Source organism: Cupriavidus sp., from assembly GCF_057315035.1.
Genome location: NZ_DBHKYV010000032.1, coordinates 1 through 57671, shown reverse-complemented (window position 1 = coordinate 57671; position 57671 = coordinate 1). Strand labels below are relative to the sequence as shown.

The 57671-nt window shown below is 63.7% G+C and carries 49 protein-coding genes (1 of these 49 running past the window's edge); 30 read left to right on the top strand and 19 right to left on the bottom strand.

Going from position 1 to position 57671, the window contains the following annotated elements; genetic code table 11:
* Positions 1 to 121: the beginning of a glutamate synthase-related protein gene (locus tag ACO550_RS28850; RefSeq protein WP_315595789.1), read on the bottom strand. Its footprint begins 1475 nt before the window's first position; 121 of the gene's 1596 nt are visible here — the first part of the coding sequence; the start codon lies at positions 119 to 121; the stop codon falls past the left edge of the window.
* A gap of 220 nt (positions 122 to 341) precedes the next feature.
* Between ACO550_RS28850 and ACO550_RS28845 the strand changes: the two genes are divergently transcribed.
* The 8 genes from ACO550_RS28845 to ACO550_RS28810 all read left to right on the top strand — a co-directional run bounded on the left by ACO550_RS28845 (position 342) and on the right by ACO550_RS28810 (position 9823).
* Positions 342 to 2336 carry a sigma 54-interacting transcriptional regulator gene (locus ACO550_RS28845; RefSeq protein ID WP_315595788.1) on the top strand — a complete coding sequence of 665 codons (1995 nt, stop codon included), beginning with the start codon at positions 342 to 344 and terminating at the stop codon, positions 2334 to 2336.
* Positions 2337 to 2547: 211 nt separating this feature from the next.
* A complete protein-coding gene (locus tag ACO550_RS28840; protein WP_315595787.1) occupies positions 2548 to 3597 on the top strand; it encodes an ATP-NAD kinase family protein in 1050 nt (349 codons plus the stop codon).
* Positions 3598 to 3641: 44 nt separating this feature from the next.
* The gene (locus ACO550_RS28835) at positions 3642 to 4640 is read left to right on the top strand and encodes a thiamine pyrophosphate-dependent enzyme (RefSeq protein ID WP_315595786.1); all 999 of its coding nucleotides are present in this window, start codon (positions 3642 to 3644) and stop codon (positions 4638 to 4640) included.
* Positions 4641 to 4667: 27 nt separating this feature from the next.
* Entirely contained in the window at positions 4668 to 5684 is a 1017-nt protein-coding gene (locus ACO550_RS28830; RefSeq protein WP_315595785.1) for a pyruvate dehydrogenase complex E1 component subunit beta, read from the top strand.
* Positions 5684 to 6796: an acetoin dehydrogenase dihydrolipoyllysine-residue acetyltransferase subunit gene (locus ACO550_RS28825; RefSeq protein ID WP_315595784.1), complete on the top strand. Its 1113-nt coding sequence runs from the start codon at positions 5684 to 5686 to the stop codon at positions 6794 to 6796. The genes ACO550_RS28830 and ACO550_RS28825 overlap by 1 nt, the downstream gene beginning before the upstream one ends.
* Positions 6797 to 7060: 264 nt before the next feature.
* On the top strand, positions 7061 to 7459 hold the full coding sequence (locus ACO550_RS28820; RefSeq protein WP_315595783.1) for a DUF1801 domain-containing protein: 399 nt from the start codon (positions 7061 to 7063) through the stop codon (positions 7457 to 7459).
* A 16-nt stretch (positions 7460 to 7475) separates the two neighbouring features.
* Complete coding sequence (locus tag ACO550_RS28815) at positions 7476 to 9062, top strand: diguanylate cyclase (protein WP_315595782.1); 1587 nt, start codon at positions 7476 to 7478, stop codon at positions 9060 to 9062.
* 236 nt (positions 9063 to 9298) lie between these two features.
* Complete coding sequence (locus tag ACO550_RS28810; protein WP_315595781.1) at positions 9299 to 9823, top strand: metal-dependent hydrolase; 525 nt, start codon at positions 9299 to 9301, stop codon at positions 9821 to 9823.
* Here ACO550_RS28810 and ACO550_RS28805 read toward each other — a convergent pair whose 3' ends face one another.
* Together ACO550_RS28805 and ACO550_RS28800 are read right to left on the bottom strand one after the other, a co-directional pair.
* The gene (locus ACO550_RS28805) at positions 9824 to 10465 is read right to left on the bottom strand and encodes an NrsF family protein (RefSeq protein ID WP_315595780.1); all 642 of its coding nucleotides are present in this window, start codon (positions 10463 to 10465) and stop codon (positions 9824 to 9826) included.
* Entirely contained in the window at positions 10462 to 11034 is a 573-nt protein-coding gene (locus ACO550_RS28800) for a sigma-70 family RNA polymerase sigma factor (protein WP_315595779.1), read from the bottom strand. The genes ACO550_RS28805 and ACO550_RS28800 overlap by 4 nt, the downstream gene beginning before the upstream one ends.
* A gap of 322 nt (positions 11035 to 11356) precedes the next feature.
* On the opposite strand from ACO550_RS28800, the gene ACO550_RS28795 reads away from it, so the two are divergent.
* The 3 genes from ACO550_RS28795 to ACO550_RS28785 all read left to right on the top strand — a co-directional run bounded on the left by ACO550_RS28795 (position 11357) and on the right by ACO550_RS28785 (position 13190).
* Positions 11357 to 11674 (top strand): pentapeptide MXKDX repeat protein, encoded by a 318-nt coding sequence (locus tag ACO550_RS28795; RefSeq protein WP_315595778.1) that lies wholly within the window; start codon positions 11357 to 11359, stop codon positions 11672 to 11674.
* A gap of 92 nt (positions 11675 to 11766) precedes the next feature.
* Positions 11767 to 12393: a cytochrome b/b6 domain-containing protein gene (locus ACO550_RS28790; protein ID WP_315595777.1), complete on the top strand. Its 627-nt coding sequence runs from the start codon at positions 11767 to 11769 to the stop codon at positions 12391 to 12393.
* Between the two features lie 20 nt (positions 12394 to 12413).
* A complete protein-coding gene (locus ACO550_RS28785) occupies positions 12414 to 13190 on the top strand; it encodes a molybdopterin-dependent oxidoreductase (RefSeq protein ID WP_315595776.1) in 777 nt (258 codons plus the stop codon).
* Between the two features lie 87 nt (positions 13191 to 13277).
* Here ACO550_RS28785 and ACO550_RS28780 read toward each other — a convergent pair whose 3' ends face one another.
* Positions 13278 to 13466 (bottom strand): hypothetical protein, encoded by a 189-nt coding sequence (locus ACO550_RS28780; protein ID WP_315595775.1) that lies wholly within the window; start codon positions 13464 to 13466, stop codon positions 13278 to 13280.
* Positions 13467 to 13769: 303 nt separating this feature from the next.
* On the opposite strand from ACO550_RS28780, the gene ACO550_RS28775 reads away from it, so the two are divergent.
* A complete protein-coding gene (locus tag ACO550_RS28775) occupies positions 13770 to 14453 on the top strand; it encodes an FCD domain-containing protein (protein WP_315595774.1) in 684 nt (227 codons plus the stop codon).
* Between the two features lie 36 nt (positions 14454 to 14489).
* Here the strand turns inward: ACO550_RS28775 and ACO550_RS28770 are convergent, their stop codons facing one another.
* Positions 14490 to 15473 (bottom strand): tripartite tricarboxylate transporter substrate-binding protein, encoded by a 984-nt coding sequence (locus ACO550_RS28770; protein WP_315595773.1) that lies wholly within the window; start codon positions 15471 to 15473, stop codon positions 14490 to 14492.
* Between the two features lie 35 nt (positions 15474 to 15508).
* Positions 15509 to 16699, bottom strand: coding sequence for a CoA transferase (locus ACO550_RS28765; RefSeq protein ID WP_315595772.1), 1191 nt, complete (start codon positions 16697 to 16699; stop codon positions 15509 to 15511).
* 208 nt (positions 16700 to 16907) lie between these two features.
* On the opposite strand from ACO550_RS28765, the gene ACO550_RS28760 reads away from it, so the two are divergent.
* The 3 genes from ACO550_RS28760 to ACO550_RS28750 are packed head-to-tail and all read left to right on the top strand — an operon-like array spanning position 16908 to position 19502.
* Positions 16908 to 17888, top strand: coding sequence for a zinc-binding dehydrogenase (locus ACO550_RS28760; RefSeq protein WP_315595771.1), 981 nt, complete (start codon positions 16908 to 16910; stop codon positions 17886 to 17888).
* Between the two features lie 14 nt (positions 17889 to 17902).
* Entirely contained in the window at positions 17903 to 18718 is an 816-nt protein-coding gene (locus ACO550_RS28755; protein ID WP_485995045.1) for a glutathione S-transferase family protein, read from the top strand.
* Between the two features lie 25 nt (positions 18719 to 18743).
* Positions 18744 to 19502: an enoyl-CoA hydratase-related protein gene (locus ACO550_RS28750; protein ID WP_315595769.1), complete on the top strand. Its 759-nt coding sequence runs from the start codon at positions 18744 to 18746 to the stop codon at positions 19500 to 19502.
* 33 nt (positions 19503 to 19535) lie between these two features.
* Here ACO550_RS28750 and ACO550_RS28745 read toward each other — a convergent pair whose 3' ends face one another.
* The 3 genes from ACO550_RS28745 to ACO550_RS28735 all read right to left on the bottom strand — a co-directional run bounded on the left by ACO550_RS28745 (position 19536) and on the right by ACO550_RS28735 (position 22119).
* Complete coding sequence (locus ACO550_RS28745; RefSeq protein WP_315595768.1) at positions 19536 to 20447, bottom strand: EamA family transporter; 912 nt, start codon at positions 20445 to 20447, stop codon at positions 19536 to 19538.
* Positions 20448 to 20454: 7 nt separating this feature from the next.
* Entirely contained in the window at positions 20455 to 21597 is a 1143-nt protein-coding gene (locus ACO550_RS28740) for a 3-deoxy-7-phosphoheptulonate synthase (RefSeq protein WP_315595767.1), read from the bottom strand.
* 75 nt (positions 21598 to 21672) lie between these two features.
* Positions 21673 to 22119, bottom strand: coding sequence for a winged helix-turn-helix transcriptional regulator (locus tag ACO550_RS28735; RefSeq protein ID WP_315595766.1), 447 nt, complete (start codon positions 22117 to 22119; stop codon positions 21673 to 21675).
* A gap of 136 nt (positions 22120 to 22255) precedes the next feature.
* Here ACO550_RS28735 and ACO550_RS28730 point away from each other — a divergent pair, with 136 nt between their 5' ends.
* Together ACO550_RS28730 and ACO550_RS28725 are read left to right on the top strand one after the other, a co-directional pair.
* Positions 22256 to 23431, top strand: coding sequence for an MFS transporter (locus ACO550_RS28730; RefSeq protein WP_315595832.1), 1176 nt, complete (start codon positions 22256 to 22258; stop codon positions 23429 to 23431).
* Between the two features lie 222 nt (positions 23432 to 23653).
* Entirely contained in the window at positions 23654 to 23944 is a 291-nt protein-coding gene (locus ACO550_RS28725; RefSeq protein WP_315595831.1) for a hypothetical protein, read from the top strand.
* 20 nt (positions 23945 to 23964) lie between these two features.
* Here the strand turns inward: ACO550_RS28725 and ACO550_RS28720 are convergent, their stop codons facing one another.
* Positions 23965 to 24825: a hypothetical protein gene (locus ACO550_RS28720; RefSeq protein ID WP_315595765.1), complete on the bottom strand. Its 861-nt coding sequence runs from the start codon at positions 24823 to 24825 to the stop codon at positions 23965 to 23967.
* A gap of 125 nt (positions 24826 to 24950) precedes the next feature.
* On the bottom strand, positions 24951 to 25829 hold the full coding sequence (locus ACO550_RS28715; RefSeq protein ID WP_315595764.1) for an amidohydrolase family protein: 879 nt from the start codon (positions 25827 to 25829) through the stop codon (positions 24951 to 24953).
* 99 nt (positions 25830 to 25928) lie between these two features.
* Here ACO550_RS28715 and ACO550_RS28710 point away from each other — a divergent pair, with 99 nt between their 5' ends.
* From ACO550_RS28710 to ACO550_RS28700, 3 genes are read left to right on the top strand one after another with little or no spacing between them, the layout of a single operon-like run.
* The gene (locus tag ACO550_RS28710) at positions 25929 to 26690 is read left to right on the top strand and encodes a UTRA domain-containing protein (RefSeq protein ID WP_315595763.1); all 762 of its coding nucleotides are present in this window, start codon (positions 25929 to 25931) and stop codon (positions 26688 to 26690) included.
* A gap of 36 nt (positions 26691 to 26726) precedes the next feature.
* Positions 26727 to 27713, top strand: coding sequence for a tripartite tricarboxylate transporter substrate binding protein (locus ACO550_RS28705; RefSeq protein ID WP_315595762.1), 987 nt, complete (start codon positions 26727 to 26729; stop codon positions 27711 to 27713).
* A 44-nt stretch (positions 27714 to 27757) separates the two neighbouring features.
* Positions 27758 to 28747, top strand: a complete 990-nt coding sequence (locus ACO550_RS28700) for a tripartite tricarboxylate transporter substrate-binding protein (protein WP_315595761.1) — start codon at positions 27758 to 27760, stop codon at positions 28745 to 28747.
* Positions 28748 to 28833: 86 nt separating this feature from the next.
* Here ACO550_RS28700 and ACO550_RS28695 read toward each other — a convergent pair whose 3' ends face one another.
* Positions 28834 to 29757, bottom strand: coding sequence for a LysR substrate-binding domain-containing protein (locus ACO550_RS28695; protein WP_315595760.1), 924 nt, complete (start codon positions 29755 to 29757; stop codon positions 28834 to 28836).
* A 111-nt stretch (positions 29758 to 29868) separates the two neighbouring features.
* On the opposite strand from ACO550_RS28695, the gene ACO550_RS28690 reads away from it, so the two are divergent.
* The 3 genes from ACO550_RS28690 to ACO550_RS28680 all read left to right on the top strand — a co-directional run bounded on the left by ACO550_RS28690 (position 29869) and on the right by ACO550_RS28680 (position 33363).
* Complete coding sequence (locus tag ACO550_RS28690; protein WP_315595759.1) at positions 29869 to 31035, top strand: enolase C-terminal domain-like protein; 1167 nt, start codon at positions 29869 to 29871, stop codon at positions 31033 to 31035.
* A 136-nt stretch (positions 31036 to 31171) separates the two neighbouring features.
* A complete protein-coding gene (locus ACO550_RS28685; protein WP_315595758.1) occupies positions 31172 to 32134 on the top strand; it encodes a tripartite tricarboxylate transporter substrate-binding protein in 963 nt (320 codons plus the stop codon).
* A gap of 203 nt (positions 32135 to 32337) precedes the next feature.
* Entirely contained in the window at positions 32338 to 33363 is a 1026-nt protein-coding gene (locus tag ACO550_RS28680) for a patatin-like phospholipase family protein (RefSeq protein ID WP_315595757.1), read from the top strand.
* On the opposite strand, the gene ACO550_RS28675 is transcribed toward ACO550_RS28680, so the two are convergent.
* Both ACO550_RS28675 and ACO550_RS28670 read right to left on the bottom strand, forming a co-directional pair.
* The gene (locus tag ACO550_RS28675; RefSeq protein ID WP_315595756.1) at positions 33344 to 34030 is read right to left on the bottom strand and encodes a hypothetical protein; all 687 of its coding nucleotides are present in this window, start codon (positions 34028 to 34030) and stop codon (positions 33344 to 33346) included. The genes ACO550_RS28680 and ACO550_RS28675 overlap by 20 nt on opposite strands.
* 4 nt (positions 34031 to 34034) lie before the next feature.
* Complete coding sequence (locus ACO550_RS28670; protein WP_315595755.1) at positions 34035 to 37484, bottom strand: adenylate/guanylate cyclase domain-containing protein; 3450 nt, start codon at positions 37482 to 37484, stop codon at positions 34035 to 34037.
* 210 nt (positions 37485 to 37694) lie between these two features.
* On the opposite strand from ACO550_RS28670, the gene ACO550_RS28665 reads away from it, so the two are divergent.
* From ACO550_RS28665 to ACO550_RS28655, 3 genes are all read left to right on the top strand, one after another.
* On the top strand, positions 37695 to 38618 hold the full coding sequence (locus ACO550_RS28665) for an adenylate/guanylate cyclase domain-containing protein (protein WP_315595754.1): 924 nt from the start codon (positions 37695 to 37697) through the stop codon (positions 38616 to 38618).
* Between the two features lie 88 nt (positions 38619 to 38706).
* Positions 38707 to 39711 (top strand): AraC family transcriptional regulator ligand-binding domain-containing protein, encoded by a 1005-nt coding sequence (locus ACO550_RS28660; RefSeq protein WP_315595753.1) that lies wholly within the window; start codon positions 38707 to 38709, stop codon positions 39709 to 39711.
* A 242-nt stretch (positions 39712 to 39953) separates the two neighbouring features.
* Entirely contained in the window at positions 39954 to 41756 is a 1803-nt protein-coding gene (locus tag ACO550_RS28655; RefSeq protein ID WP_315595752.1) for an acyl-CoA dehydrogenase family protein, read from the top strand.
* Positions 41757 to 41792: 36 nt separating this feature from the next.
* Here ACO550_RS28655 and gcvA read toward each other — a convergent pair whose 3' ends face one another.
* Positions 41793 to 42683, bottom strand: coding sequence for a transcriptional regulator GcvA (gene gcvA, locus ACO550_RS28650; protein ID WP_315595830.1), 891 nt, complete (start codon positions 42681 to 42683; stop codon positions 41793 to 41795).
* A 162-nt stretch (positions 42684 to 42845) separates the two neighbouring features.
* Between gcvA and ACO550_RS28645 the strand changes: the two genes are divergently transcribed.
* From ACO550_RS28645 to ACO550_RS28630, 4 genes are all read left to right on the top strand, one after another.
* Entirely contained in the window at positions 42846 to 43685 is an 840-nt protein-coding gene (locus ACO550_RS28645; RefSeq protein WP_315595751.1) for an EamA family transporter, read from the top strand.
* Between the two features lie 31 nt (positions 43686 to 43716).
* Positions 43717 to 44142 (top strand): GFA family protein, encoded by a 426-nt coding sequence (locus ACO550_RS28640; protein ID WP_315595750.1) that lies wholly within the window; start codon positions 43717 to 43719, stop codon positions 44140 to 44142.
* A gap of 116 nt (positions 44143 to 44258) precedes the next feature.
* Positions 44259 to 45377 (top strand): LuxR C-terminal-related transcriptional regulator, encoded by a 1119-nt coding sequence (locus tag ACO550_RS28635; protein WP_315595749.1) that lies wholly within the window; start codon positions 44259 to 44261, stop codon positions 45375 to 45377.
* A 162-nt stretch (positions 45378 to 45539) separates the two neighbouring features.
* Positions 45540 to 46562 (top strand): hypothetical protein, encoded by a 1023-nt coding sequence (locus ACO550_RS28630; protein WP_315595748.1) that lies wholly within the window; start codon positions 45540 to 45542, stop codon positions 46560 to 46562.
* 83 nt (positions 46563 to 46645) lie between these two features.
* Here the strand turns inward: ACO550_RS28630 and ACO550_RS28625 are convergent, their stop codons facing one another.
* From ACO550_RS28625 to bluB, 4 genes are all read right to left on the bottom strand, one after another.
* Positions 46646 to 52687, bottom strand: coding sequence for a toxin TcdB middle/N-terminal domain-containing protein (locus tag ACO550_RS28625; protein ID WP_485995044.1), 6042 nt, complete (start codon positions 52685 to 52687; stop codon positions 46646 to 46648).
* Between the two features lie 30 nt (positions 52688 to 52717).
* Positions 52718 to 53365 carry a hypothetical protein gene (locus ACO550_RS28620; protein WP_315598783.1) on the bottom strand — a complete coding sequence of 216 codons (648 nt, stop codon included), beginning with the start codon at positions 53363 to 53365 and terminating at the stop codon, positions 52718 to 52720.
* Positions 53366 to 53371: 6 nt separating this feature from the next.
* Positions 53372 to 56674, bottom strand: coding sequence for a Tc toxin subunit A-related protein (locus ACO550_RS28615; RefSeq protein ID WP_315598784.1), 3303 nt, complete (start codon positions 56672 to 56674; stop codon positions 53372 to 53374).
* Between the two features lie 92 nt (positions 56675 to 56766).
* Positions 56767 to 57441, bottom strand: coding sequence for a 5,6-dimethylbenzimidazole synthase (gene bluB / locus ACO550_RS28610; protein ID WP_315598785.1), 675 nt, complete (start codon positions 57439 to 57441; stop codon positions 56767 to 56769).
* Positions 57442 to 57671: the final 230 nt, after the last annotated feature.

Here is a 57671-nt window from a genome sequence, read left to right as displayed (position 1 = left end):
GGCAAAGGGCCAGTGGCAACGCCACCCACCACCACGACATGGCATGGGCGGCCGCCAGGCCGGCCAGCACGATCAGGCCGCCGGCCGCCAGGGCCACGGCGCCATAACGACGCTCGAACATTGAGGGACTCTTCTTATAGGGGTAACCCCCGATGATGACCTGAACCGGCCTTCATGTGAAGTATCGGTTATGGAAGCGCTGTCTTGCGTATCGGACAACAAAACGCCATTAACTGCCATGACGTCGCCCCGACCGCATATCGCGGCGCTTTGCTGCAGCGCCGCGTTTGCGGCGACAGGCGGGTGGGATACAGTACGCGCAGACCGATAAGGAGACAGCGATGGACCTGCGGCAACGCGAGCACATCGAGACAGTGGTGCATGCCACCAGCTATCTGCCCCCGCCTGTGGTATCCGCGGAGCCGATCACGCATGACGCCGTGATCCAGAATTCATGGCGGCGCTGCGTGCATCAATATGGTCTCGATCCGTCGCGCATGCAGGAAGCCCGCATCGTGCCGCAGACCCGTCTGCGCGAGCACCAGCAACGGATTGACGATTTCGCGCGCATAGCGCGGCATGGTCTGGAAACCCTGTACGGGCAGGTTGCCGGCCTGGGCTATGTGGTATTGCTGACCGACGCGCAAGGCGTGACGGTCGACTATATCGGCGATGCCAACACCGACACCGCGCTGCGCCATGCGGGGCTGTACCTGGGGTCGGAATGGAGCGAGGCCGGCGCGGGTACATGCGCGGTGGGTACCGCACTGGTCACTGGCGAGGCGCTGACCGTGCACCAGGCCGATCACTTCGACGCCACCCACATTCCGCTGACCTGTACCGCCGCGCCGCTGTTCGACACGCATGGCAGCCTGAGCGCGATCCTGGACATTTCCGCGTTGACGTCGCCCGACGCCAAGACCAGCCAGGGTCTGGCGCTGCAGATGGTGCGCATCTACGCGGCCCATATCGAGAATGCCAACTTCCTGCGCGTGCATCACCGCGACTGGATCCTGAAACTCAACGTCGCCCCGGAGTTCGTCGACGTCAGCCCGGAATACCTGTTGGCGCTCGACGATGCCGGGCATGTCGTTGGCTATAACAACCGTGCCCGGCGCATGCTCGAAAGTGAATGCCAGGGACGGGCGGTGCTTGGCCAGTCGTTCGAGGCACTGTTCGACGCGCGGCTTGCAGACCTTGGGCGCTATGTTTACTCGCGGCCCAGCGAGCAGCGGCTGGTGGCGCTGCACCGTAGCGGCGGTTTGCTTTACCTGAGCGTGATGCCGCCGGCGTTGCGCTGGCATGCGCGCGCTGACACCGCGCCCACCGTGCCATTGCCCGAGCCGCTCGCGGCATTGAGCGGCGGCGACCCGGCCATGCAGCAGCAATTGCAGCGCGCCATGCGCCTGGTGGATTCGCGCATCAACCTGCTGATCCATGGCGAAACCGGCAGCGGCAAGGAGTACCTTGCCAAGGCCCTGCACCGGGCCAGCGCGCGGCGTGACCATCCGTTCGTGGCGTTCAATTGCGCGGCGATTCCAGAGACGCTGATCGAAAGCGAACTATTTGGACACTTGCCGAACAGCTTTTCCGGGGCAGGCTCACGCGGCAAGCGCGGCCTGATCCAGGAAGCCGATGGCGGCACGCTGTTCCTCGATGAAATCGGCGACATGCCGCGCGACTTGCAGTCGCGGCTGCTGCGCGTGCTGGCTGAAGGCGAGGTGTTGCCGATTGGCGCCACGCGGCCGGTGCCGGTCAATCTGCGCGTGATTTCCGCTACCCACCATCGGCTGGACCAGCTGGTCGAGTCCGGCCAGTTTCGCGAGGACCTGTACTACCGGCTGAACGGCGCGCGCTTCGAACTGCCGGCGTTACGGGACCGGCAGGATCTGGACTGGCTGATCGACACGATGCTCGCCGATGGCGGTCAACGGCGTGTCACGCTGTCCGATGCGGCGCGCCATTGCCTGCATGCGCATCACTGGCCGGGCAATCTGCGCGAGCTGCGCAATGTATTGGAGTACGCCTGCGCGATCTGCCAGGGCGGGGTGGTGGCGCCGGAGGACCTGCCCGACGGTTACGCCGATGTTCGCACTGCCGGTCACGCACCCGAACCCGTGCAGGCGCTTGCCGCGCCTCCGGGCGACGCCGACGCGCACGCGCTGCCTCCCGAAGGCATGCTGCTGATGCAGTACCTGCGTGCGTCGGGCTGGAACCTGAGCGCGGTGGCACGCCAGATCGGCATCAGCCGCATGACGCTGTACCGGCGCATGGAGCGCTATGGCATCCAGTCGCCCAACCGGCGCGATGGCGGGGATACGGGATCATCGACGTGACGGTTGTCCAGCGTTGGACAGCCGTACTGTGACACCTGTCACACCGCATCAGCGTAAGCGGACGTAATACCTGCGGGTTTCCCCGCGGATTTGCCACGGATGGACTCGAATTTGTTGGCGGTTTCCCAGCTGGCCCGCGTGTTTGCCATTGGCATGCCCATTGCAATAACCCTGTCACGACAAGCGCAAGCAGCGCGACAGGAGACAGGCCATGGGGGCACCATTGGTCGGCATCATTGCCAATCCCGTATCGGCGCGCGATATCCGCCGTGTGATTGCCAACGCCGGCAGCCTGCAGCTGGCTGACCGCGTCAACATCGTGCTGCGGCTGCTGGCCGCGCTGGCCGGCTGCGGCATCGACCGCGTGATGATGATGCCGGACCGCGAAGGCTTACGTGTCATGCTGACACGCCATCTGGACCGCCACCAGGGGCCCGATGCGAGCCTGCCGCGGGTGGAATTCATCGACATGCCCGTGACCGCGCGCGTGGACGATACGCTTCACGCGGCACGCCATATGGCGGACGCCGGTGTCTCCGTGATCATCGTGCTGGGCGGTGACGGCACGCACCGCGCCGTGGTGCGTGAATGCGGACCGGTGCCAATTGCCGGGCTCTCTACCGGCACCAACAACGCTTTTCCTGAAATGCGCGAGCCCACCATCATCGGGCTTGCCGCCGGTCTCTACGCCACGGGCCAGGTGCCCGCCAGCCATGCGCTGGCTTCGAACAAGCGGCTCGACGTCGTGATTCGCAATGCCGATGGCGGCTTCCGGCGCGATATCGCGCTGGTCGACGCCGTGATTGCGCATGAGCAGTTTATCGGCGCCCGGGCCTTGTGGAAGGCCGACACACTTGCCGCGGTGTATGTGGCCTACGCAGATCCACAGGCCATCGGCCTGTCCGCCATCGCGGGCCTGATCGAGCCGATTGGCCGGCGCGAGCCCGGCGGACTGGCCATCGAACTGGCACCTGCCGGCGAGGGTGTATTCGATCTGCGTGCTCCGATTGCGCCGGGCCTGCTTTGCTCGGTGCCGATTGCCGGCTGGACCCGCATCGCCCATGCCCGGCCGCATCGGGTGCGGCAACGCACCGGCATCGTCGCGCTCGACGGCGAACGCGAGCTCGCATTCGGCCCCCACGACGAGGTCACCATCACGCTGCATGACCATGCATTCCGCAGTATCGATGTGGCTGCCTGCATGGGATACGCGGCGCGCGAACACCTGATGCGCCAGACCTCGGCCATTCCACTGAATTGATCGCCACTGCATTACACGCAGTACCACCACCAAAGGAGACAACCATGAGTGCCAGTTCTTCGCAGTCAGCGCAGATGCCGCTGGACAAGGAGACCCTGCTGTCCGTGTACCGCAAGATGCGGACGATCCGTGATTTCGAGGAGCGATTGCATGTGGATTTCGGGCGTGGAGACATTCCCGGTTTCGTACACCTGTATGCCGGCGAAGAGGCAGCCGGCGTTGGCATCCTGCACCACCTGAACGACGGTGACCGTATCGCCAGCACACACCGTGGCCATGGCCACTGCATTGCCAAGGGGGTGGACCCGGTGGCGATGATGAAGGAGATCTACGGCAAGAAGGGTGGTTCGTGCAATGGCAAAGGTGGATCGATGCATATTGCCGACCTGTCCAAGGGCATGATGGGTGCCAACGGCATCCTGGGCGCCGGTGCCCCGTTGATCTGCGGCGCGGCGCTGGCCGCCAAGTTCCGCGGCAAGGGTGAGGTCGGCATTACGTTCTGCGGCGACGGCGCGTCCAACCAGGGCACGTTCCTCGAAAGCCTGAACCTGGCCGCCGTGTGGAACCTGCCGGTGATTTTCGTGATCGAGAACAACGGCTACGCGGAATCGACTTCGCGCGACTATGGCACTGCCGTCGACAGCTATGTGGACCGTGCAGCGGGCTTCGGCATACCCGGGGTCACGGTCGATGGCACCGATTTCTTCGCGGTACACGAGGCGGCGGGCGAGGTGATTCGCCGCGCGCGCGAAGGCGGCGGTCCATCGCTGCTCGAATGCAAGATGATCCGTTTCTACGGCCATTTCGAGGGCGATGCGCAGACCTATCGCGCAGCGGGCGAACTCGACGATATCCGTGCCAACAAGGACTGCCTGAAGCTGTTTACGCGCACCGTGACCCAGGCCGGAGTGGTTTCACGCGAGGAGTTCGACGCGATCGACCGCGAAGTGGCCACGCTGATCGACCACGCGGTGCAGGAGGCCAAGGCCGCACCATTGCCGGGCCCGGAAGACCTGCTGACCGATGTCTATGTGAGCTACTAAAACGATTCCCGACAGGAGACAGTCATCATGGCCCGCAAACTCAGTATGAAGATGGCGATCAACGAAGCGATCGACCAGGAAATGACGCGTGATCCGAGTGTGATCATGCTCGGCGAAGACATTGTTGGTGGCGCCGGTGCCGACGGCGAGAAAGACGCCTGGGGCGGTGTGCTCGGCGTGACCAAGGGGCTCTACGCGAAGCACGGCGACCGCCTGCTCGATACGCCATTGTCCGAATCGGCTTATGTGGGCGCCGCAATCGGCGCGGCAGCGTGCGGCATGCGACCGATTGCCGAACTGATGTTCATCGACTTCATGGGCGTGTGCTTCGACCAGATCTTCAACCAGGCCGCCAAGTTCCGCTACATGTTTGGCGGCAAGGCCGAGACACCGGTGGTCATCCGCGCCATGGTCGGCGCGGGGTTCCGGGCGGCCGCGCAGCATAGCCAGATGCTGACGCCGCTGTTCACGCATATCCCCGGGCTCAAGGTGGTCTGCCCGTCCACGCCTTATGACACCAAGGGCTTGTTGATCCAGGCAATTCGCGACAACGATCCGGTTATTTTCTGCGAGCACAAGAACCTGTATGGCTTGGAAGGCGACGTTCCGGAAGGCGCCTATGCGATTCCGTTCGGCGAAGCGAATATCGCGCGCGACGGCAAGGACGTGACCATCGTGGCCTATGGCCTGATGGTGCATCGCGCGCTGGAGGCGGCGGCAACGCTGGCCAAGGACGGGATCGAGGCGGAGGTGATCGACCTGCGCACGCTGTCGCCGCTGGACATGGATACCGTGCTCGAATCGGTCGAGAACACCGGGCGACTCGTGGTTGTGGATGAGGCCAGCCCGCGCTGCAATATTGCCACCGACATCGCCGCGCAGACCGCGCAGCAGGCGTTTGGTGCGCTCAAGGCCGGCATCGAGATGGTCTGCCCGCCGCATACGCCAGTGCCGTTTTCTCCGACGCTGGAAGATCTGTATATCCCAGGCGCCGCGCGCATCGTGGAAGCCGCTCGCAAGACCATGAAGGGAGGCAAGCACTGATGGCCGCAGCAATTACCCCGATCGTGATGCCCAAGTGGGGCCTGTCGATGAAAGAGGGCACCATCAATGCCTGGCTGGTCGACGAAGGCGCCGCGATTGCCGTGGGCATGCCGATCCTCGATGTGGAAACGGACAAGATCGCCAACGCAGTGGAGGCCCCCGACGCTGGCACGCTGCGGCGCAAGGTGGCCGCGGTTGGCGACCTGCTGCCTGTGAAGGCACTGCTTGGCGTACTGGCACCCGCGGAGGTCAGCGATGCGGAGATCGATGCGTATGTTGCCGGCTATGAGACGCCGGCGGATGACGATGACGAGGAGGAGGCCGGACCAGCCTACCAGTTCGCCGACGTGGATGGCCTGCGCGTACGCTACGCGCGCAAGGGCCACGGTGCGGAAGCCGTGTTGTTCCTGCACGGATTTGGCGGCGACCTGGACAACTGGCTGTTCAACCTCGATCCGCTCGCGGACACGTACACCGTGGTGGCACTCGACCTCCCCGGCCACGGCCAGACAACGCCTAGACTGGCTGGCACGACGCTGGCGGAAATGGCGGGTTTCGTGACACGCTTCATGGATGCGGTCGACCTCGGCCACGCGCATCTGGTCGGCCATTCCATGGGAGGCGGCATCGCGGCGCAACTGGCCGTGGATGCGCCGCAGCGCGTGCTATCGGTTGCGCTGATTTCGCCGGCAGGCTTTGGCGATGAGGTGAACAACGGCTACACGGAGGGCTTCGTCAACGCGCAGTCGAGGCGCGACCTGAAACCGGTGGTGGAGTTGCTGTTCGCCAATCCGGAACTGGTCAGCCGGCAAATGCTCGACGACCTGCTGCGCTACAAGCGGCTTGACGGCGTGCCCGAAGCACTGGCGGCGCTTGGTACCAGCCTGTTCGCGGAAGGGCGGCAACGCGAGCAACCGGGCCGGCAGCTTGCCGATTCAGGCAAGCGCACCTTGGTCATCTGGGGCGCCAGGGACCAGATCATTCCGGCTGCCCACGCCGACAACGTACCACCCGGCGCGACGGTAACGGTGTTCGACGACGCCGGGCACATGAGCCAGATGGAGAAGGCAGGGGAGGTCAACGGCTTGCTCAAGAGGCATCTCCACGGTTAATTCACCTCTTGTGTTCTCCCCTCTCCCGCGCGCGGGAGAGGGGCGGGGGAGTGGGCGGGCGGCTAACTCTAAGACAGGTCGCAATTTGAAACGCTGGCCCTCACCCCCAGCCCCTCTCCCGCGGCGCGGGAGAGGGGAGCCAGACGACTTCGCGCACCAGAAATACCTACGCCACCAAACGGCGGTATGCCCGACTGTCGACGATGGTCTGGATTGGATAATCGGTCTAAAATTGGCCGCATTTGATCCAGGAGACTCAACGACATGAAGCAAACCGAATCGCAAGGCGTGCCGGCTTCGGAGTTGATTGACGCCAGGGTCGCAAGTCTTGACGACTGGCGGGGCGCAACCCTCGGCCGGCTACGTGCCATCGTCCTGGAAGCTGACCCGGCAGTGGTCGAGGAATGGAAGTGGAGTGTTCCGGTATGGTCGTGCGATGGCATCATCTGCACGGGCGAAACTTACAAGGCCGCGGTCAAAATGACGTTTGCCAAGGGGGCGTCGTTGCCGGACCCATCGCAACTGTTCAATTCCAGCCTGGAAGGCAATGTCCGGCGCGCCATCGATTTCCGGGAAGGCGAGAAGATCAATGAAAAGGCGCTCAAGGCGCTGATTCGAGCCGCCGTGGCGTTGAATCAGTCGAAAGGCAAGGGCAAGGGCTGATTCCACTGCCGAGCGCATGCAAGTGACTGAACACGCCATCGACAGCCCACCGCGCCCCCAGCGGAATTGGCGCAACTGGCGCGCCTGGCAGCCAGAGATCATCCTGGCGGCGAGCCTGCTGGTGGTGGTGCTTATTGCCGCCATCGGAGGCATTGCGCTCTGGCAGATGCGCGACGATGCTTTGACCAGGGCAAGGGCGGATTCCGCCAATCTTGCCTTGACACTCGAGCGCAGCATCAGTCGAAACCTGCAGTCCTATGAGTTGTCGATGCACGGCCTGATCGATGGCATCAAGGACCCGGAGATCATGGGATTGCCCGTCTCCCTGCGGCAAATGGTGCTGTTTGACCGTTCGATCAATGCAGAAGACCTGGGTTCGCTACTGGCCACGGACGAACGGGGCAACCTTGTGCTGGATTCCCGATCGACGCCGCCGCGGCCTGTCAACGTGGGTGACCGTGACTATTTCAAGGTTCACCAGCAGTCCCCGAAAGCGGGTGTCTTTATAAGCCGGCCGTTTCAGCCGCGCATGACCGCCGAAGGCAGTTCGGTCGGCATCAGCCGCCGTCTCGACAAGCCCGACGGCAGCTTTGCCGGCATCGTGGTGGGCACGCTGCGCCTGAACTACTTCCGGCGCCTGTTCGATGGCGTGGACCTGGGCGAACGTGGCGCGCTGACGCTGCTGCGCACCGACGGTACGATCCTGATGCGGCGCCCCTATGACGAAGCGTCGATCGGCCGCGATATCTCGAAAAGCGCGTCGTTCGCGCCGTTGCTCGCTGCCGACCGGGGCACGTTCATCGGCAAGGCGGCCGTCGACAGTATCGACCGGCTCTACAGCTACCGGCATGTTCCGGACTTCCCGCTGATCGTTGTGGTGGGCTTGTCGATGGAAGACGTACTGGGACCATGGCGCACCAGGGCAAGGGTCCTGGGTGGACTGATTACCGTGGTGGATGCCCTGATCATCGCGCTCGCGGTCCTTCTCTCACGGCAATGGCGACGCCGCATGCGCATGGAGCGCCATCTTCGGCTGCTGGTCAGTACCGACGGATTGACCGGCGTCGGTAGCCGGCGTGCATTGGACGATATGGCCGACACCGAGTGGCGCCGAGCGCAGCGATATGGCTGGCCGTTGTCCGTGCTGATGCTGGACGTCGACTACTTCAAACAGTTCAACGATCGCTATGGGCATCTTGCCGGGGATGCCGCGCTGGCGTCGGTGGCGGATTGCATCGTACAGAAGATACGCCGCCCCGGCGATTTCGCCGCGCGTTACGGCGGCGAGGAATTTGCGGTGCTGCTTCCGAACACGGACGGCCACGGCGCCGCCGAAGTTGCCCAGTCGATTCGCGTAGCAGTAGAGGCCATGCGTTTGTCGCACGCCGACAGCGAGTTCGGGGAAATCACGATAACCATCGGGATCGCGACCGCGGACTTCGCCGATGGAGAAAATTCGGATCTTCGCTCGCTGTTCCTGGCGGCCGACGAGGCGCTGTACCTCGGCAAACTCGGCGGCCGGAACTGCGTCTCGGTCAGTGGCAATGTTGCCGATGTCATCCGGGGCACCAAGGAGGAGTACCGCTGGGCCGGAGCGTTGTAATGTGGGTGATTTGCTCCCCTCTCCCGCGAGCGGGAGAGGGGTCGGGGGAGAGGGCATGAGGTTCAAATTGCGACCTGTCCCGGCTTGAGCCGCCGGCTCTCTCCTGCAGTTGATCTGCAGGAGGGGAGACAACATGCGCCACCTCAAATTCTTACAGATCAGCGCTGGAGTTCCACTCCGATACCTGCCAAGATTGCGGCCCTTCATTTACCACTGGCATCAAGCGCAGTTTCATCATGGCCTCGCGGAAAGCACACCACGCCACCGGATGGGCGGCGGCCGTCATCGCCGCTGCTGTTATCGCAGAGCGTGGCACTGGAGAGTGGTACTGGGCGGGCGCGGCCGGCTTCATAGCGGCGGTGCTGGGGAGCACCGCTCCCGACTGGATGGAAGTGGCATGGTGGTCAAGGTCGCGGCGTCTATGGATTACGCATCGGACCTGGACGCATTGGGGCGTCGCGTGGATCGGCCTGCTGCTGGGTTCTTACCATGCACTGGGCACGCATGCGCTGGCGGCCCCGGCGTTCGGTTTCGCCTGCGGTGGTGTCATGCACCTGCTGGCCGACTGGCCGAACCCGCTGGGTGTGCCATGGATCGCCGGTCGCCACTCGCTGAACTGGTGGAAAAGCGGACGCTGTGACCTGGTCATCGTTGCCGCGTCGTGGCTGATCGCGTTGGCGGTTTCCGACGACCTCTGGTTTCAGGGAAGGCATAGCCTCGAACTGATTCGCCATCTGGGCTTTGGGTCCGCCCATTTCTGATCACCAGCGCAGCAGGCGCGGTCCGAGCAGCGCACCGATTGCGGTAGGTACCAGCATGCCGAGCACATACCACACGCCCCAGAACGCGACACCCATCTCCGGGCAGTGCAGGCAGTAGGCCAGCGTAGCGATGGCGCCCGACAGCAGGCCGCCCACGGCGCCGGTCAGGCGCAATCGCGTCGGGGCCAGTCCACGCAATGCCCAGAATACGGCAATGAACACGGGCACCGACAGCATGGTGATATTGAACGGACAGACTCGCCAGGTCTGTCCAAGCACTGCCGTCGCACGCTCGCCAGCCGGCGTCTGCGTGAGCACATACAGGGCGCCCAGCCAGACTGCCGCAAACGGTACCGTAACGCCCACCCAGCTGGCGCCGGTGGAAACGCCGGGTCGCGCCAGCCGCGTCGCCATCCACAATGCGCCCAACAGCAGCGAGAGCGGCAACGCTACCTTGGCCCAGAACAGCGGGGTGACCGCTACCTCGGCCAGGTCGGCGCGAACATGTAGCGTGGTGGCCACCAATAGCGTCGCCAATGCCGCGCCTGCCGCCACGGCGGTGCCAAAACGACGGCTCAGCACGTGCCGGTCGACCGGCGCGATGCCAGTGGCAAGCATGGAAATCAGGTCGTCCGTTTTCATCGCGATCCTCGAATCTTCGCCGCGAGCGCCTTCAGCCCACGATGCACGCCCACCTTTACCGCCGCTTCCGACATCCCGGTCATCTGCGCGGTCTCACTGACAGAAAGTCCCTCCAGCTTGACATGCACGATCGGCAGGCGCTGACGGTCGGGTAGCTGGTCAAGCAACAGGTTGAGGTCGCGCCTGGCTTGGGCCGGTTCCAGGTCCGGCGCCGCCAGCACGTCCTCCGCCGCCTCCAGTGGATCGCTCAACGCATCGTGCCGCGCATGTGCACGAAAGTGGTCGGCGAGCTTGTACCGGGCAATCGCGTGCACCCAGGCCGTCAGCGGCTGTCCCGGCAGGTAGGTATGGCGAGCATTGTGTACGGCCAGCAGGACTTCCTGGGTCAGGTCCTCGACGTCACCGGCCTGTTGCGGGAGCCGGTTGCGGAAATAGCCGCGCAGCATCGTTGCCAGCTCGGTCAGGAATCGTGCATACGCCGCCTGGTCGCCCGCCAGCCCGTCCGTAAAGAGATCGAGCAGGCGAGACTCCCGCCGTTTCAGCGCATCCTGTTCGATAGTTCGTTCCATCGATCGCGTTGGTTACACCGGGCTACATTAATTTGCGCGAATTCTACGCTGCCATGGCGCTTGTGTGTGTTGCGAGCCGCTTCGCCGGCGCATCGGTGTCTGATTCGGTGTCTGATTCGGTGGCTGATTCGGTTGCCGATTCGGAGCCATCGCATATCGTTAAAAAAATTCCTCGACCCCTGTAACCGGATGCGCCGCCGCTGCGAATTTCCCATCAGACGCACACATACCGTGTGAATCTGGTGCCCGCCGGACGAGGCGTGGCGCGATGTTCCGCCAACCGGGATAGTCCCGGTCCAACGCAAAGCAACAAGGAGTCGAGATGAACAAGATCGCAATCGCCGTGGTTTCCGCAGCGTTCCTGATGTGTGGCACCGCAGCGTTCGCCCAGACGGGTGGGTCGATGGCCAAGGATTCGATGGCCAAGGATTCGATGTCGAAAGACAGCATGTCGAAGGATGCAATGTCCAAGGATGCCATGTCGAAGGACGGCATGGGCAAGGATGCAATGTCCAAGGACAACATGTCCAAGGACAACATGTCGAAGGATGGCATGCACAAGGACAAGATGGGCAAGGCGAAGCCGCACGACAAGATGGGCAAGGATGGCGACGCCATGTCCGGTGGCATGAGCAAGTAACACTGGGCCGGGCAAGCTCGACCAGGCACCGGCCCGCGACTTGCCGTCGTGTGCCGTGCCTGGTTTGAGAAGGAGGCCGGAAGGAGACCAAAATGGGACCCTCGCATGACACTGTCAATTCCCGCGCCGCGCCACGCGTGATCCAGCCCGGCTGGGTGCGTATCTCGCACTGGCTCAATGCGCTGGCCGCCGTGCTGATGATGCTGTCGGGCTGGCGCATCTATAACGCATCACCGGTTTTCCCGGGCTTCAGCTTCCCGGGCGACATCACGCTGGGCGGATGGCTGGGCGGCGCGCTGCTATGGCATTTCGCGGCCATGTGGCTGCTGTTTTTCAACGGGCTGTTCTATCTGGCGATGAACGTCGTTACCGGTCGATTCGCCCGCAAGTTCTTTCCATTGGGGCCGCGCGCTGTGCTGGGTGATCTGGTCGCCGCGCTGCGAGGGCGCCTTTCGCATGCTGACCTGAGCCACTACAACGCGGTGCAGAAGTTTGCTTACCTGCTGGTGATGATCGTGCTGCTCGTGCTGGTGCTCTCGGGCATTGCCATCTGGAAGCCCGTGCAGTTTCCGCTGTTGCGTGAATTGATGGGCGGCTACGACTTCGCACGTGTGGTGCATTTCTGCGCCATGGCCTTGCTCGCCGCGTTTATCGTCGTGCATGTGGTGATGGTGGCGCTGGTACCACGCAGCCTGCTGACCATGATTCGCGGACGCTGATACAAACTGGAGCCTGAATCGTGAACACCAAACCTTCCAGACAATCGGCCGTCGACCGCGAGTCACTGGTAATCGATGTACAACGGGAACTCGAAGCACCGTCCCGGCGCCTGTTTGGCAAGCGCATCCTCACGCTTGGCGGCCTGGCCATGCTCACCGGTTGCAGCCTCAACGACGATGCCTCGGTGGAAACCTTCCTGTCGCGCGTGTCGAGCATGAACGACAAGGTGCAGGCGTGGTTGTTCGATCCGAACCGGCTCGCGCCGACCTACACGGAAGCGCAGATGACGCGGCCATTTCCGTTCAACGCGTTCTACGGCATCGACAAGGTTCCCGTGGTGGACGGCAGCGACTTCCGCCTCAAGGTCGGTGGACTGGTTCGGGAAAAGAAGAGCTGGAGCCTTGAGGAACTCTACGCGTTGCCCAAGGCCGAGCAGATCACGCGGCATATCTGCGTGGAGGGCTGGAGCGCGATCGGGCGATGGGGTGGTACCCCGTTCGCCGGTTTCCTGCAGCGGATCGGCGCGGATACCACCGCAAAGTATGTGGGGTTCCGCTGTGCCGACGACTACTACGAAAGCATCGACATGGCCACGGCACTGCATTCGCAGACCTTGTTGACGTTCACGTATGACGGCGAACGCCTGCCGGCCAAGTATGGCTATCCGATGAAGCTGCGGATGCCGACCAAGCTCGGCTACAAGAATCCCAAGCACATCATGGAACTGTTTGTCACCAACACCTTCCCCGGTGGCTACTGGGTGGACCAGGGCTACAACTGGTTTGGCGGGTCCTGAGGCAGGGTGCTGCAATCAATTTGCGCGGAGTGCGGCTCCGGTGAGAGGCAAGATTCACCTCTCACCTGGGAGCTGCCGCAGGCGCGGTCAGATCGTCGGCCAGTGCAGTTGCCCATCGCTACCGAGTACGCGCCCGTCTGGCGTTGCTGGCAGGTGCGTGATCTGCCCGACCAGAATCTGCTGCGGCGTACGGTAGATCCCGCCTTGTATGGCGGACATCGCAGTGACATCCAGGGGTTGATAGCTGGTGAGGTCTCGAATGACAAGGGTGCTCATGGCAGGTCTCCCAAAGTTGAGTGAGCGAAGGCGCTCGTTGGGTTAGTAGGCAATGAGCATGCCCGTAGGCGCAGATGCTGGGAGTAGCACAGAGAGCGGGTGTGGCGTGATGGCTGCTGCGCTGGAGGTGTCAGGGTGTTGGTGCGCGCCAAACACTTGGGGCACCAAACGTTGGTTTTCCGCTAGGACGCATAGCCATCGTGGTGGATTTGGTTGCGTTTGTGCACACAACGCGCATTTATGCATACGTAGCGCCGCGCGGTAGTAGAATCGCAGCATCCTCACTTGTACCCGCAGTTATCCATGCCCGATGAAAAAAAGAGCAGCTTGTCTGACACCATCCGTGCTGCGATCGAGCAAGACATATTGAGCGGGAAGTTGCCCAGCGGCACGCAACTGGAAGAACAGCAACTGCTGACGAGATTCAACGTGTCGCGCACGCCGGTACGCGAGGCGCTGATCCAGCTGGAATCGGCCGGACTGGTGGATCTGGTGCCACGCCAGGGCGCCATCGTGGCGTCGATCACGCTGCGTGAGTATGTGGCGATGAGCGAAATCCTGGTGCAGCTGGAATCGCTGGCCGCGCGGCTGGCGGCGCGTCGTATCTCTGCAAGCCAGCGCAAAGCCATCCATGCCGCGTTCGATGCGTGCCGCGCGGCGGCCGAACAGGCTGATGCCGATGCGTATCGCGAGGCTAACGACGTGTTCCACCACGTTATCTACGACGCAAGTTGCAACGACATCCTGGCGCGCCAGATCCGCACCATGCGTGCCCGCATGCGTGGCATGCGCGACTTGCGTTTCGAAAAGCCAGCGCGCATCCACGCCTCGCTGGAGGAGCATGGTCAGGTGATGGAGGCAATCTTGCGCGGCAGCGAGGACGATGCCGCCGCGGCCATGGTGCGTCATATCGCCACCGGCGGCGATGTCTATGCAGACATGATTGCGTCGATGCCTGGCGACACCAGCGCGCGCGCCCGGCGCTGAGCGCGGGCGCATGGCATCACGGCTATCGAGAGCGCATCAATCGAGCTTTACGCCAGCTTGCACGATCCGCTCCAGCGCGGTCCGGCCGTCGGCAGATGCCCATTTGCCGAAAGCAGCCGGTGATTCGGATAGCGAGACCTCGCTGCCATTCGACGCCAGCTTGGCGCGCAGTTGCGGATCGGCCATGACCTTCTTGGCCGCGGCGAAGATCTTGTCGCGGACTGCTGGCGGCATGCCGGCAGGACCATACAGCCCAAACCAGAACGTGAAGTCGAAGCCGGGCAATCCCGTTTCGGCCAGCGCCGGCAATCCCGGTGCCACCTCGGAAGGTGTGGGCGTGGTCACCCCGATCATCTTCACCACGCCCTGGGTACCCATCGGCAGCACCGAAGCCGCCGTGCCAAACGACATCTGCACCTCGCCCGCGGCCACTGCCTGCAGGGCCGGAGCGCCGCCTTTGTAGGGCACATGCGTCATCTGTGCGCCCGTGGCCTTCTCGAACTGCAGTCCGGCCACGTGCGGTGAGCCGCCGATGCCCGACGAGGAATAGTTGAACTTGCCGGGCTGCGCCTTGACCTTGGCGACGAGCGCCTTGACGTCCGTTACATCGAGGTTCTTGTTGACTGCCAGGATCAATGGCGAGATCGTCAGCCGGGTGATCGGCGTGAAATCGTCGGCCTTGTACCGCGCTTTGTAGAGTCGCTGATCGATGCCGTACAGCGTCGCCGTGGCCAGGCCAAGCGTGTAGCCATCGGCTGGTGCCGTGGCCAGCGCGGCCGAGGCCAGCGTGCTGCCGGCGCCCGGCTTGTTGTCGACGACGACGGTCTGGCCCAGTTGCTTCGACAGCGCCTCGCCAAAGATGCGCGCGACATAGTCGGCGGCGCCGGCTGGCGTATAGCCGACCAGCAGGCGGATCGGGCGGACGGGATAGTCATCGGCGGCGGCCGAAGCCTGCGCGAATGAGAGGGCAAGTCCGGCCAGCGCCAACGCGCGCAGCGTGGGCGCAAATCGGTGTGTCATGAGTGTCTCCGTTGTTGTTATGTTTGTCTTGCTTGTCATGCCGCGATGTTGGCGTCGCGCAGGCGCGCGATGCTGGCATCGTCATGACCCAACTCACGCAGGATGGCGTTGGTGTGCTCGCCCGGATCGGGGGCGGCGCTGGCAAAGCGATCGGGGTGAGGGGCGGCCGACAGGTTGATTGGCGAACGCAGCAACTCCATCGACCCCAATACCGGGTGGTCAGCCGGGCGCGTCATACGCAGGTGCTGAACCTGTGCGTCTTCGAACGCCTGGCCAATATCGAATACGGGCCCGCACGGCACTCCCACTGCATTCAGGCGCGAGGTCAGTTCGTTGGCCGTGAAGTCGGCCGTGCACTGGTTGATCGCGTCTTCCACGCGCTCGCGCTGCGCCGCGCGGCCTGCGGCGGTGTGTAGTGAAGTGTCGGCCAGCAGCCAGTCGGCGCCAACCGCAGTGCAGAAGTTGGTCCACATGCGGTCGGTGCTGGCTGCGATATTGACCACGCCATCGCGGCACCGATAGGTGCCCATTGGTACCAGCGTGGGATGCGCATTGCCCTGCTGCGAGGGGACGACGCCCTCCACCGTATACCGTGCGCCCTGGAAGTCGAGCTTGTTCAGCATCGCCTCGATCAGCGACGTATGCACCCATTGGCCGCGACCCGTGCGCTGACGTTGCAGCAGCGCCAGCAGGATGCCTTGTCCCAGGAACATGCCCGCCGTCGTATCGGAGATCGCAATGCCCACGCGCAGTGGGCCTTGTCCAGGCATACCGGTCACCGAGCTGAGGCCACACATGCCCTGGACGATCTGGTCCAGTCCCGGCCGTTCGGAATACGGGCCGTCCTGTCCGAAGCCCGAAATGCTGGCAAGGATCAGACGCGGGTTCAGTTCGCTGAGCCGTTCGTAAGTCAATCCCAGGCGCTGCTTGACCACGGAGCGGAAGTTTTCCACTACCACGTCGGCCTTGCGGGCGAGCCCGGCCAGGATTTCAGCGCCTTCGGGTGTTTTCAGGTCCAGGCACAGGCTGCGCTTGTTGCGATGGAGGTTTTGTTCGTCGGAGCCGCGGCGGCGTCCGGTGACCGATCCGCGGTCGCGCGGTGGTGGTGGTTCGATGCGAATGACATCGGCTCCCCAATCCGCCAGCAGGCGGACGGCCACGGGGCCGGCACGGGCGATTGAGAGGTCCAGGACGGTACAACCGGACAGCGGCAGGTCTTGAGTCATCTTGTGTTTCCGTGCATCGTGAATGCGTAAAAGTATACGGATAACAGTTATAAAAATACGTATACGGATTTTCCATGATGCTTTTCAGAGTTTCCTGGGCTACGATGCACCCTCAAGCCTCCGATTCGACCACCTTGTTGCACCGGATATGGTCGGGATGGTCATCATCCTGCGCAATTAGCCGATTCTTCGTCACTCAATTCAATGTATGCACACAAAGACCATTCGTATAAGTAAAAACGGAGGGCCGGAAGTGCTGGAGCTCTGTGAAGTGGAAATCGAGCCCCCGGCGCCCGGTGAGGTGCAAATCCGCCAATCCGCAATCGGCCTGAATTTCGCAGACATCTATCAGCGCAAGGGCGCGCATGGACCGCACGCGCCGACGCCGTTCCCAGTGACGCTCGGCGCGGTAGGTGCCGGCATCGTCACGGCGTTGGGCGATGGGGTGAACGGCCTGACGACCGGTCAGCGCGTGGCATATATGCACCCGGGGGCGTACCAGGTCACTCGCAACGTACCGGCGCATCGCGTAGTGCCGCTGCCGGATGCAATTTCGGAGCAGGTCGCTGGCGCAACGCTGCTACGCGGGCTGACGGCTGAATACCTGCTGCGGCGTCTTTATGTCGTGCAACCAGGCGATGCGGTGCTGGTGCATGCAGCAGCGGGCGGAATGGGTGTGCTGCTGTCGCAATGGGCGCGCGCACTGGGCGCCACTGTGATTGGCACGGTCGGTAGCCAGGCCAAGCTGGAGGTGGCGCTAGCGCACGGCTGCCATCACGTGATTCCCTATCGCGAAGCCGATTTTGTGGCCGAGGTCATGGCGTTGACCGATGGTCAGGGTGTCGCGGTGGTCTACGATGCCGTGGGCAAGGACGTCTTCCTTCCCTCGTTGCAATGCCTGCGGCCACGTGGCATGGCCATCAACTACGGCACGGCCTCTGGCGATGTGGCAGCGTTCGACCTGCAACTGCTCCATGCGAAATCGCTGATAGTGTCGCGTCCGACGTTGCGATCGTTCATTGCCGATGCCGTTTCGCTCAGGCGCGCCGCGCAGGCGTTGTTCGATGCGGTCGAGGCCGGCCACCTGCGGCTGGAGGTCGGGCAGGCGTTTGCGTTGGCGGATGTACAGGAAGCCCATCGCCGGCTGGAAAACCGTGCGACGACCGGGTCCACGGTATTGATCCCCTGAAGCAGACCATGTCCATGAAACTCTTCCACGGCTGGCTATCCAGCGCTTCACGTCGCGTACGGCTGTGTCTGGCCGAGAAGGGCATCGACTACGAAAGCGTGCCCGTAGACATGGCCGCGCAGGAACACCATACGTCCGCGTTCCTCGCCATGAATCCGAATGGCGTGGTGCCTGCGCTGGTGCTCGACGACGGCCGTTTTCTCTACGAGAGCTCGACAATCTGCGAGTATCTCGATGCCGTGTATCCGACTCCGCCGTTGCGACCCGAGGATCCGTATGCGCGTGCGGAGATGCGCAACTTTATCCGTTGGACCGACGAGAAATCGCTGCCCAACCTCTTGATCCTGAACTGGAGTGTCGCGTTGCAGCCGGTGGCGTCGCAATGGACCGATACGGCACTGGAACAGCGCCTGGCGCGCGTGCCAACCGCGGAGCGCCGCGAAGCGTGGCTGCGTATTGCGCGCAAGCCTTACACCGACGAGGAAAAGGCCGCAGCAAGCAAGGCGCTGCTGGCGTTGATCCCGAAGATGGAAACCATGCTTGCAGGCAGGCGCTGGCTAATTGGTGACGGCTACACGCTGGCCGATATCGCGGCCATTCCGTTTGTCGCACGTATCGCGGAGCTGGCACCCGCAGCGCTGGCGGCCGATTGCGCGCCAGCGGTCGCCGATTGGTGGCAACGTGTGCAACAGCGTCCAGCGTTCACGCAGGCCTGCCTTGAACGATTCGATGTCGCGCTGCAAAGGCGGTACGTCGAACAAGCACAACACGCACAACAAGCAGAACACCCCGAACACCACGAACACGCGGCGCGCTCTGCCGCCGTTTGACGATCATTTCCTCCGGAGTCAACGTATGCAAGCAGAAGGTTCTCTTCCCACCCTCGAGATTTCCGGTCATGTGGCCATCCTGACGCTGCAGCGGCCCGGTGTGGCCAATCGCCTGGGCCCCGATGACCTCACCGCGCTGCAGCAGCATATCGAAACGGTCAATGGCAGCGATGTGCGCGTGCTGCTGTTGCGCAGTACCGGCAAGTATTTCTGCAGTGGATTCGATATCGGCAAGCTCGCGGCGGGACAGCGCGGCGCGGGTTTCGAGCCGTTGGTCAATGCCATGGAAGATTGTCGCGCGGTGACCATCGCCGAGATCCAGGGCGGCGTATACGGCGGCGGAACCGATCTGGCGCTGGCCTGCGACTTCCGCCTGGGCACCGACGCCGTGGAGATGTTCATGCCCGCGGCGCGCCTGGGCCTGCATTTCTACGAGCGTGGCATGCGTCGGTATATCACCCGGTTGGGCCTGAACCAGGCCAAACGGCTGTTCCTGACCGCGGAGCGCATCCAGGCGCCCGAAATGCTCGCTTGCGGCTTCCTGACCGAACTGCTGCCTGCCGATGGCCTGCGCGAACGTGCCGATCAACTGGCGGAAACGGTCGCCGGTCTGGCGCCACTGGCAGTGCAAGGCATGAAGCGGCATCTCAACGCCATCGCGCGTGGTGCGCTCGACACCGTCGCACTGGCCGAGGACGTGCGTCGCGCCACGCAATCGGAAGACATTCGCGAAGGATCGTTGGCCTGGAAAGAGAAGCGCCGGCCGGTATTTACCGGTAAGTGACCGGCCTTGGCGGGTAGTCGCCGATAAAGCAGGTCATGCGGGTCGGCTGGTCTGGCGACGCTGGGCCAGCCAGATGCCCGCGCCAATGCAGACAAGGCCTGCGCCGTGATACCAGTGCGGTGACTCGCCCAACAGGACGGTGGAAAGGACCGCCGCAAACAGCGGGGTCAAGGTGATAAAGAAGACCGGCAGTTGAGCGCCGGCCCGCGAGATGGCACGGTCCCACGCGAAGTACGCCAGCAGCGAAGGCACGGTGCCTACATAGAGCAGGATCCATGCGACCTTGCCATTCCATTGCAACGGTTGCGCGAGCAAGCTGACTTCCCAGATGGCGACGGGAATGCTTGCGATCACGCCAGTCACAATCTGCGCCAGCAGCAGGACCGGCAGCGGCAGGTCAGGGCGACCCTTGCGCAATAGCCAGGTGTAGAAACTCCAGCAGATGGTCGCCGCGAGCATGTAGAGGTCGCCGGGGACGAACTGGAACTGGGCGAAGCGGCTGGGTTCACCGCGCATCAGTACGAATGAGACGCCCAGCAGGCAGAGCAGGGCGCCCGCCACGTGCCATGACCGAAAACGCTCCTTGAAGAAGCAGGCGCCGATGATCAACAGGAACAGCGGCGTCGAGGCACCAATCAGCGTGACGTTGATCGGCGTGGATGTGGTGAGCGCCAGGTACTGGAACGCGTTATAGCTGGCGATCGACACCAGGCCCATGGCCACCAGAATGCCGGCATGCCGCCGCAATGCGGTGCGATGGGCAACCACGCCACGCCATGCATAGGGCGCCAGCAATACACCCGCAATGATCCAGCGCACGAGATTCAGCGTGATGGGCGGCACGGCGTCGGCGGCAAGCCGTCCGACGATGGCATTTCCGGCCCAGGCCAGCGGCGGGAATGTCAGCAGAAACAACGTGGTCGGATCGATACGGGTGGTCTTCATCGTGGGCCTACGGCTTCGATTTCAGCCGGCGGCGTTCATTGACCGCTTCGCTGAGCCGGTCCAGTACAGCCAACGAGTCGTCCCAGCCGATGCAGGCGTCGGTGATGCTCTGTCCGTAGGTCAATGCAGACGGTTTGTGTTCGCCTGGGGTGAACTTCTGCGCGCCAGGGAGCAGATGGCTCTCAACCATGACCCCGAAGATCGATGCACTGCCGCTGCTGATCTGTTGCGCCACGTCTTGCGCGACATCGATCTGCTTCTGGTGCTGCTTGCTGCTGTTGGCATGGCTGAAATCCACCATCAGCGAATTGCCAAGGCCGGCGGCTTGCAGTTCCTTGCAGGCGGCCGCCACGGATTCCGCATCGTAGTTGGGCGCCTTGCCACCACGCAGGATGACGTGGCAGTCCGGATTGCCCTTGGTATGCACGGTCGCCACCTGGCCGTTCTTGTGCACGCCCAGGAAATGATGCGGACGTGAAGCGGCCTGGATCGCGTCGATGGCAATCTTGATATTCCCGTCGGTACCGTTCTTGAAGCCGATCGGCGCCGATATGCCGGAAGCCAGTTCCCGGTGTACCTGGCTCTCGGTGGTGCGGGCGCCGATCGCGCCCCAACATATCAGGTCACCAATGTATTGGGGAGAAATCACGTCCAGCAACTCGCCGGCCGCCGGCAATCCAAGGCGATTGATATCCAGCAGCAGGCTGCGCGCGATGCGCAGGCCCTCGTCGATGCGGTAGCTCTCGTCGAGGTACGGATCGTTGATAAGTCCTTTCCAACCTACCGTGGTACGCGGTTTCTCGAAGTAAACGCGCATCACGATCTCGAGCGTGTCGGCGTAGTGCAGACGCTGTGCCACCAGCCGCTGCGCATACTCGAGTGCCGCCTGCGGGTCGTGAATCGAACATGGCCCCATGATCACAAGCAGCCGGTCATCGTCGCCATGCAGAATGCGCGAGATGCCTTGGCGCGTCTGGGTGACCAGGGATTCGACAGGCGTGCCACGGATCGGGAAGAAACGGATCAAGTGTTCAGGCGGAGGCAGCGGAATGATGTCTTCCACATGGGCGTCATCGGTTACGCTGGTGCGATCCGGCGGTGCCTGCCAGCCCTCGGCAATGGTCGGCGGTGATTTTTGCGGATCAGTCATGGGGAACTCCTGAAATTCTGGGAAAAGAAGACCTGCCGTGGATGCGCATGATAACGCCACAGACCGAACCTCGTTCTATTTAACCTTGCGTACTTCCGTATCGGCTGCCGCGATGACGGTGCCGTCCTTTGCCAGCGGTTCCATCCGCGCCACGGGCTTGCCGGTGCGCCGGTCGATCAGTACGGAATGGCGCTCGCCATTGGCGAACAGGTTGCGTTCGCCCCATTGGCGCAGGGCAAGAACCACCGGGAACAGCCGTTCGCCGCGGGCCGTCAGCGCGTACTCCTGATAGGCCGAGCCATCCGAGGCCGCGCGGGTCTCAAGGATGCCGGCCTCCACGAGCTTCTGCAGGCGGTCCGCCAGGATGTTCCGTGCCATGCCCAGGCTGCGCTGGAAATCGCCGAACCGCCTTACACCATCGAAGGCATCCCTGATGATCAGCAGTGTCCATCGATCTCCAATGGCGTCGAGCGCGCGCGCGACCGGGCAAGGTTCGTCGTTTGAAAGCTGAGTGCGAGGCATGAGGCGGCTACCTGTCGTCCGGGTATGTGGTTGCATTTTAAAACTGGTTGCCATAGCATTCAACCAGTTTCAATTTGCAACTACATAACCTGCATAACGAGGTCTTCCCATGGATACGCCACCGGTATCGGTTGAGATGCCACGCGGATTGCTGATGCTGTTTGCCATAGCCAGCGGACTGAGCGTGGCGAACGTCTACTATGCGCAGCCTTTGCTCGATTCGTTGGCGCTGGAGTTCTCCATTGGTCATGCCGCTGTAGGTGGCGTGGTGGCGATGACGCAAGTGGGTTGCGCGGCCGCGCTGCTGTTCCTGGTTCCGCTTGGGGATATCGTCGATCGTCGGCGTCTGATGGGGGTTCAGCTATTGGCGCTTCTCGGGGTGTTGATCCTGGTCAGCGTGGCGCGATCCGTCCCGGTGCTGTTGGCGGGCATGCTGGGCGTTGGCCTGCTGGGAACGGCAATGACACAGGGGCTGCTTGCCTATGCGGCCAGCGCTGCGTCCGCGCGGGAGCAGGGCAGCGTGATAGGTGTAACGCAAGGCGGTGTATTTATCGGGCTGCTTTCCGCAAGGGCCTTCTCGGGCGCGGTCAGCGATCTTGCCGGCTGGCGCGGGGTGTATTTCGTGGCGGCGCTGCTGATGGCGGCGATCGCCGTGCCACTATGGCGCCGGCTGCCAAAGCTTGAGCACACGCATGAGCGGGTAGGTTATTTGCAATTGATCGCGTCGATGTTCTGGATGTTGCGCAAGGAGCCTGTCCTGCAGGCCAGGGGAATGCTGGCGCTGCTGATGTTTGCGGTATTGAACATTTTCTGGAGTGCGTTGGCGCTCGCGCTCGCATCGCCGCCGTTTTCGCTTCCGCATACCGCCATTGGCGCATTTGGGCTGGTGGGTGTGGCCGGCGCGCTGGCTGCCGCACGCACCGGGCGCTGGATCGATCGCGGATATGGACAGCGCGTGACAGTGGGCGCACTGGTGCTGTTGCTGCTTTCCTGGTGGCCGCTATCACAGATGTACGGCTCCCTATGGATGCTCGTTATCGGCATCGTGCTGCTGGATGCAGGCGGGCAGGCATTGCACGTCACCAACCAGAGCCTGATCCTGCGTACCCGGCCGGGCGCCAATGGGCGGCTGATCGGCCTGTATATGCTGTTCTATGCCATGGGCAGCGGCCTTGGGGCGCTCGGCACCACTGCTGCGTATGCGCATGCCGGCTGGCAGGGCGTCTGTTTGCTTGGTGGCTCCGTCAGCTTGCTGGCATTGGCATTCGGTGCTTCATTGTGGCGACCAACGGCTGTCTCGCATGTAGTTTGAAGGTCTAGGTCGGAGCCGGAACTTGGTCATGGACAACCCAAGTCCCGTTCCCTCTCCGCCGCAGGAAAAATTGCCGCACCGAGTCCGGGAAAGGTGTCCTATTGTGTGTTGGCATTAGGGTCGCATGCGAGTGCCTTTTACGGCATCAAAGCGTTGAGCCAATACATTGACTTCAGGAGGCGCCGATGAGCAAGCGTGACTGCCACGCTCAAGCATGAATTCATGGAAATGCTGCCACCGACGATTTTATTTTTCTTCGCGCTCCATATTGTGGCGATAATTCGGGCGCTAATGATCCGAGGTACGGGAATCTCGCTGCCAGCGTCGGCTTCGGCGCTGCTTGCCGGGATCAACTGGCCGCAGCTCTGGGCGATCCAGATACTGTTAGTGACGTTAATCATCAACTACTGCGTGATCGCCGAGCTTGGTCGCGTGATAGGCCGGGACAAGCTCAAGGCGATAATCCTGGGTCCGCTTCCGCGGATGGTTTCGGAAAGGAGTACCAGGCCTTAAGCCAGCCGCCAGCCCCCTCGCTACTTGCTGTGATGCTTCGCGGGGCGGCCAGGATGAGTCGCTGGGGATGATGCGGGTTGGGCGGCGGGGGGCGCCGATGGCGAACCCGGGGCCGGAGTAGGCGCCGCCGGCGTGTGAGACGACGCTCCAGTTGCGCCTGGCGGCATAATTTCGACGTTATACACCTTCTTGCATTCTTCTACGGCCGGAGATACGTAAAGAAACTTTACCCATTCAGCCTTGGGGTTTTGATTTACAGCAACCGTGACGACCTGATAGATGAAGAGTGCGGCGGCGAGTGAGAGCAGATTGCCGAAGGCGTAATCATAGAATCGTAGAAGGACGGGGTAATTGTGTTCTTTGAACGAGGCCCACAGCTCGTCCATTTGTTGTCCTGGGCGAACATGAGCATCGCCCGCTTGCCCCTCGTCTTTCAGTTGAAGCCAGGTAAAGAACGCCTTGAATAACAGCACTGCTGAAAATAATCCCGGAATGGCGGCCATCGAGGCGTAGACGTACAGAATATTTTCGAGTATCCCAACGTGTTTCCCGAATGAATGACCCGCAGGAAAGACGTTCAATTGGATATTCTGTGCTAATTGAGCACGAGCCGATTCCCTTGGGAGCTGGAGATTCGCGTCCTTGCAATACTTGTCCACCCAGACCGAGGATGCCCGGAGTAGAAGGAGACGGCGAAATCGGGTAAGCAAAAAGACGAAGATGTCCGGAAAGATCTTAATCTTGTGCTGAATGTATCTGGGCGGGTCGGTGTTCTCCTTGGACTCCCATTTGAACGAGATCTCACTATTGAGCAAAAAGATGAGCGCGACAGCCAACGCAAAGAAGCCATACTGAAACGGAGAAATGTCGCAGTTCACCATTTGAGCCCGCTTTGGGTCGTCGGCTCAGGCCGAACTCAAGCCAACCGCCCCGTTATTGGCAATATTTCTCACGATAGAAGTTGGGCACCTGTCTCGGTAGGTAGCCAAAAGGATGATGAGAACCACTATTGAAGCGAGTCCAAATCAAAGCCATAGAGCGCGGCCGGATTTCGCCAGCGAACCGCATCGGCAAGCATGCCAGCGTTTGCCAACCATGCCACGATGGCGCGGCACTCCTCGGCGCGTGCCGGTGCTTCGTGATTGGTCCACGGCCAATCACTGCCCCAAAGCAGTCGGTCCGCACCGGCTATCTGTAGCCACTGCCCAGCCAGTGCCTGCCATTCCTGCGGCGAGACCAGTCGGTATGGCGCGCTGATCTTGACCCAGAGCGGCCGGCGGGCTCGCACTGCGCGGGCGGTTTCGAATACCGGGTCGTCCACGCCGAGCGGGCCTGGCCTGCCAAGGTGATCGAGCACCACGGGAGTTGGTGTGTCGCCGAGCGCGCCATCGAGCGTGGACAACACGGCGGCGCCGTCGCCGTTGTTGGTGTGCACCTCGACATGCCAGCCAAGCATCGCTATGCGCTCGAACAGCGCGCGCCACGGCGCAGTATCGATGCGGCGCCACTCGGCATCGCCATACAGGTTGAGACGGATACCCTTGACACCCGCGGCATCGAGTACCGCAAGCTGCGCATCGTCGACGGTTGGATCGACCACGGCAACGCCGCGCAATCGCCCCGGCATGCGGCCCAGCGTGGCCAGCAGCGCCGAGTTGTCAGTGCCGAGGAAACTCGTCTGGACGACCACCCCATAGGGGTCGACTTGAGCCGTCGCATCAGCGGCGCCGCTCGATGGGCCACCCACCGTGCCGGCCACGGCCAGCATCGCCAGCCAATCTTCGAGACGCGCCGCATAGGGCGGGCGATAACGTGCCGATGCCACGGCCGCGCCGGCATCGAAAACATGAAAGTGGCAATCCACCAGCGTCTGGCTTGTCGTCATCGGCAGATCTCCTCTGTGCGGGTTACTACCGATATGGTAGTTCAACCCGGTCCGGGTACTCTAGTCCTCTATAGGAGTTGAATTTAACACGGACACCAGATGCCAGACAACATCATGCGCCAGTCAGGTGCCGCAGCGGCGGGTATGAGCCGCTACGGCCAGATCGCGGCGCAGTTGCAGCAGAAGATCGTCACGGGAGAGTGGTCTCCGGGCACGGCCATTCCGGCCGAGAGCGCGCTGGCGGGTGAATTCGGCATCGCGCTCGGCACGATCCGGCAGGCGATTTCGGTACTGGTTCAGCAGGGACTGCTGGAGCGGGTACAGGGCAAGGGCACCTACGTGCGAACTGGCCTCAGCGGCGCCAGCATGATGCGGTTTTTCCGATTTCGCTCGGAGGCCGACGCCGAGGCGGATCCCACCGCTGTGCCAAATTCGGAAATCCTGGCATGCCGCAGTGTGCGGCTGGACAAGGCCATGGCCAACCGTTTCGGACTCGACACCGGCGCGCGTGGGTTGTGCATCTCGCGCCGCCGCTCGGTTGATGGCACGCCGCGCCTGCTTGAATCGATCTGGTTGCCGTTGCCGCGTTGCGCGGCGCTGCAGGACACGCCGGTGGCCGAGTGGGGCGAACTGCTCTATCCGCTGTTGCAGCAGCGGTGTGGCATCACCGTGCACCGGGCCATGGACGAAGTGACATTCCGGCTGCTCGATGAAGAGGAGGCCGGGTTGTTGTCGCTGCCGCCATCTCATCCTTGCGCCATGGTCACGCGGCAGGCCTTCGATATCCAGGGCCAGTGCATCGAGTACCGGCTGACCCGGGGCGATGCGTATGCCTTCCGCTACACGGCAGAAATCCGCTGACAACAGCACCAATTACATTCGATGGAGACACCCCTCATGCGTTATCCGACCCGCCTCGGGCTAGCCGCCACGGGCGCTTGCCTGGCCCTGCAGCCGGCTCTGCTGCACGCTGCGGAGTCCGCCGCGTCATGGCCCACGCGTCCCGTGACGATCGTCGTCACGTATCCGCCTGGCGGCGGTGCGGACCTGATGGCCCGGTTGATCGCGCCGGGACTCGGCCGTGAGCTCGGCCAGACCGTGATCGTGGAAAACCGCCCGGGCGCGGGCGGCCAGATCGGCGCGTCGTACGTGGCCAAGGCTGCGGCCGATGGCTACACGCTGATGGTGGACGCGTCATCCTATGCGGTGAACCCGAGCCTCTATCCGCGCTTGCCCTACGATCCGGCCAAGGCGTTTCGGGCGATTGGCGTGCTGGCACGCTATCCCAACGTACTGGTTGCCAATCCCGCCTTCCCGGCCGCGACGGTCAAGGATGTGGTGGCGTTGGCCAAACAGAAACCGGGAACCGTGGCGTTTGCATCGTCGGGCAATGGCTCCGCGCAGCACCTTTCCGGCGTGTTGTTCGAGCAGCGCGCCGGCGTGGACCTGCTGCACGTGCCTTACAAGGGAGGCGGTCCTGCCATGACCGATGTCATCGCCGGACAGGTGCCACTGTTCTTCGCCAATGTGGCGTCGAGCCTGCAGCACATCAAGGCGGGCAAGCTACGGCCGCTGGCGGTGACCAGCCATGCGCGCACGTCGGCGCTACCGGCGGTGCCGACCATGGCCGAAGCGGGCGTGGCCGGCTACGAAGTCTATGAATGGAACGCCGCGTTCCTGCCTGCCAGCACGCCTGACGCCATCGTCGCGAAATTGTCCGATGCCTTGCAGAAGGTCATGAACAGTCCGGAGATCCGGCAGCGTGTGGCGGAGCTGGGCGGCGAGGTGGTGGCCGCACCGCCGGCCGAGGCAACGCGCTTTATCGACACGCAGACCCGGCTCTGGGCCAAGGTCATCAAGGACGGCAACGTCAAGCCCGAATAACGCCAGTCGGCATCGACACATCACAACAAAACCAGGAGATTCCCATGAACCCATTCGACCCCGCTCGCCGGGACATACTCAAGCTGGCGGCCGCACTGGGCGCCAGCACGTTGGCGCCGTCGCTGGCCCGCGCGCAGGCCTGGCCGTCCAAGCCCATCCGGTTGGTGGTGCCGTTCGCACCGGGCGGCAGTTCCGAAATTGTTGCCCGTTCCACGGCGGCAGAGTTGACCAAGCTGCTGGGTGTGTCGGTATTCGTCGAAAACAAGCCGGGCGGCGCGGGCAACATTGCCATGGCCGAGGTCGCGCGTGCCGATGACAACCATACGCTGATCCTCGGCCATATCGGCACGCTGGCGGTCAACCCCTACATTTTCCCGAAGCTCTCCTACGACCCGATCAAGGATTTCCGGCCGATTTCGCTGCTGTCGAAGGTGCCCAGCCTGTATGTGGTGCACCCCGATGTGCCGGCAAAGAACCTGAAGGAATTCATCGCGCTGGCCAAGAGCAAGCCGGGCAAGCTGAACTATGGGTCGGCCGGCAACGGCAGCGCCGGCCACCTGGCGTTCGAATACCTGAAGGCGACCACTGGCACCTTCATCACGCACGTACCGTATCGCGGCAGCGGTCCGCAGATTACCGACCTGCTATCGGGACGGCTCGATGCCGCGGCGGTGGGCGCCCCTGCCATTCTGCAGTTCATCAAGACCGGCAAGTTGCGTTGCATCGCCACTGGTACGGCGCAGCGCATTCCGCAGTTGCCCGATACGCCTACGGTGGCCGAGCAGGGATATCCGGGCTTCGAGATGACCCAGTGGTACGGTCTTCTTGCGCCGGCCTCGCTGCCCCAGCCAGCGGCGTCCAAGCTGGCCGAGGCGACCATCAAGGCGGTCAAGAGCCCGAGTTCCGTGGAGCGGCTGAGTGCCGATGCAGCATTGGTGGCGGGCACCACGCCCGAGGAATTCGCACGCTTCATTGCTATGGAGCAGCAACGCTGGAAACCGATCGTGGCGCGTGCCGGGATCAAGCCGGACTAAGAAGGCCAATCGAACCAGGTTGACTTCGGCAAGCATCGCTCGGATGTTTGTCGGCTCGGCCTGGCTGCATGGCCAACGGTTGCAATTCACCTGCGCCGTTGAGCCTTCGCATTGCCAGGCTTGCCGAATTCTTCCACCAGGAAGTCGATGAACGCCCGTGCTCGCGCGGTTTGGTTGCGGCGCTGGGGGTAGTACACGAACAAGTCGGCAGACGGAACCTTGTACTCGGGAAGCACCACGCGAAGACGGCCGCTCTCGAGGTACTTGGCGAGATCCCATTCGGAGCGGATGAGAATGCCTTGCCCATCCAGAGCCCACCCAAGGACGATATCGCCGTCATTGCTGGAAAGCGCACCTTCTACCTTGATCGTCTGCTGTTGGCCCGCATGATCGAAACGCCAGACACCATAGGCGCTGTCATTTTGTCGGTGGATGATGCAGCGGTGGTGCACCAGGTCGGCAAGTGATTTCGGCACGCCGAACTTGTCGAGATAGCCCGGCGATGCGCAGAGGAAGCGCCGATTCGACATGATCCTCCGCGCGGACAGCCGCCGATCCGGCAGTTCGCCAAAGCGGATGGCCAGGTCGATGCCGCTATCGACAAGGTCCACCGGCCGGTCGGTGACCTCGAGTTGCACTTCCACACGGGCGTGGCGCCTGGCAAATTCCGAGACCAGCGGCGCGATGGTGGTGCGTCCGAAGCCGAGTGTAGCGTTGACTCTCAGCAGTCCGCGCGGCTCGGCTCCGCTGCTCGATACAACGTTCTCCATCTCCCGCAGATCCGCAAGGATCCGCGTCGCATATGAAAGATAGGTCTCTCCCTCGTTCGTCAGGCTGATGCTTCGCGTGGTTCGATTGACCAGGCGCACGCCTAGCCGCGCCTCCATCAATGCGAGTCGCTTCGTGGCTGCTGGCGGCGTCAGGTCCAGCTCGCGGGCTGCGCCCGACAGCGTTCCCAGCTTGGCGACGAGCACAAAGAACTCCAGTTCCGAAGCAAAGTCGGTTTTCACTTTGATTTAATAATGTTGTGAGCTGGATTGAATTTTAGAACAGCCTTCCGCGCCTAATCTACCGATTCCCACGCCGGTGGCGTGCACATTCTGTGTATCAGGAGACACATTGTGAGAATCGTAGAAATCCGCGAAAAGACGCTTCCGATCAGTTCGCCCATCCGTAACGCCTACATCGACTTCAGCAAGATGACGCTCAGCCTGGTCGCCGTGATCACCGACGTGATCCGCGACGGCAAGCCAGTGGTGGGCTACGGCTTCAACTCCAATGGCCGCTACGGCCAAGGCACCCTGATGCGCGAGCGGTTCATCCCCCGCATCATGGAAGCCGACCCGGCATCGCTGGTGGATGCCACCGGCGACAACCTCGATCCGCACAAGATCTGGGACACCATGTTCAAGAACGAGAAACCGGGCGGCCATGGCGAGCGTTCGGTGGCCATCGGTACCATCGACATGGCGGTCTGGGATGCCGTGGCGAAGATCGAGGGCAAGCCGCTGTTCCAGTTGCTGGCGGATCGCTATGGCAACGGCCAGCCTGACCGCAAGGTGTTTGTGTATGCGGCCGGCGGCTACTACTACCCGGGGCAGGACCACAGCAAGCTCAAGGACGAGATGCGCAGCTACATCGATCGTGGCTACACCGTGGTCAAGAAGAAGATTGGTGGTGCATCGCTCGATGAAGACCTGCGTCGTATCGACTCCATCCTCAGCGTGCTGCAGGACGGCCAGAAACTGGCCGTGGACGCCAATGGTCGCTTCGACCTGGACACGGCCATCCAGTACGCCAAGGCCCTGTCGCAATACGACCTGTTCTGGTACGAGGAACCGGGCGACCCGTTGGACTTCGAGTTGCAGGCCACGCTGCGCAACTACTACGACAAGCCGATGGCCACGGGCGAGGACCTGTTCTCGATGCAGGACGCCCGGAACCTGATCCGCTATGGCGGCATGCGTCCGGACCGTGACTGGCTGCAGTTCGACTGCGCGCTGAGCTACGGCCTGGTCGAGTACCTTCGAACGCTGGACATGCTGAAGCAACACGGGTGGTCGGCCAGCCGCTGCATTCCTCATGGCGGACATCAGATGTCACTGAACATCGCCGCTGGCCTGGGTCTGGGCGGCAACGAAAGCTATCCCGACCTGTTCCAGCCGTTCGGCGGCTTCCCCGATGGCGTCAAGGTCGAGAACGGTTACCTCACGATGCCGGACCTGCCGGGCATTGGCTTCGAGGGCAAGTCGGACCTGTATAGCGTGATGCAGCAACTGTCGGCCTGAAGCCGCAATGCGCATTCGAGGCACCGTCCATTACTGAATGCCAGGCAAGAAAGAAGTGATTGTTCCGCAATCACGTCTCCGCAGGCAAGCGTTAGCATGCACTCCATAAAGATTCACATAAAAATGGAGACATCCCATGAAGTTCGCTCGTCTTGCGGCATTCCTTGCTTGCGCCACCGTTTTGGGAACGGCATCGGCACAGGTTTTTCCCCAGCGCCCGATTCGGCTGATCGTGCCTTACGCTCCGGGTGGCAGCGCCGATATCGCCGCGCGTCTGGTGTCCGATGCCTGGTCGAAAGCCCTGGGCGGCACCATCGTCGTGGAAAACCGTGCCGGCGCGGGCGGCAACATTGGTGTGGATGCGGTCGCCAAGTCGCCGGCCGATGGCTACACCATTGGTCTGCAGACGGTTTCGCTGGCCATCAATCCAGGCCTGTTCCCGCGCATGCCCTACGACACGCTCAAGGATCTGGCCCCCATCGGAATGGTGGCTGGTTCCCAGCATGTACTGGTCGTCAACAACAAGATCCCGGCGAAGAACCTGCAAGAGCTTATCGCTCTGGCCAAGGCGAAGCCGGACAAGATGACCTACGGCTCGGCAGGTAACGGCAGTACCTTTCATATGTCGGCTGAACTGTTCAAGTCCGTGGCCAATGTGTCGATCGTTCACGTGCCTTACCGCGGGGGCGGCCCCGCGCTTGTCGACACGATCGCCGGCCAGGTGGACATGTGCTTCCCGGTGGTCTCGGCTGCGCAGCAGCACGTGCTGGCCGGCAAGCTGACCGCCCTTGCCGTGACGGGCTCCAAACGTTCCTCACTGCTGCCAAACGTGCCAACGGCGGCCGAAGCAGGCTTGCCCGGCTACAACTTCGAGACGTGGTTCATGGTCTTCGCACCGGCCGGCACACCGAAGCCGGTGATCGAGAAGCTCAATGCAGCCCTGAACTCGACCCTGACAGCACAGGCGATGAAAGATCGCATGCTCAAGGAAGGTTTTGAACCAATGCCCTCGACGCCGGACGCGGCCCGCCAGCGTCTGGAGAAAGAGATGCCGGTGTGGGCCCAATTGATCAAGCAGCGCGGCATTACTGCCGAGTGATTGGAGCTGCGGCCTTGAGAAATGAAGGTCGCTACTTCCACACTCCCATGTCACTTCTTCACTACACTTCCGAGTAACGAGCGTTCTTCCAGCCAGGGCACAGGCGGGACGGACGCCATAAGTGCGGAACAAGATGCAGGACGGAGCGTGACACGGGGTGGGCGGCGCTTGCCGCTCGCGCCTCGGCCACAGGGAGTGCGGCAATGGACGGCAAGAGTGCAAAGCCCGTCGCCCTGGCGTTGCAGGGTGGCGGCATGCATGGCGCCTTTACCTGGGGCGTCATCGACCGACTGCTGGAAGACGGCAGGCTTGCCATCGAGGGCGTCAGCGCCACGAGCGCGGGTGCCATGAATGCCGTGGTGCTGGCCAATGGTTTGCTGCACGGCGACAAGAATGGCGCGCGCCAGGCGTTGCACGACTTCTGGCTGGCCATTGCGCAATCGGCGGAGCGGTATAGCCCTCTGCGGTGGTTTCCCTGGCTGAAGGGATCGCATAGTTTCGGGTTGAACCATTCGCCGCTGTATGCGCTTGCCGATATGGCGCTGCGCGTGATGTCGCCTTACCAGTTCAATCCATCGAACTCGAACCCGCTGCGGGATGTATTGCAGCAGCAGGTGGATTTCGAAGCGCTGCGCAAGCAGTGCCCGATTCGCCTGTTCTTGTGCGCGACGAATGTCGAGACCGGCAGGATTCGCCTTTTCTCGGGCGCGGATCTGTGTGTCGATGCGGTGCTTGCGTCAGCCTGCCTGCCGACGCTGTTCCAGGCCGTGACCATCGACGGCCAGTACTACTGGGACGGCGGCTATGTAGGCAATCCCGCCATCTTCCCGCTGATCTATGAATGCGAAACGCGCGATGTGGTGATCGTGCATATCAATCCGATCATCCGCCGGGGTGTGCCAACCACTGCCGCGGAAATTCTCAACCGGCTCAATGAGGTCAGCTTCAATTCGTCCCTGATGCGCGAGATGCGCGCAATTGCCTTTGTCACGGCGCTGATCCAGCAGGGCAAGCTCGATGCGGACAATATGAAGGAGATGCTGATCCACTCGATCCGTTCCGACGAGACCATGGCTGCGCTCGACGTTTCGAGCAAATACAACGGTGACTGGTCGTTCCTTTGCCATCTGCGTGACCTGGGCAGGACGCAGGCGGAAGCATGGCTTGCTGGCAACTATGACAGCATCGGCCAGAAATCGACCGTCGATATCAAGGGCGAGTTTCTCTGAGCGGCAATGCAAGGCCCGGCGGCGTCGGCTGTGCCAGCCGCCAGGCCAGATTGCGGCGTGCGCGCGCTTCGTAGCGCTTGTAGAACGGTTCGGTGAGATAGATGCGTGGACGGGCCAGCACCTTGCCGAGGAAAGCCCGTTCGGCGCTGTCGTAGGTCAACTCGTCGAGATCGGGACGCTCCGCGCGCAAATGCACGGCGTCCAGGCGAAACCATGCCCGCGGATAACCCAGTACTGCCAGGTCGATGTCGACGGCAAAGCGACCGGCCGCATCGGATGGCACCTGGGTATGCGATGTAGCCAGGATCAGCTGCGTGACACGCTCGACGGCGGCCATGCCGCGTTCGGCGTGTTGGCGGAACCACTCGGCGCTGCGTGGTTCATTGTCGCTGGCACCGGGCGTATAAATCACGTCGTGGCACCATAGCGCCAGCTCCACGACATCGGCGTCGGGGACCACGCCGTGCGCCCAGTCGAGGTCGCGCAAACAGCGGCGGACATGTTGCAGCGTGTGATAGCACCGCCCCGGCTCGGCATAGCGGCGGGCCAGGGCGGCATAGACCTCTTCGGCACGCGCGCCGCCGGAGCGCGACCAGAGCGCCAGGAACCTCGCGCGCATCGCGTCTGCTACCGAATCGGCCTTCGCCGGACCAGAGGACTGTGGCATCTTGCTATGCGTGTTGCAGATCGAGTTCGGCTTTGCCCTGTTGCCAGTCGGCAAGGTCGAAGCCTTCGGTGAAACTGCTGTGGATGGGCCCGAGGATCTCCCGCGCAGCATCCTGTTTGCCTTGTTGCCGCCAGAGTCGCGCCAGGCTCAGCGCAGCCTGCAACTCCAGCGATCTGGCACCCTGGTGGCGCGCCACCGCAAGCGCCTTCTGGAAACTCGCTTCGGCAGCGTCCTCCCGGGCTGGCAACGCCAGTAGCAGGTCGCCGTTCAGACGATGCAGCGCGGATTCCTCGATGCGCTCTCCGGTGTCTTCCGCGAAAGCCAGTGCTTCGGGCAGCAAAGCCAGGCCTGCTTCAGGCTGCCCGGCATTGCCGCAGGCTTCGGCAAGCATGGCCAGCAGATTCGGCCGACCCAGCGACGCGCCGGTTGCTGCATAGTCCGCCAAACCCCGATGTATCTGTGCAATCCCTTCCTGGGAATGCCCCTGTATGGCGATTTCCCATCCCTGCAGCACGATTCCCCATGCCAGGTAAATCGGGAATCCCTGTTCGGATGCCACCGCGATGGCAGCCTTGGCGTACTCGGCCACTTGCTGGGGCTCCCTGCGGCGCCGATGGACTTCCGCCGCAAAGATCAGGCATAGCGCCAGATTGACGGTGTCGGGGCGTTGCCGCGCCATCACCAGTGCCTCGTGGCAATGTGAGCGTGCCAGATCCGGCAGGCCCAGATACCATACGATCCAGCCCAGTGTACTCGTGGCGTGAACGGCCGGGTCTCGGCCATAGCCCATCATGTAGTCGTACTGGGGCGGCTCCGGGCGTTGCAATGCCAGCACCTGTTCCATATGGTCGCGGGCCACTTCAAGCAGGCCCAGGCGGAGCGCCGTGGCGCCGGCCACGCGGTGGCCTTCGGCGAGCTGATTTGGCTTCTGCGATTGCAGTGCCATGTCGAGCAGCCGGTTGGCCAGTGGCCATGACACCTTGTATTGGGCCCGCAGTTGATAGGATGCCCATAGCCCGAGCTGCGCAGAGAAGAAGTATGCGTCCTGCTCACTGTGATCACGCCCGCCACCCTGGTCGCCCTGTTTTCCGTGATCGCACAACGCCAGTGCACGCCGATAGGTAGCCTCGACCTCCGCTGAGGCCTGGCCACGGGTGGCCATCAAGGTAGGCCCCAGTGTCAGCAGCAACGTGAGTTCCTGGCGGTCGCGCTCCGGCGTCTCAGGCAGTCGCTTGAGCAAGTCGAGCGCAGTGCCGAGATGTGCGATCGCCTCGAATTGGGCGGAGCGTTGCAGCGCCTGCTGCCCGGCTGCGTACAGGTATTCGACGGCCTTCGGGATATTGCCGCTGAGGCTGTAGTGGTGCGCAAGTTCGTTGCAGTAGTCTTTCAGCCGGCCAGGGAACAGCGTCTCGATTGCCTGCGCGGTGCTCTCGTGCAGTTCGCTGCGCCGCTCGATCAGCATCGTGGTGGCGGCAACTTCCTGGGTCAGCGCGTGCTTGAATGCGTACTCCACCTCGGGGAACGCCGGCCGTTCGTGAACGAAGTCGGCAGCCTGCAGATCCGCCAGCAGCGGGAGCAGCCGGCCGTCATCGAACGCACTGACGAGCCGGACCAGGCTCAGCGGAAATTCCTTGCCGATAATCGCCAGCGTTTGCAGCAGTTCCTTCTGGGCGATCGGGAGACGGTCGATACGCGCGGCAAGCACGCCCTGGACCGTGGTTGGAATATGCAACAGGGTAGGAGCGGCCTGCGCGATGCGATAGCAACCGGGGTGGCCAAGCAAGGCACCTTCCTCCACCAGGGTCTGGACCACTTCCTCCATGAAAAACGGATTGCCTTCGGTCTTGTCGAGCACCAGCCGCTTAAGCGATTCAAGACTGCGGTCGTCGCCGAGCAGTGCGGTAAGCAGTCCGCGGGCCTCGGCCGGACCCAATGGCTCCAGATGGAGTTGCGTGTAGCAGGTCCGCCGGCTCCAGTCATGCGAGTACTCTGGGCGGTAGTTGACCAGCAGTACCATTCTCGCGCCGGGCACGTGGTCGATAAGAAGATTAAGGAAGGCCTCGGTTTCGTTGTCGAGCCATTGCAGGTCTTCGAAGAACAGCAGCAGCGGCTCGTCGAGGCTTTCCCGGACCAGCAGGCGGGCAATGGCTTCGAAGGTTCGCTGACGCCGGATCACGGCATCCATCGTGGGTAGCGCGCAGGCCGGATCGTTGGCCCCGAGCAGATAGAGCAGGTAGGGCAGATGCTCTTCGAGCGAACGGTCCAGCGTGAGGAGCCTGCCGGTCACTTTCTCGCGGCTGCTTCGCTCGCCATCCTGCGCGGTAATCTGGAAATAGTTCTTCAGGAGCTCGATCAGCGGCAGATAGGCGAAGGCCTTGCCATGCGAGACCGAGAACGTTTCCAGCACATGGCAGCCTTGCTGCGCCCGCGCCTTGAACTCATAGAACAGCCGTGATTTTCCGACGCCGGCTTCGCCGCGCACGCCGACGATCTGCCCTTGCCCCGACTTGGCCAGCTCAAGCGCATCGTGCAGTTGCTGCATTTCGTCCTGCCGCCCGACAAACCGTGCCAGGCCACGATGCGCTGCAACCTGCAAGCGCGTCCGCAACGCGCCCAAGCCCTGTACCTCGAACACGCCCAACGGATCCCGTACGCCCTTGACCTGTGTGGTGCCCAGCGCCTTGAACTCGAAATAGCCTTCCGCGAGCTTGTGCGTGGAGGCGCTGGCCAGGATCGAGGCCGGCGTGGCGATTCCCTCCATGCGTGAGGCAATGTGAATCGTATGCCCCACGGGATCATAGTCGGTATGCAGGTTGTCCTTGCGGATCGAGCGCACGACCACCTCGCCGGTGTGGATGCCGACGCGAATCTGCAGCGGAACGCCCTGTTCGAGGCGTACCCGATCGCTGTGCTGGCGCATGGCCTGCTGCATGCGCAGTGCCGCGTACAAGGCCCGCAACGCATGGTCCTCGTGGGCAATTGGTGCACCGAACAATGCCAGGATGCCGTCACCGAGGAACTTGGCCACATAGCCTTCGTAGTGGTGCACGGCCTCCATCATCAGCGTCATGACGGGGTCGATCAGGCGCCGGGCCTCTTCGGGATCGAGGTCCTGGATCAACGCGGTGGAGCCGGCCATATCGGCAAACAGTGCCGTGATGGTCTTGCGTTCACCGCCAATGCCGCCCCGGGCCTCCATGGCGGCCTGTTCGGCAAGGATGCGCTCCGCCAGATGGGGTGGTGTGTAGTGGACCGGGGCCAGGCCCGCGGCACTGGCTGCCGTGGCGGGTGCCGGCGCTGCGTCGCCCAACGCGTTGCCACAGATGCGGCAGAACTTCGCGGTGGGACTGGCTTCCCCGCCACAGTGGGGACAAAGTCGTCCAAGCCGGGCGCCGCATGACTCGCAAAATCTGGCCCCCGCAAGGTTCTCGAAATGGCATTCGGTGCAATGCATTTCGCCTCCTACCCCCGCATTACCCGCATCAGACCATTAGACGCGTGATCGGAGCGGCAAGCAAGACAGGGTGGATGCGCGTTGTGGGGCGATCAGTGAGCCTGGCAGCGTGAAAGTTTGCAATCTACGTGGCATTGAACGCTTTCGGGTTGAGCTACGCGGGCGGCGGTGCCAGAATTCCTGTGCGGGATCGCATGGGGTTGTCTATATATGGACCGGGAATCGCACAGCGACGTGTCGAATGGGACCGTGATGTTCGCGGATGTCAGCGGCAGCACACGGCTATACGAAGTAGCCGGCGACGCGGCAGCCCTGGCGGCGATCGGCCGATGCATCCGCGCCATGACGTCATGTGCCTGCGCCATGCATGGTCGGGTCATCAAGACTATCGGCGACGAGATCATGGTGATGTTCCCGTCCGCGGAACAGGCGATGCTGGCGGCAGTCGACATGCAACTCGCCGTTTCACAGCTCGCGCCAGTGAGCGGCATCGCCATGTCGATCCATATCGGTCTCCATCAGGGCCCGATCCTGGTGGACGCATCGGGCGATGTGTTCGGCGATGGCGTCAACCTGGCCGCCCGCCTTACGGCCCTGGCTTCGCGCGGCCAGATCCTGACCAGCCGTGAGACCGTCGAACATCTTTCTCCAAGTCTGCGGCAGAGAACGCGCGGCCTTTACCCGATCAAGGTGCGTGGCAGGGACCATCCCGTGGAACTGTTCGAGGCGATCTGGCAGGAGGGCACAGACCTCACGCTCGTCGCCGAGACCCAACCGGGCGCGGTCGCCTGGAGCTTTCTCACGCTGCGCTATCGCGACACGCTGGTGGAAATGACCGCCGAGTCAGCGCCGGTTACGGTTGGGCGCGACGGCAGCATGACCGTGGTCGTGACGGACCGGCGCGCGTCGCGCTTCCAGGCCGTAGTCGAGCCGAGAGCCGGGCGATACGTGCTGGTCGATAGAAGCTCGAATGGCACCCACGTCAGCTTCGACGGTGAAGAACCGTTTATCCTGCGTCGCGACGAAGTCGCGTTGCGGCACCACGGCTGGCTCACCTTCGGTGAAGCCGCATGGGCCAACGACGAGCGCGTCGAGTTCTTCCTGCAGACCGATATCGGCAAGGGGCTGCCCTGAATAGCAGGGCCAGGGTAGGTTGCACGCCGCGTTTGTGCCAGAATGCGAAGTCATCATCCCATTTCGGCATTCACTGCCTGCACCCTCGTTGACAGGCCCGTCCGCTACCGTACCCATCTCCGTCGTCAACGGCTTCCTCTCCGGCGCTGATCCGGCTGCCATCGCGCGGCTTGCCGAACGCTCGGGCATTGCACAAGAACTGTTGCTTGAACCCGGCGCACGCGTGACCCAGGAACAGTTCGCCACGCTCTACCGGCTGCTGGCCATGGAGCTCGACGATGAAATGCCGGGCATCTTCAGCCGGCCGCTACGCAACGGCGTGCTCAAGTTTCTTGGTCTCAGCCTGCTCGATGCGCCACGGCTGGAGATCGCGTTGCACCGCTTTGGCCAGTTCTTCCACCTGATCCTTGACGAGTTTCGCCTGACACTGCGGCGCGAAGGCGCGTCAGCGTATGTTGAACTGGTGCCAAACGCCGGCGGCCCCGGCCCTGCCGCCAGCGTGCTGGGCTGCGAGTTGATGCTGAAGCTGGTACACGGCATGGCCTCGTGGCTTATCGGGCAGAGAATCCTGCTGGACTGCGCGGAGTTTGCGTTTCCGCTGCCACCGGAAAGCAGTGATCACCTGTACCTGTTTCCGGGCCCGGTCCGCTTTGATTGCGGGCGCACCCAGATCGGCTTCGATGCGCGTTACCTCGATCTGCCGGTCAGGCAACGCAAGCCCGATCTTGAAAAGTTCCTTGCGCGTGCGCCCGAGGACTGGATCTTCGTCGCCTTCGCGGAGCAGTTGACCTGCCACCGCGTGCGGCAGCACCTGGCCGAGTGCCTGCCCGAGTCGCCCACCATCGATGCGGTGGCGCAGACACTCCACCACTCGGTACGCACCTTGTGTCGCCGCCTGTCTGCCGAAGGCACGACCTTCCAGGCCATCAAGGACGAGGTGCGGCGCGATCTGGCCATCCAGCGCCTGACCCGCACCACCGACCCAATCGCCGAGATTGCCTTCGACGTGGGTTTCGATAATCCCACCGCCTTCCATCGCGCATTCCGGCACTGGACCGGCAGCACGCCTAACGCCTACCGCCGCCCGGCCTGACCTGATCCGCCGACTCACAAATCTGGCCGTCGACTGACAAATCCTGCCATCTCGCGCGCTGCAAAAGCCCGTGGACGACCGGGCAAGCCCGGTCCACGCCAAAAGCGGCAGGATTTGTCAGTGAATGGGCCGATTCGGGTAATACCCGTTGCGCAGCCTCACATTACGATCGCTTCATCGATGTCGCAGCGCTGTTGGCCAACCGGCCGGAGGCGCTGTATCTCAAGATAATGAGGCAAGAGATGAGCTATACCGCACCCACCAAAGACATGCTGTTTGTCATTCAGGAGCTGGCCGCACTGACAAAAGTGGCCACGCTGCCCGGCTTCGAGGATGCCACGCCGGAAACCGTCGAGGCCGTGCTGGACGAGGCAGCGAAGTTCCACGGCGAGGTAGTTGCCCCGCTGAACGTGGCTGGGGACAGGGAGCCAAGCTCGTGGCACGACGGCGAAGTCAGGACGACCGCCGGCTTCAAGGACGCGTTCCGGCAATTCGGTGAGGGTGGCTGGCAAGGTATTGCGCATCCGACCAGATTCGGTGGCCAGGGCCTGCCCAAGCTGGTCGCGACGCCCTGCATCGAGATGATGAACGCGGCGAACATGTCTTTCGCGCTGTGTCCGCTGCTGACTGATGGCGCCATCGAAGCGCTGCTTATGGCGGGCTCCGACGAACTCCAGCAGCGCTACCTGCCACGCCTGATTGCAGGCGAGTGGACCGGTACGATGAACCTCACCGAGCCACAGGCCGGCTCCGACCTGGCGCTGGTGCGTTCGCGCGCGGTGCGCCAGGCCGATGGCACCTACAAGGTTTCGGGTACCAAGATCTTCATCACCTACGGCGAGCACGACATGGCCGGGAATATCGTGCACCTGGTGCTGGCGCGCACGCCGGACGCGCCGGAAGGCGTGAAGGGCATCTCGCTGTTCCTGGTGCCCAAGTTCCTGGTCAACGATGACGGCTCGCTGGGCGCGCGTAACGACGTCCAGTGTGTCTCGATCGAACACAAGCTCGGCATCAAGGCCAGCCCGACTGCCGTGCTGCAGTTCGGCGACCACGGCGGCGCTACCGGTTACCTGATCGGGGAAGAGAATCGCGGCCTGGAGTACATGTTCGTCATGATGAATTCGGCACGCTTTGGTGTTGGGGTGCAAGGTATTGCAATCTCGGATCGCGCCTACCAGCAGGCCGTTGGCTACGCAAAGGACCGCATCCAGAGCCGCCCGGTGGACGGCTCTTCAAGCGAAGCCGTCGCCATCATCCAGCATCCCGACGTGCGCCGCATGCTGATGGAGATGCGGGCCCTGACCGAAGGCGCCCGGGCGCTCGCGCTGGTGGCCGCAGGCTACTCCGATATCGCGCACCACGCGGCAGACACTGCGACCCGTGCGCAATATGCCGCGATCTACGAATATCTGGTGCCGATCATCAAGGGGTGGAGCACCGAGATGTCCGTCGAAGTCACCAGCCTGGGTGTGCAGGTGCACGGCGGTATGGGATTCATCGAGGAGACCGGCGCGGCGCAACACTATCGCGATGCGCGCATCCTGCCAATCTATGAAGGCACCACCGCCATCCAGGCAAACGACCTCGTTGGTCGCAAGACCGTCAGGGACGGGGGTGCCGCCGCCAAGGCCATCCTCGCGCAAATCGACGAGACGCTCGATGAGTTGAAGATCTATGCGGAGGGCGGCGCGCATGCGGCGTGCAGTGCGATGTACAAGCGACTGCATGCCGGGCGCGTGGCATTGGGCAATGTGGTTGATTTTGTGGTTGCGAAGACACGCGCCGATGCCAACGCCGTGTTTGGTGCCAGCGTGGCCTACCTGAAGTTGGCCGGCATCGTGCTGACCGGCTGGCAGATGGCGCGCGCACTGATCGTATCCATCGAAAAACAGCGCGAAGACCAGGCCTTCCATGGCGCCAAGATCGCCACGGCGGAATTCTTCGCCAACCACATCCTGACGCGCGCTCCGGCGATCGAGGCGTCCATCACCAGTGCGGTGGGCACCGACGGCTTCCTTACATTGAGCGCAGCGCACTTCTAAAGGTGCGTGATCGGTGTAGGGCTGGGTGCGTGGCGCTTACGCACCCAGGCCCTCGCGTTCTAGCCATGAGCGGAACGTCATGACCAGTTCATCGCCAGACTTTTCATCGGGAACGTAGGTGCAATAACTGCGCGACGGCAGACGCGGGCCGCTGAACGGGGCAACCAGCCGGCCAGCGGCGAGATCGTCGGATACCAGCGCGGTTGGCCCCATCGCAATGCCGATCCCGTCGATGGCGGCCTGCAAGGTCAGGTAGAAATGGTCGAAGGTCAGCGTGGCAGCTGGCCTGAGATCAGGAATTTGAACGCTTGCCAACCAGTCAGGCCAGAGTCGCGGAAGACTCGAGGTATGCAGCAATGTGTGATGTTGCAAGTCGCCTGGCGCGCGCAACGGTATGTGCTGTAACAGCGCCGGACTGCAGACCGGCAGCCTCTCTTCCGTCAGGAACGGTTGCATCGCATAGCCGTAGAACGTATCCGGACCACCGCGGATGACGATGTCATGGCTGTCGCTCAGGCTCTCCAGCGGCCCGTTTGACGTTTCCACCCTGACCTCCACATCGGGATGTTCGGCGCGGAACTTTGCCAGTCTCGGCACCAGCCAGCGCAAGGTGAATGTCGCGGGCGCGTTGACGCACAGCGTGCGGGAGACCGTTTCGAACACGCCGAATGTCTCGGTCGCGTGCGCGAGCTGTTCGAACAAAGGACCGATTTTCTCCAGATAGGCCTTCGCTGCCGGCGTCAGCTTTACGCTCCGGTTGTGCCGTTCGAACAGCGATGCGCCCAGCCATTCCTCCAGCAAACGCACGTGTTGGCTCACCGCCCCGTGAGTGACATGCAACTCGGCGGCGGCTTCCTTGAAGCTGCCGAGCCGGCCTGCGGCCTCGAAGGCCCGCAAGGCATTGAGCGGGGGCAATACCCGTTTCATTTGAGATAGTTTTTCTAACGTGAACCAGCAATTTAACTGGTTTGATGGACCGCTACAAGATAGATATCCTTCTTGCTGCGTCGTCGAAGATATCTCCCGTTCTCCTTCGAGCACCCACCAGGCAATACCCAATATCCATTACCCAAAATCCCGCACATCCTCATGCTCAGCTATACCGGCGGTATCGTGCTCTTTGCCGCCATGCTCCATGCGAGCTGGAACGCGCTGTTGCACGGCAACCGCGATCGGTTCTTGTCCATGACGTGGATGAGCATCGCCATCGCGGTGGTCTCCACATTCGTCGTCCTGTCGAATCCCTGGCCCGCTAGTGCTTCGTTTCCTTACATCGTCGCCTCGGGGCTCGTGCATATCTTCTACAACGCGAGCCTGGTGCGGTCGTATCGTCGCAACGACCTGGCGCTTGCGTATCCAATCGCGCGAGGCTCTTCGCCGCTGCTCGTCACGCTCGGCGCGGCACTGTTTGCGCATGAGACGATCGGCCCCTTGCATATTCTCGGCATCGCGATGATCTCGGGTGGCATCGTCGCCATCGCGCTGGGGCGCCACGTGTCGCGCGCCGGTGCGCTGGCCGCGCTGACGACCGGCGCTACCATTGCGGTCTATACCGTGATCGACGGTATTGGCGTCAGGCTGTCCGATGGCCAGGCACTGAGCTACACCGCGTGGATGTTCCTGTCCTATTGGCTGATGCCGGTGCTATTCGTCGCGGCACGCGGGTTCGCGCCGCTATGGTCATCGATGCGAGCCGAGCCGCTGTCGGTCGGCTCGTCGCTCGTTGGGGGCCTGGTGTCGATCGCGGCGTACGGCATCGTGATCTGGGCGCTCGAATCGGGCGCAATGGGCACGGTATCGGCATTGCGCGAGACCAGCGTGGTCTTCGCGGTGCTGATCGGGCGCGTATTCCTGCGCGAATCGGTCAGTGCCACGCGCTGGCTCGCTTGCGTGGTCGTCGCGGCCGGTGCGGTTTGCCTTGGCCTATGAGATGGGTACTGGAACAGGGGACACAAACATCATGGTGGATGACACGAATATTCGGGCTGGCCAGTGCCATTGCGGCGCAGTGCGTTTCGAGGTAACGCTCAGCGACGGCTTCAACTCGATCCGCCGCTGCAACTGTTCTTACTGCAGCATGCGCGGCGCCGTCGTCGTGGCGGTCGAAAAGGGTGGCATCCGGTTCCTGCAGGGCGAGGATGCGCTATCGAGCTACCGCTTCAACACCGGATCGGCGCAGCACTTCTTCTGTTCACACTGCGGCATAGCCACGCATCTTCAACGGCGCTCCAACCCGAACCTGTACGGCGTGAACGTGGCATGCCTGGACGGGGTAAGCCCGTTCGATTTCCTTGAGGTACCAGTCATGGATGGCGTCAACCATCCGAACGACAGTGGAGGGCCGGCGCGCAGGGCAGGGGTCCTGCGCTTTGTTCCGGACGACTAAGTCGTCTATTGGTCCTGGTATCTTCGCTCCTGCATCGAGCGCCCGCTCATCCGGGCGTGGAGCAATCTGCGTGCGTCGCCTAGTATCGATCAGTCTTTCGGCTGTGGGAGGGGGTGATGGCAGACTTCGATGCGTTATACGCGGCAATTCAGCGTGTTTATCAAGCGGTGTTATCAGATGACCTCTGGACCGAGGCGCTGATGTTGTTCAGCGAAGTGGTGGTGGCACAGCGAACCATGCTGGTCACGGAGTCGGCCGGGGGCCGCAGCCTGATTGCGGCCACTGGCATGGGAGCGGGTGCGGCATCGCTGATCTATCAGAAACTGTCGACGAACCCGCCCGCGTGGATTGCGTCAATTCCTGATGGCGTGCCGATGCGACAGACATCGTGCGTGACGGATGCGGAGTTCGAGCGATCCGAGATCTACCAGCAGACGGTCAGGCCGGTTGACGGCTTCTATGGCATGGTGGCGCCGCTTTCGCGTGCGATGCCGGGGCGAACCTATTTCATTGCCGGACGCGTGCATGGCGCGAGTGATTTCGGGCCCGCCGACGTTGCCGCAGCCGCTGCGTTCATCCCCCATCTTCATCAGGCGCTGCGCATTCATGCCCATCTCGCTGGAGTTGCTCAACGTTACGACCTGACATGCCACTTGATGGACGCACATGGCATTGGCCTGATCTGGCTTGACGCCAACCTGCGCGCCGTGGACGCAAACCGCAAGGCACTGGACCTGGTGGATCGCAACGACGGCGTTCGTTTTGGACTCACCAGGATTGGCGGCACATCGCCGGTTCTCGATGCTACGCTGCATGCCACAATTGCCCGAGCGGTGCTGATGCAGGGAGGCCATTACGTTGGCGCCAGCGGGGTCCAGAATGCGTTGCGCTGCCGCCTGGTTCGACAGGCGCCGTTATCGCCGTTGTCAGTGTCAGTCATACCTGTTGATGCGTGGCGCCATGATTCGCCACCCAGCGCGCGAATCGCGCTTGTGCTGACCGAAGAAGGGCAAGGCAACGCATCATCCGCCGGTTCGGCTGCGCGACTTGCGCAGCTCACCAGTCGAGAGAATGACCTGTTGGACTGCATCGTGCAGGGCCGCAGCCTCGCGGACTCGGCCGAACATCTGGGCATCCGCAAGGAAACCGCGCGCACGTACCTGAAACGGATCTTCGCCAAGACCGATACCCATCGGCAGGCCGAGCTTGTCGCGCTGATGCTGGCAGGGCGATAACCCCATTCGGGGACGCGCCGGACTCCCCTTTTGCGGATGCATCCCTTCGTCAGGGTGTCCACGGACGAGGCTGGTGTCTTCACGCGGTATTCCTAGACTTGCGCCACGGACCCGCGCGCCGCGCGGAGCCGTTTTATCCTGCCCACATCGCGAGGAGTCACCATGCCAGGCGCTACTGCCACTATCCGTGCCGATCTGAAAACCGCGTTCGTCAAAGCCGGCGGCAAGCCGCCGTTCATTATCAAGGACCCATTTCCGTCAGTGCAAATCAGCCCGACCATGCTGATCCAGCGCTACTGGAACAAGCTGAAGGGATCGCCCGGCAAGGCTGTCTCCGATGTGGAAGCCATCTCAGGCGGTCATCGCATACGTTACGAACATGGCGCCATCTACATGGGCGGCTCGGCGAAGCATCCGGCATGGGTCTACGGCGCCATCGGTGAGTACTATGACAAGCTTGGTGGTCCATCGTCGTGGCTCGGATTCCCGCTCACCGATGAGCAGGCGTTGCCTGACGATGGCGGGCGTGTCAGCACGTTCGAGCATGGCGCCATCTATTGGTGGGCAGACACGGGTGCTATCGACATCAACAACATCGTTGTGCACTACACGGGATTGCTGTGCTTCGGCGAGACGGACTGGGACCAGACGTCCGACTCGGACGAGCCATACGTTGTGATTGGCGTGCTGTCGCCCATTGGTAGTCGATCACTGCGGACGCAAATCTATGAGGACGTCGACGCCGGTGAATCGCGGCCGGATCTTGTCGAAGTCTATCGCGGGCCACCGATCGGGCTGGCGATCAGTTCCATGGTCATGGAGCATGACCTTGAGGATCCGGAGCAATACACCGCGGCAATGACGGCTGCCGTCAGTGCGGGTGCCGCGACACTCGGCGGGTTGGTAGCAACAGTGCCCGGTGTCGGTGCTTTATTGGCAGCGGCGGCAGCGGCGTTGCTTCCAACCGCGGTAAGCGTTGTCGTCGACGCGCTAAAGAACGAGTTCGACTTTGACGACGATGTGATCGGCTTCGATACGCCGATTCTCGCGTCGAAGGCCCTTGTCACCATGGCAGCACATAAAAAGACCGAGTTCACCAAGGGTGTGGGCTACAAGTTCCAGACCGCGTTGATTTCGGGGGAGGGCGCGTCCTACAAGGCGTGCTTCGGGGTGGTGAAAGCCTGACGTCGGAACGCGGTGCAGCCAAACGTAGGTTGCATCGGCGAATGCTGCCGGAAAGGCAAAACTCTTCCGCAAGCGCCTTCACCCTACCGCTCGCCGCGGTCGAAGTCGCGCCAGAACGAATCTCCCTTCGTGCGGTTGTCGTAGATGGTGGGCTGCGCCAGCGTCAGGATCGCTGGCGCCATGGCGATCGAATATGCGTGCAGCGGATAGGGCGAATAGTGCATCAGCCAGCGTCCGGCGTTGTCCGCATCGATCTGGAAGGGGTTGGTCCCGCCTACGCCGTAGCGCTGCACTGAGGCGCCCCAAGCGGCGTCGAAGTCGGCGATGTTCTTTTCCTGGATCGCGTGGCCCAGTTCATGCGAATACGTGTCGAGGAAGTCCAGGTAGTCGTCGCCTATGCGGCCGTAGGTGGCCTTGTCGACGAAGGTGACAGTGCCATGGTTCTCGAACGCGCCAGGGCCGGTTGCGACGCGTTCCATGAAGTACTTTGTGTCGCTGATATCGGCGCGGCTGCGGGCGCGCTCGGAAAACATCTGGTGGGCGTCGCGCACCTGCCCGGGCACTTTGTCGCCGTTCCAGAAGCCCGCCATCATCACACGGTTGGCAATGGCGCCACCGAGCCATGCGCCCAGCATGCCGGCGGCATAGCCGGCCATGAGGTCCCAGTTGTCGCCGGTGATGCCGGCGCCCACGGCCCCACCCAGGGTTAGCGAAGAACTGACGAGGCCCAGTATCCCCAGCGTGGTGGACTGTGCCACGGCGCCGCCCAGCGTGCCGGCCAGCGCGGAAACGCCCCACACCGCGGTACCGCCAAGGGCGCCGCTCAGTGCACCGAGCAGGCCGCCGATCACGGCCCCCTTGGCGCCGCCGTCGATGCCGCCCGCCACCGCGCCGCCCACCAGCCCGCCCGCCAGGCCCGACAGGAACGGGTTGCCTGCCGACACCACGAAGACGAAGGCACCCACCAGGCCGCCTACCAGCCCGCCCAGCACCGAACCAAGCAGCGACATGCCGCTAGGGTCGGCGTAGACCATCGGGTTGTTGGCGGCGTAGGCATAGGGGTTGAACAGGCGCGGACTCGCGAGCGCGAGCTCGGGCGCGCTGAGGTAAAGCGGATCGGGGCTGACAAAGCGGCCGATTTCCGGGGCGTAGTGGCGTGCGCCGAGTGCGTAGAGCCCACTGATTTCGTCGAGCTGCTGACCGCCGAATGCGCAGGGCACCGCCTGCAACGCTGCGCCAGCGTCTTCGCCGAAAGGCTGGAACACGCGGCTGCCGGCCAGCGCGCCGACGCCGTTTGTGAGCAGGGTCACGTGGCCCAGCTCGTTGCCATGCAGGTAGGTGCGGGTACCCGCCTGGTCGATCGCGACAGGCACGCCGTCGGCGCGCACGAAGCGGCGCGTGGTGCCGTCGTCGTCTTCCTCAAACAGGCCGGCCAGCGTCAGCGTGCGGCGCACCGCGCCGGCCACCGTGGTGGTGCGCCAGATGCGTTCGCCGGCAGCGTTGTGCAGATAGGCGGCGGTGGCGCCATCGGCACGCTGCACGCCGGCAAGTCGGCCTAATGCGTCGAAGCGTAGCTCGCGCCCGGGCAGGCGGATGACATTGCCATTGGCATCATGCGCGTATAGCCGCACGAGGTTGCCGGCGGCATCAAGGATGCCGGCTATGCGGCTGCTGCCCGGTGGATCGTAAGCAATGCCCGCGGCGCCATGGGTGGGGAAGGTCAGTACGTTATTGCCCGCATCGTAGCCGTAGCGGCGCACATAGGCTGCCACCGCGGGCGAACCGCCGCCGGCCACCTCGGTCAGCCGGTAGCGGCCATCTAGCGTGAAGCGCCGCGAATGCGGGGCATCGGGTCCGGGCGGGCGGCCATCGAGCTGGCTGAGCAGGTTGCCGACGCTGTCGCGCCCGTAGCTGACGTCGTGCATTGTGTCGCCGGCCGCGCCGATCACCTGCAGCCGTGACAGGAAGCGGCGCTGCGGGTCGTAGTCGATCAGCGTGCGCACGCCGTTGGCGACTTTTAGCTGCGTGCGCCGGCCGCGGGCGTCGTAGGTGATGGCCTCGAGCGTGCCGGGGATCGCGCTCAGGCGCGCGCAGCGGTCGTAGACGTAGCGCGTCTCGGTGCCGTCGGGGTAACGGATGGCGGCGAGCTGGCCGTTGGGGTGGTAGCTGTGGCCAAGGGACCAACTGCGGCCCGGGACGGTCAGCGTGCGCTGCGTGGCACGTCCGCGTGCGTCGTAGTCGAAGCTCCAGTCGCCGGCCTCGTCGTGCACGGCGGCGAGCCGGCCGATGGCATTGGCGCGTGCCGGGTCGTCGTAGGTGAATTGCTGCACGGTGGCGTTGCCCACGCTGACGCGGGTGGGCCGGTCGAGCGCGTCGTAGCCAAAGTCCACGCGCTGCCCGGCGGCGTCGACGCAACAGGCCAGCCGGCCAGCGGCGTCGTGGTAGTAGCGGCGCAGGCCGGCATCGCGATGGTCCAGCGCCAGCCGGTTGCCCGCCAGGTCGAAGCGTTGCGACAGTATGCGTGCGCCGTCGGGCCCCGTGACCTTCAGTACCCGGCCAGCCTCATCGAGCTCGTAGGTATGGCTGGTGAGCAGGCCGTCATGCATCTCGGTGACGCCAACCAGGCGTCCCCAGCCATCGAGCCGGCGCACGGTGGGCGTATCGAAGAAACCGCGTGCGATGTTCTCCGGCGAGGCGTCGGTGTCGTTGGCATCGTAGAGTACGGTGCGAAAGGAGTCGTAGAGCGCGCGCGTGCTGCGCGCGCCGGGCAGGTCGGTGGCGATCACACGTCCGATCGCGTCGTAGTGCAGGGTAGTGGACTCGCCCGCAGGCAGCGGGGCATGCGGGGCAAAGTCCAGCGACGCGCCAAAAGATGGCTCGCCCTGGCGGCCGAGCCAGCCGCGCCGGTTCAATGTGAACGGAGCCGACACCAGCACGGTGTCGTCGTCGATCACCGCGCGGGCCTGGCGCGCCGCGCCACCGCCATCGTGGTACACGCGCCGCCGCGCTGGCGGGGCGCCGGCCGCCTGCTTCTGCTCCAGTTCGACGTAGGGTGGCGTGGCGTCGAGATGCCACGCCACGGTCTCGCTTGGCGCCGCCAGCGTGTCGCCGGGCAGGGCGAGGCGGGTCACGCGGCCCAGCGCATCGAAGCCGAAAGCCCACATGGCGCCGTTGGCGTCGGTCATGCGGTCGGGCTGCAGCGCGGCATCGTCCCAGTGGAAATGCACCTCGTGCCCAGCGGGGTTGTGCATGCGCAGCGGAAAGATGCCATCGGCGTCGCGCTCGAGCGTGGTGTCGTGGCCGAGCGGATCGCGCGCGGTGAGCAGGTTGCCTTTCGCGTCGTACTGGTAGCGGCCGGCGTCGGTCCACACGGCCCCATCTTCGAGGCGGAAGCCGAGCGTGGCAGCATCGAGCCCGGCCGCGCCGTAGTGGTCCGCAAAGTCATTCGCAGCCAGCACGCGCAGGCTCTGCCGCATCAGGTTGCCTTTGCCGGCCTGCCCAAGCGGCAGGCCGGCAAAGGGGGCGCCATCGTAGTAGTAGCGGCGCTCGCGCAGCACGCTGCCATCGGAGGCGCTGTCGAGTATGCGCGCAGGCAGCGGGGTTACCGTGCCGTCGGGAGTGCGCGCGTAGGTGATCTCGCTGCGCTGTGCGAGTGGCGTCGGCCCGTTGGCCGATGACTGGTCGCTAACCACGTTGCCGGCTTCGTCGAAGGCATAGGTGTGGGTCGTTACCACTGTCGTTCCGTCGCTGCCGGGTGCCTCGTTGCGATTGCCGGTACGATGCACCGTGACCACCGGCGTGCCATCCGCGCCGTGCTGCGCGATAGCGGCCGTCCAGACGCTGGTGGCCAGCCGCAGCGGCGCGCCATCGGCCGGCCCCTGGCGTGTCTCGAGCAGCTTGCCCCAGCGTGCCACGGCCAGGGCGCGTGCGTCGCTGCCCAGGCCCTCGGTGGGGCTGGCGTCGAAACGCATCACTGTGTGCAGTGTGGGCGCGGTGTCGTCGCCGTGTTCGGTCAGTTCGACGCGGCCAAAGCCGGCAAAGCGCCGCTCGCGGCCGTCGTACATGCCGTCGTGGTAGCGCACCTCCAGACGGGTGTCGAGACCGGCGAGCGGGTCTTCCTGCTGTACTTCGGCCACCACCTGCACCGGAAACGGCAGGAAGGTCTGCCACGGCAGGCCCTCGGCGCGGTCGCGCGCGGCGAACTGGCTGGAGCTGGCATAGCGGATGCGCGTGCGTCGGCCAAGCCCGTTGTCGACCGACGACAGCAGGTAGGGCTTCTGCTCGCCAGCCAGGTCAAGGAAGAAATAGCGCGTGTGCGGCCTTACCTCATGCGCATGGCTCCACAGCACACCGGCCGTGCCCGCGCCCAGCAGGTCGGCCACGCGCACCTCGGCGCCGCTGGTCAACGGCGTGTTGGTCAGGCGGATGGGCGCCCCAAAGCCGTTGCCGCAGCGGTTGATCCAGATTGTCACGCTATCAGCCTCGACCACCACCAGGTCAGCCAGCCCATCGCCGTTGACGTCACTGAGGAACACCCCGCGCGGCTGGTTCGGGCGCGCGAACGGCGGCGAGCCGCGCATGACGCGGCGCCGACCCCAGCGGCCAATACCCTCGTACGGCCAGTACGACACCTCGCCGGAGCGCAGCAGCACGATGTCGGCGAGGCCGTCGCCGGTCATGTCTGCCAGTTGCACGCGCGGATCGGCCAGCGAGATATCAGGGAATGCGTCGAGATCGCGCACGCGGGGGATGGGCGGCTGCGAGCTCCAGCCCTGCACGCCACGGTTCAGGTGCAGGATGAAGGCCGTGGACGTGGTGCGCAGCAGGTCTACCTGCCCGTCGGCGTCGAGGTCGACCAGCCGGTTGTTGGGGTCGCGCAGGTCGTAGTTGGGCGCGCGCGGGTAGGCCTGGAACGGACCCCATGCGGCGGGACCGATGCGGGGAAAGTAGCCGGTGCGCGGCCCGTCGGTGACGAGCAGGTCGGCGGCGCCGTCGCCGTCGATGTCGCCGAAGCTGGTGCCGGGCGCGCCAAGCTCCACGCCGGCGGGCAGGCTGCGGATCTGGCGTGGCGCGTCGAAGCTGCCGTCGCCCCGGTTGGCCCAGTAACAGCGCTGCCCGCCGCCGATCTGGACGATGTCCGGCAGGCCGTCGCCGGTGCAGTCGAGCAAGTCGGTGCCGCGCACGCCGAGCGGCGCGAGCGTAAAGCCGTTGGGGTTGTTCAAGGCCCGGCAGCGGCTGGCGGGAGGGCGGAACGGGGTGTAGTCGAAGGTGAGCGGCGGCAGCGCGACGGTGTCGCCGTCACGGTATCCGCTCAGGCGGATTTCGCGCAGCAGGGACAGCGGCGTTTCCTGTGGCTCGGCATAGGCCAATGCATAGCGCCGGATCAGGCTCGCTCCGGCAAGGCGGTCGCAATGGACCTCGATGGCGATGCAGCGCAGTGCGGTGGCGAGGGGAAAGCCGTGCCGCGCGGTGCCAAGCACATCGGGCCTCGGCGCATACGTGAACACCACACGGTAGGGGCCATAGGCGATCTCGTCCAGATAGCGGTTGTTGCCATCGGCGAGGTAGTGGTAGCGCACCCGGTTGCCATTGCGGTCCTCGACCTCTTGCAGCGCCCAGGCGAGCACGCGTTCGGGGTGGTCGGGGTGCGCGATGCGGGCGTTACCGTCCACGCCATAGCGCTGCACGCCGCCTTCGCGCGGGAAGACCTCCCAGTGCTCGCCGCGCTCGATGCGGGCGAACCATTCATCGTATTTGGGGCGGTAACGCTGGGGCGCGCCAGCGGGTTCCCCCGCGCCGTCAAGGCGGACCAGTTCGCCATGGCGATCGTGCCGGAAGCCGTCACTGTCGTCATAGCGCACGAAGCGGCGTTCGCCATCGCGATGGATCGACGGTACCCCTACGCCCCAGCCAAGTCCGAAGGCGCCGTTCGCCGCGCCCGAGCTATAGCTGAGCGCCAGTGCGGGGCGTAGGCCGGCAGGGCCCGCCGGCATCAGCAGGTCGACCGTGTAGCTGCCGGTGCCGCGGTTATAGTCGGCGACAAAGTTGCCGCCCAGCCCGCGCACGTCGCCGCCGCCCCTGGGCAGGCTGACGGTCAGCGCGGAAGTGCCGGGGAGATTGGCCATGGCGATGGACTTTGGCGTGAGGCCTGGCTGTCACGCGTCGCGCACGCTCAGGCCGAGCACGCGCGCCCCGGGATTCTTCCATGCCAGCAGGCCGAAGCGGCCCGCCGCCGGCAGCGCGTGGTCGCGGCCCGACAGGATCTGCACGCCATCGAGTGCTGCTACCAGCGCGTCGCCGACCACGGCGACGCAGAGTTCGTGGGCCTGGCCGGCCTGGTAGTCGGCGGTGGCATCGAAGGCCGGCACGTCCAGCTCCGCAAAGACACCGCCGACCTTCCTGCCAAGGCGGCGATAGCCAAGCGTGGCGTCCATCAGGAAGTAATAGAAGTTGTTGTCATCCTGGTAGCGCAGGATCACGCCGATTCCGTCGCTGTCAGATTGCAGCCGCACGCGCAGCAACAGGTCGCGGCGCACTGGCCAGCCGGCGTCGGTGCGCGCCAGCAGCATGGCGCCGGGCTTGGCAGGGCTGGTATCGAGATGGGCGGCGGCATGCAGGTTCGACTGCTGGCGCAGGCACGGCACGGCAGCGTCGTAGCTCCAGGCGCCGGGGCCACCATCGGTGGCGGCCGGGTCGTCGATGCGTTCGAACGCGGCGAGCGGGTCGGCGCCCAGGTTCAGCGTCGTAACCGGCCGGCCACGCGGCGAATACCCGTAGTTGGCGAAGCAGGCGAGGTTGCGCACCTTGTCCTAGCCGAAGCCGGTATCGAAGGCGGCCTGGTTGAGCGCCCGATCGATGCGCACGGTCCAGTCGCCGGTCAGTGGACCGCCCACGAACACTGCCAGCGCGGCATCGCCGGGCCCCGCCAGGCCGTTGGCAGCAGTGACGACGTTGGCGACATTGGCGCCATGTTCCACGGTCAACGTCAGTCCGGCCGGCGACACGCCATCCACCGTCTCGACGTTCAGGCACAGGCTGCGCACCCGGGGCGCGAGATGGTGGAAGGGCAGGTAGCCCTCATCGAGCGCAAAGCGCAGCGCACCCTCGGACTGGAAGTTGTAGAACTCGTCCGGATACTGGAAGCGCAACGACAGGCCGAGCATCTGTTCGTCGTGACTCACGGCGGCCAGCCCGGCTCTCACCACGTTAGCCACTCCGATGCTGTAGCAGGCGTCGTAGTAGAGCACCAGGTGGACATTGGTGATGGTGCGGAAGTCCACATCGTTGACGTCCGGCGGCAGCTCCAGCACCCAGCCGCCGGCCACGCCGCTATTCTCGAACACCGCCAGCACCTGCTCGTCGGTAGCGGTGAAGACGAAGCCGTCGCCGCGCATGTCGAAGCGCGACAGGATCATGGTTTCGGCCTTCTGCACGCGCGTCTGCACCGTGCCGTCGCGGCGCCGGTCGAGCGAGAAGCCGCTGTTGGTGAGGGTGCCGTGCAGGCCATCGGCGCTTACCAGCCCCTCCACGATCACCTCGACCCGGCGCAGCTTGCGACGGTAGGTGCCAGGGTTCCAGCGGTCGAAATCTTCCAGCGTGGTCTGGAAGTCGAGCCGGCCAGTCTGCTGGAAGTCGCGGCGGAACTGGAACGGGTAGCGGTCGGCCAGCGCGATGCTGACCTTGATCGGGGCCTTCTTCTCGGTGTCGAGCAGGCGGTCGTAGCTGAACTGGTCGACGTCGGCCAGCAGCAGGTCTGCCGCCAGCATGCCGTTGAGATCGCTGCGCTCGTAGTCGAAGCGGATGCGGTTGACGGTGAGGTCGTACTCGAACTCGTAGGCGCGCTCCATCAGAAAGGCGGCGCCGATGGCCCAGTCGAGGTAGCGTTGGCTGATCTCGCGCTGCGCCTGTGCCAGGTTGTCCCAAAGTTCGGGGCTTAGTTCCTGGTCGTTGAACGCGTCAAGCTGCGACCTGGCCTGTGCGGCGCGCAGCTTTGCCAACTCTTGCTGTGCCTGCGCGGCCTTCACTCCTTTCTTTGCGACCGCGACCTGGCCATTGGCCAGCGTGAGGTCGTCGGTAAGCTGGTCGACCTTGCGGTCCATGTTGCGCAGTTCAAGCTCGCGCGTGGCCTTGCTGCGACTGCGGTTCATGGTGCGCAGGATGTCGCCCTTGGCAACGTCGCGCGTGTAGTAGAAGTCCGATGTGCCGAACAGGTCGGTGTACGTTTCGTGTACGTAGGTGAGCTGGATGCCGAGCTGCCGGGCAAAGTCCGGATCGACATGCACGCCGCCGTCCGGGGCCGAATACAGCGCTGTGATCTCGTCGTAGAACGCGGTTTGCTCGGCCACGGTCGCATAGTCGTCGCGCGCCTCGATGGCCTGGTCGATGCGCTTGCCGGCAATTTCGGCGGCGCTCTGCGCCACGTCCTGCTGCGTCTTGGCCAGCGCAACCTTGGCGTCCTCCACCTTGACGGCGGACTTCTGCGCATCCACCGCCTGTTGCAGCGTGAGCCGGGTGAAGGCTTCTTTTTCAGCGGTGCTCTTGAAGTTGAGATAGGCGCGCTCGGCCTGGATTGCCTGGTTGGTGAAGTAGCGCGCCTGGTTCTGCAAGTAGCGCCACGGGTGGATCGGGATGATGTCGTCCGGGATGCCCAGATAGTTGATGCCGTTGGCAATCTGGCCGAGATTGGCCAGCGCCTGCAGTATCACGATGCGTCGCCCGTAGTCGATGCCGTCGAAGGCGAGCCGGTCGGGGGCGTTTAGCAGCGCCAGCGTGTCGTCGGCATAGGGGGCGAAGCTACCTTCGTAGAGCGCTCCCGAGAGCTCGAACCCAGCGGGAGTCAGGGCGACGATGCGCGAGTAGGCCTGCACGGCAGCGTCGGTGTCCTGCTGGCGGTAGTGGCGGTCGCCTTCGGCCAGGTAGGTACGGGCCAGGCGCGCCCACAGCATGGGGCGCTCGATCGCGAAGTTCAGGTAGGCGTAGTCGCGTGCGCGCAGGTAGTAGCTGGCGGCCAGGTCGTGGCGGCCCAGTGCATGGTAGGTGTCGCCCAGCGACAGCGGCAGTACCAGCCCGCTTACGTGCGCGAGGTGCGAGGTGAATGCGCCCAGGTTGCCAAGGTCGACGATGAGGTCGGCTAGGCGCAAGGCGTCGATGCGTGGCTGGTAGAACGCGGCTTCCAGTGCGCCGGCACCGGCGGCCAGGTCGATATGGACAGCGCCATTTCTGCCGGCAACCTCGAACTCGCTCACCGGTTCGGCCGCATCGAACGAATGCGCCTGCCAGGCGGCGCCGCTGTGCAGCAGCAGCGGCAGACCGGCGCTGCCCACCGCGCGCGTGACCGACGCACTGCCGGGATTGAGCGCCTGCGTCACCTGCCAGCCGCCCAGTGCGGGTACGCGGTGTATTGCATTGGCGAAGTGGCCGGCGGCGGCCTCGGCGTTGCCGGCCAGGGTGCTGGTCACGCCCAGGTTGTGCTCGACAGCGGCCAGCGCGTCGGCCCTGTCCTGTCCTCGATAGGATTCGGCTGCGTTGGCCAGCGCGTCTTGCGCCCCGCCCACGTCCTGGCTGGCCAGCGCTACCGCGGCCAGCAGTGCGAAGCCGTCGCCGCGCCGGGCATCGTCTCCGGCGGCGAGCGCCTCTTCGGCGTGCCGGCGCGCCAGATCGAATTCACCCTGGCGTAGCAGCGTGAGGCAGAGCGCATGCTCGCGCTGCGCACGCGTGGTGTCGCCGGCGAAACGGTCGGTCAGTTCCAGCAGTTCCTGCGGCGGTTCGACGCTAGGCATGATGGCCGCCGCCGGTCCCAGCGACGGTCGCAGGCGATGGATGTTGACGCTGGCCTCCAGCAGTGGCTTGACCAGTTCGACCTCGGCCAGCATCTCGGGACGCAGCTTGCCGACCTCGACCGGAAAGACTGGCCACACCAGCACCGGCAGCAGGGCCCAGGCGGCAAGGTACTCCGATAAGGCCTCGCTGTAGCGTTGCCGGAAGAACGCCGCATTGCCGGCCAGCAGCCGGGCCTGTATCTGGGCCTCGAGGGATTGCGCGGTGGGTGGGGTGGCAAGCGCCAGGCGGGCGACCGCCTTGGTGGTGTAGGCCTCGGCCAGGTACGAAGGCATGCTGTCCCCCCTGTGTCGTCCGCAGGCCACCGGCGTGGCGCCGGCAGGCGGATTCAGGGTAGTCGATAACGCCGAGGATACAAGCGGAAGGGTCAGTTGTTGACCGGTGAAAGAGGCAATGAAGGGTCCCACAGGATTTCATGTAACGCCGAACGTTTGCGCCAGCCCACCTGTTCGAGCATCGGCGCTTCGTAGAATGCGGGTACTGGCCCGAGGCATAGCAGGCCAAAAGGCGTCGCACCCGCAGGAAGGCTGAGCTCCCGCGCGAGTGCGTCGGGATCGAACATGGATACCCACCCAAGGCCGAGATTTTCAGCGCGCGCTGCCAGCCAGAGATTCTGTACCGCACACGCGGCGGAAGCCCAGGCCATTTCGCGCGGCATGCTGCGGCGTCCGAAGATCGTGCCATCGTCAGGCGCCAGGATTACCGCCAGCAGCTCTGCACAGTCACGAATGCCCTCGACTTTGAGGCGCAGGAATTCCGCCGCGCGCTCACCCAAGGCCTGCGCCGTGGCCTGTCGCTCAGTCTCCACCAGCGGCATCAGTCGCGCACGCCATTCCGGGGTGCTCAAGCGCATGAACCGCCACGGCTGCATGAGTCCAACCGAGGGTGCCTGGTGGGCTGCATTCAGAAGACGCTCCAACTGTGCCTCGGCCAGGGGAGGCCCCGGCGTGAAGTGACGACAGTCGCGCCGTAGCGCCATGATGCGGTACAACGCGGCGCGCTCGGTTTCGTCAACTAGAGGGCCTGACCCGATTTGTTCCATTGATTTCCCTAGGTTGCGGGGCAGGTCGTTGTAGCACATGTTGTCGATTGTGGCGCGACGCGCAGGCCACTTCGCGTTCCGTGCCGGCAGCGCACTTTCCCGTGCGGTTGAGGCGACGAGTAAGTCATGTCAGAAAAAGACTTGCCAGACAGGCACGAAACGCATTAGTATTCGGTCCCCGCTGCAGCAAGCCAAGCTTCGATGCGGCGGGCGAGAATAATGGCCAGAGA

Bases quoted from the DNA above. Each gene is read 5' to 3' on its own strand.
- ACO550_RS28745 (WP_315595768.1), bottom strand. From the start codon at position 20,447: ATGAAGACCACCCGTATCGATCCGACCACGTTGTTTCTGCTGACATTC.
- ACO550_RS28795 (WP_315595778.1), top strand. From the start codon at position 11,357: ATGAACAAGATCGCAATCGCCGTGGTTTCCGCAGCGTTCCTGATGTGT.
- ACO550_RS28655 (WP_315595752.1), top strand. From the start codon at position 39,954: ATGAGCTATACCGCACCCACCAAAGACATGCTGTTTGTCATTCAGGAG.
- ACO550_RS28675 (WP_315595756.1), bottom strand. From the start codon at position 34,030: ATGCCACAGTCCTCTGGTCCGGCGAAGGCCGATTCGGTAGCAGACGCG.
- ACO550_RS28760 (WP_315595771.1), top strand. From the start codon at position 16,908: ATGCACACAAAGACCATTCGTATAAGTAAAAACGGAGGGCCGGAAGTG.
- ACO550_RS28665 (WP_315595754.1), top strand. From the start codon at position 37,695: ATGGACCGGGAATCGCACAGCGACGTGTCGAATGGGACCGTGATGTTC.
- ACO550_RS28800 (WP_315595779.1), bottom strand. From the start codon at position 11,034: ATGGAACGAACTATCGAACAGGATGCGCTGAAACGGCGGGAGTCTCGC.
- ACO550_RS28755 (WP_485995045.1), top strand. From the start codon at position 17,903: ATGAAACTCTTCCACGGCTGGCTATCCAGCGCTTCACGTCGCGTACGG.
- ACO550_RS28635 (WP_315595749.1), top strand. From the start codon at position 44,259: ATGGCAGACTTCGATGCGTTATACGCGGCAATTCAGCGTGTTTATCAA.
- ACO550_RS28815 (WP_315595782.1), top strand. From the start codon at position 7,476: ATGCAAGTGACTGAACACGCCATCGACAGCCCACCGCGCCCCCAGCGG.
- ACO550_RS28725 (WP_315595831.1), top strand. From the start codon at position 23,654: ATGGAAATGCTGCCACCGACGATTTTATTTTTCTTCGCGCTCCATATT.
- ACO550_RS28710 (WP_315595763.1), top strand. From the start codon at position 25,929: ATGCCAGACAACATCATGCGCCAGTCAGGTGCCGCAGCGGCGGGTATG.
- ACO550_RS28845 (WP_315595788.1), top strand. From the start codon at position 342: ATGGACCTGCGGCAACGCGAGCACATCGAGACAGTGGTGCATGCCACC.
- ACO550_RS28705 (WP_315595762.1), top strand. From the start codon at position 26,727: ATGCGTTATCCGACCCGCCTCGGGCTAGCCGCCACGGGCGCTTGCCTG.
- ACO550_RS28780 (WP_315595775.1), bottom strand. From the start codon at position 13,466: ATGAGCACCCTTGTCATTCGAGACCTCACCAGCTATCAACCCCTGGAT.
- gcvA (WP_315595830.1), bottom strand. From the start codon at position 42,683: ATGAAACGGGTATTGCCCCCGCTCAATGCCTTGCGGGCCTTCGAGGCC.
- ACO550_RS28810 (WP_315595781.1), top strand. From the start codon at position 9,299: ATGGCCTCGCGGAAAGCACACCACGCCACCGGATGGGCGGCGGCCGTC.
- ACO550_RS28670 (WP_315595755.1), bottom strand. From the start codon at position 37,484: ATGCATTGCACCGAATGCCATTTCGAGAACCTTGCGGGGGCCAGATTT.
- ACO550_RS28750 (WP_315595769.1), top strand. From the start codon at position 18,744: ATGCAAGCAGAAGGTTCTCTTCCCACCCTCGAGATTTCCGGTCATGTG.
- ACO550_RS28740 (WP_315595767.1), bottom strand. From the start codon at position 21,597: ATGACTGATCCGCAAAAATCACCGCCGACCATTGCCGAGGGCTGGCAG.
- ACO550_RS28680 (WP_315595757.1), top strand. From the start codon at position 32,338: ATGGACGGCAAGAGTGCAAAGCCCGTCGCCCTGGCGTTGCAGGGTGGC.
- ACO550_RS28770 (WP_315595773.1), bottom strand. From the start codon at position 15,473: ATGACACACCGATTTGCGCCCACGCTGCGCGCGTTGGCGCTGGCCGGA.
- ACO550_RS28830 (WP_315595785.1), top strand. From the start codon at position 4,668: ATGGCCCGCAAACTCAGTATGAAGATGGCGATCAACGAAGCGATCGAC.
- ACO550_RS28615 (WP_315598784.1), bottom strand. From the start codon at position 56,674: ATGCCTTCGTACCTGGCCGAGGCCTACACCACCAAGGCGGTCGCCCGC.
- ACO550_RS28735 (WP_315595766.1), bottom strand. From the start codon at position 22,119: ATGCCTCGCACTCAGCTTTCAAACGACGAACCTTGCCCGGTCGCGCGC.
- ACO550_RS28840 (WP_315595787.1), top strand. From the start codon at position 2,548: ATGGGGGCACCATTGGTCGGCATCATTGCCAATCCCGTATCGGCGCGC.
- ACO550_RS28765 (WP_315595772.1), bottom strand. From the start codon at position 16,699: ATGACTCAAGACCTGCCGCTGTCCGGTTGTACCGTCCTGGACCTCTCA.
- ACO550_RS28790 (WP_315595777.1), top strand. From the start codon at position 11,767: ATGGGACCCTCGCATGACACTGTCAATTCCCGCGCCGCGCCACGCGTG.
- ACO550_RS28700 (WP_315595761.1), top strand. From the start codon at position 27,758: ATGAACCCATTCGACCCCGCTCGCCGGGACATACTCAAGCTGGCGGCC.
- ACO550_RS28645 (WP_315595751.1), top strand. From the start codon at position 42,846: ATGCTCAGCTATACCGGCGGTATCGTGCTCTTTGCCGCCATGCTCCAT.
- ACO550_RS28835 (WP_315595786.1), top strand. From the start codon at position 3,642: ATGAGTGCCAGTTCTTCGCAGTCAGCGCAGATGCCGCTGGACAAGGAG.
- ACO550_RS28730 (WP_315595832.1), top strand. From the start codon at position 22,256: ATGCCACGCGGATTGCTGATGCTGTTTGCCATAGCCAGCGGACTGAGC.
- ACO550_RS28715 (WP_315595764.1), bottom strand. From the start codon at position 25,829: ATGACGACAAGCCAGACGCTGGTGGATTGCCACTTTCATGTTTTCGAT.
- ACO550_RS28720 (WP_315595765.1), bottom strand. From the start codon at position 24,825: ATGGTGAACTGCGACATTTCTCCGTTTCAGTATGGCTTCTTTGCGTTG.
- ACO550_RS28640 (WP_315595750.1), top strand. From the start codon at position 43,717: ATGGTGGATGACACGAATATTCGGGCTGGCCAGTGCCATTGCGGCGCA.
- bluB (WP_315598785.1), bottom strand. From the start codon at position 57,441: ATGGAACAAATCGGGTCAGGCCCTCTAGTTGACGAAACCGAGCGCGCC.
- ACO550_RS28805 (WP_315595780.1), bottom strand. From the start codon at position 10,465: ATGAAAACGGACGACCTGATTTCCATGCTTGCCACTGGCATCGCGCCG.
- ACO550_RS28775 (WP_315595774.1), top strand. From the start codon at position 13,770: ATGCCCGATGAAAAAAAGAGCAGCTTGTCTGACACCATCCGTGCTGCG.
- ACO550_RS28820 (WP_315595783.1), top strand. From the start codon at position 7,061: ATGAAGCAAACCGAATCGCAAGGCGTGCCGGCTTCGGAGTTGATTGAC.
- ACO550_RS28825 (WP_315595784.1), top strand. From the start codon at position 5,684: ATGGCCGCAGCAATTACCCCGATCGTGATGCCCAAGTGGGGCCTGTCG.
- ACO550_RS28685 (WP_315595758.1), top strand. From the start codon at position 31,172: ATGAAGTTCGCTCGTCTTGCGGCATTCCTTGCTTGCGCCACCGTTTTG.
- ACO550_RS28630 (WP_315595748.1), top strand. From the start codon at position 45,540: ATGCCAGGCGCTACTGCCACTATCCGTGCCGATCTGAAAACCGCGTTC.
- ACO550_RS28625 (WP_485995044.1), bottom strand. From the start codon at position 52,687: ATGGCCAATCTCCCCGGCACTTCCGCGCTGACCGTCAGCCTGCCCAGG.